The 57,671-nt window shown below is 40.5% G+C and carries 54 protein-coding genes and 1 tRNA gene (1 of these 55 running past the window's edge); 24 read left to right on the plus strand and 31 right to left on the minus strand.

Features of this window, described 5'->3' with window-relative positions; all coding sequences use genetic code 11:
• From H5187_RS13390 to H5187_RS13405, 4 genes are all read right to left on the minus strand, one after another.
• The coding region (locus tag H5187_RS13390) for a translation initiation factor IF-2 associated domain-containing protein (protein ID WP_182797941.1) at window positions 1–628 on the minus strand (628 nt) is incomplete at its 3' end.
• A 25-nt stretch (window positions 629–653) separates the two neighbouring features.
• Window positions 654–2,153 carry a transcription termination factor NusA gene (nusA, locus tag H5187_RS13395; RefSeq protein WP_145240434.1) on the minus strand — a complete coding sequence of 500 codons (1,500 nt, stop codon included), beginning with the start codon at window positions 2,151–2,153 and terminating at the stop codon, window positions 654–656.
• 38 nt (window positions 2,154–2,191) lie between these two features.
• Window positions 2,192–2,647, minus strand: a complete 456-nt coding sequence (rimP, locus tag H5187_RS13400; RefSeq protein ID WP_182797942.1) for a ribosome maturation factor RimP — start codon at window positions 2,645–2,647, stop codon at window positions 2,192–2,194.
• A 320-nt stretch (window positions 2,648–2,967) separates the two neighbouring features.
• Window positions 2,968–3,044 (minus strand) — tRNA-Met (locus H5187_RS13405).
• A gap of 602 nt (window positions 3,045–3,646) precedes the next feature.
• Between H5187_RS13405 and H5187_RS13410 the strand changes: the two genes are divergently transcribed.
• Window positions 3,647–3,844: a hypothetical protein gene (locus H5187_RS13410; protein WP_182797943.1), complete on the plus strand. Its 198-nt coding sequence runs from the start codon at window positions 3,647–3,649 to the stop codon at window positions 3,842–3,844.
• Entirely contained in the window at window positions 3,820–4,110 is a 291-nt protein-coding gene (locus tag H5187_RS13415; protein ID WP_182784354.1) for a hypothetical protein, read from the plus strand. The genes H5187_RS13410 and H5187_RS13415 overlap by 25 nt, the downstream gene beginning before the upstream one ends.
• A gap of 17 nt (window positions 4,111–4,127) precedes the next feature.
• Here the strand turns inward: H5187_RS13415 and H5187_RS13420 are convergent, their stop codons facing one another.
• On the minus strand, window positions 4,128–4,940 hold the full coding sequence (locus H5187_RS13420) for a hypothetical protein (protein ID WP_182718633.1): 813 nt from the start codon (window positions 4,938–4,940) through the stop codon (window positions 4,128–4,130).
• A 111-nt stretch (window positions 4,941–5,051) separates the two neighbouring features.
• On the opposite strand from H5187_RS13420, the gene H5187_RS13425 reads away from it, so the two are divergent.
• From H5187_RS13425 to H5187_RS13440, 4 genes are all read left to right on the plus strand, one after another.
• A complete protein-coding gene (locus H5187_RS13425) occupies window positions 5,052–6,605 on the plus strand; it encodes a cryptochrome/photolyase family protein (RefSeq protein WP_182797944.1) in 1,554 nt (517 codons plus the stop codon).
• A gap of 115 nt (window positions 6,606–6,720) precedes the next feature.
• A complete protein-coding gene (locus H5187_RS13430) occupies window positions 6,721–7,734 on the plus strand; it encodes a phospholipase (protein WP_182718632.1) in 1,014 nt (337 codons plus the stop codon).
• A 56-nt stretch (window positions 7,735–7,790) separates the two neighbouring features.
• Complete coding sequence (locus H5187_RS13435) at window positions 7,791–8,924, plus strand: peptidylprolyl isomerase (RefSeq protein WP_259400337.1); 1,134 nt, start codon at window positions 7,791–7,793, stop codon at window positions 8,922–8,924.
• Window positions 8,921–9,463 carry a hypothetical protein gene (locus H5187_RS13440; protein ID WP_145240420.1) on the plus strand — a complete coding sequence of 181 codons (543 nt, stop codon included), beginning with the start codon at window positions 8,921–8,923 and terminating at the stop codon, window positions 9,461–9,463. The genes H5187_RS13435 and H5187_RS13440 overlap by 4 nt, the downstream gene beginning before the upstream one ends.
• A gap of 140 nt (window positions 9,464–9,603) precedes the next feature.
• On the opposite strand, the gene H5187_RS13445 is transcribed toward H5187_RS13440, so the two are convergent.
• Complete coding sequence (locus H5187_RS13445; RefSeq protein ID WP_145240418.1) at window positions 9,604–10,050, minus strand: Hsp20 family protein; 447 nt, start codon at window positions 10,048–10,050, stop codon at window positions 9,604–9,606.
• A 288-nt stretch (window positions 10,051–10,338) separates the two neighbouring features.
• Between H5187_RS13445 and H5187_RS13450 the strand changes: the two genes are divergently transcribed.
• The 4 genes from H5187_RS13450 (at window position 10,339) to H5187_RS13465 (ending at window position 15,449) form a co-directional block, all read left to right on the plus strand.
• Window positions 10,339–10,836: a TlpA disulfide reductase family protein gene (locus H5187_RS13450; RefSeq protein WP_145240416.1), complete on the plus strand. Its 498-nt coding sequence runs from the start codon at window positions 10,339–10,341 to the stop codon at window positions 10,834–10,836.
• A 123-nt stretch (window positions 10,837–10,959) separates the two neighbouring features.
• Window positions 10,960–13,038: a TonB-dependent siderophore receptor gene (locus H5187_RS13455; RefSeq protein WP_182794565.1), complete on the plus strand. Its 2,079-nt coding sequence runs from the start codon at window positions 10,960–10,962 to the stop codon at window positions 13,036–13,038.
• A 139-nt stretch (window positions 13,039–13,177) separates the two neighbouring features.
• A complete protein-coding gene (locus H5187_RS13460) occupies window positions 13,178–13,441 on the plus strand; it encodes a GrxA family glutaredoxin (protein WP_149983014.1) in 264 nt (87 codons plus the stop codon).
• 160 nt (window positions 13,442–13,601) lie between these two features.
• On the plus strand, window positions 13,602–15,449 hold the full coding sequence (locus tag H5187_RS13465) for a DEAD/DEAH box helicase (protein ID WP_145240410.1): 1,848 nt from the start codon (window positions 13,602–13,604) through the stop codon (window positions 15,447–15,449).
• A 155-nt stretch (window positions 15,450–15,604) separates the two neighbouring features.
• Here H5187_RS13465 and H5187_RS13470 read toward each other — a convergent pair whose 3' ends face one another.
• The 5 genes from H5187_RS13470 to H5187_RS13490 all read right to left on the minus strand — a co-directional run bounded on the left by H5187_RS13470 (window position 15,605) and on the right by H5187_RS13490 (window position 20,765).
• Window positions 15,605–16,918, minus strand: a complete 1,314-nt coding sequence (locus H5187_RS13470) for an AarF/ABC1/UbiB kinase family protein (RefSeq protein ID WP_149983015.1) — start codon at window positions 16,916–16,918, stop codon at window positions 15,605–15,607.
• A 153-nt stretch (window positions 16,919–17,071) separates the two neighbouring features.
• Window positions 17,072–18,631: an AbgT family transporter gene (locus H5187_RS13475; protein ID WP_182797945.1), complete on the minus strand. Its 1,560-nt coding sequence runs from the start codon at window positions 18,629–18,631 to the stop codon at window positions 17,072–17,074.
• A gap of 162 nt (window positions 18,632–18,793) precedes the next feature.
• The gene (locus H5187_RS13480) at window positions 18,794–19,069 is read right to left on the minus strand and encodes a YfcL family protein (protein ID WP_145240403.1); all 276 of its coding nucleotides are present in this window, start codon (window positions 19,067–19,069) and stop codon (window positions 18,794–18,796) included.
• A gap of 36 nt (window positions 19,070–19,105) precedes the next feature.
• Complete coding sequence (locus H5187_RS13485; RefSeq protein WP_182718628.1) at window positions 19,106–20,221, minus strand: ATP-NAD kinase family protein; 1,116 nt, start codon at window positions 20,219–20,221, stop codon at window positions 19,106–19,108.
• The gene (locus H5187_RS13490) at window positions 20,211–20,765 is read right to left on the minus strand and encodes an elongation factor P hydroxylase (protein ID WP_149983018.1); all 555 of its coding nucleotides are present in this window, start codon (window positions 20,763–20,765) and stop codon (window positions 20,211–20,213) included. The genes H5187_RS13485 and H5187_RS13490 overlap by 11 nt, the downstream gene beginning before the upstream one ends.
• A 439-nt stretch (window positions 20,766–21,204) precedes the next feature.
• Between H5187_RS13490 and H5187_RS13495 the strand changes: the two genes are divergently transcribed.
• Complete coding sequence (locus H5187_RS13495) at window positions 21,205–21,729, plus strand: 2'-5' RNA ligase family protein (protein ID WP_259401728.1); 525 nt, start codon at window positions 21,205–21,207, stop codon at window positions 21,727–21,729.
• Between the two features lie 13 nt (window positions 21,730–21,742).
• Here H5187_RS13495 and H5187_RS13500 read toward each other — a convergent pair whose 3' ends face one another.
• Together H5187_RS13500 and H5187_RS13505 are read right to left on the minus strand one after the other, a co-directional pair.
• Window positions 21,743–22,096: a DUF4112 domain-containing protein gene (locus H5187_RS13500; RefSeq protein WP_145240395.1), complete on the minus strand. Its 354-nt coding sequence runs from the start codon at window positions 22,094–22,096 to the stop codon at window positions 21,743–21,745.
• Between the two features lie 34 nt (window positions 22,097–22,130).
• Window positions 22,131–22,781 carry a glutathione S-transferase family protein gene (locus tag H5187_RS13505; protein WP_145240393.1) on the minus strand — a complete coding sequence of 217 codons (651 nt, stop codon included), beginning with the start codon at window positions 22,779–22,781 and terminating at the stop codon, window positions 22,131–22,133.
• Window positions 22,782–22,890: 109 nt separating this feature from the next.
• Here H5187_RS13505 and H5187_RS13510 point away from each other — a divergent pair, with 109 nt between their 5' ends.
• Complete coding sequence (locus H5187_RS13510; protein WP_145240391.1) at window positions 22,891–23,736, plus strand: LysR family transcriptional regulator; 846 nt, start codon at window positions 22,891–22,893, stop codon at window positions 23,734–23,736.
• A 17-nt stretch (window positions 23,737–23,753) separates the two neighbouring features.
• Here the strand turns inward: H5187_RS13510 and H5187_RS13515 are convergent, their stop codons facing one another.
• Window positions 23,754–25,754, minus strand: coding sequence for a winged helix-turn-helix domain-containing protein (locus tag H5187_RS13515; protein WP_182797946.1), 2,001 nt, complete (start codon window positions 25,752–25,754; stop codon window positions 23,754–23,756).
• Window positions 25,755–25,882: 128 nt separating this feature from the next.
• Here H5187_RS13515 and H5187_RS13520 point away from each other — a divergent pair, with 128 nt between their 5' ends.
• Window positions 25,883–27,892 carry a fused MFS/spermidine synthase gene (locus H5187_RS13520; RefSeq protein ID WP_182797947.1) on the plus strand — a complete coding sequence of 670 codons (2,010 nt, stop codon included), beginning with the start codon at window positions 25,883–25,885 and terminating at the stop codon, window positions 27,890–27,892.
• Window positions 27,893–27,973: 81 nt separating this feature from the next.
• Here H5187_RS13520 and aroC read toward each other — a convergent pair whose 3' ends face one another.
• Window positions 27,974–29,071: a chorismate synthase gene (gene aroC / locus H5187_RS13525; protein ID WP_182797948.1), complete on the minus strand. Its 1,098-nt coding sequence runs from the start codon at window positions 29,069–29,071 to the stop codon at window positions 27,974–27,976.
• A 91-nt stretch (window positions 29,072–29,162) separates the two neighbouring features.
• Window positions 29,163–30,098, minus strand: coding sequence for a 50S ribosomal protein L3 N(5)-glutamine methyltransferase (gene prmB / locus H5187_RS13530; RefSeq protein WP_182797949.1), 936 nt, complete (start codon window positions 30,096–30,098; stop codon window positions 29,163–29,165).
• A gap of 147 nt (window positions 30,099–30,245) precedes the next feature.
• Between prmB and smrB the strand changes: the two genes are divergently transcribed.
• Together smrB and H5187_RS13540 are read left to right on the plus strand one after the other, a co-directional pair.
• A complete protein-coding gene (gene smrB, locus H5187_RS13535; protein ID WP_145240381.1) occupies window positions 30,246–30,803 on the plus strand; it encodes an endonuclease SmrB in 558 nt (185 codons plus the stop codon).
• Between the two features lie 36 nt (window positions 30,804–30,839).
• Window positions 30,840–31,763 (plus strand): AEC family transporter, encoded by a 924-nt coding sequence (locus H5187_RS13540; RefSeq protein ID WP_182740102.1) that lies wholly within the window; start codon window positions 30,840–30,842, stop codon window positions 31,761–31,763.
• A gap of 3 nt (window positions 31,764–31,766) precedes the next feature.
• On the opposite strand, the gene H5187_RS13545 is transcribed toward H5187_RS13540, so the two are convergent.
• The 4 genes from H5187_RS13545 to sixA all read right to left on the minus strand — a co-directional run bounded on the left by H5187_RS13545 (window position 31,767) and on the right by sixA (window position 33,888).
• Window positions 31,767–32,504: an SDR family oxidoreductase gene (locus H5187_RS13545; protein ID WP_149983026.1), complete on the minus strand. Its 738-nt coding sequence runs from the start codon at window positions 32,502–32,504 to the stop codon at window positions 31,767–31,769.
• A gap of 28 nt (window positions 32,505–32,532) precedes the next feature.
• Complete coding sequence (locus H5187_RS13550) at window positions 32,533–33,006, minus strand: ASCH domain-containing protein (protein WP_182794569.1); 474 nt, start codon at window positions 33,004–33,006, stop codon at window positions 32,533–32,535.
• A complete protein-coding gene (locus H5187_RS13555; RefSeq protein WP_149983028.1) occupies window positions 32,987–33,337 on the minus strand; it encodes a RidA family protein in 351 nt (116 codons plus the stop codon). Before H5187_RS13555 ends, H5187_RS13550 begins: the two co-directional genes overlap by 20 nt.
• Before the next feature lie 74 nt (window positions 33,338–33,411).
• Window positions 33,412–33,888 (minus strand): phosphohistidine phosphatase SixA, encoded by a 477-nt coding sequence (gene sixA / locus H5187_RS13560; protein WP_179959228.1) that lies wholly within the window; start codon window positions 33,886–33,888, stop codon window positions 33,412–33,414.
• 180 nt (window positions 33,889–34,068) lie between these two features.
• Between sixA and H5187_RS13565 the strand changes: the two genes are divergently transcribed.
• Window positions 34,069–36,789, plus strand: a complete 2,721-nt coding sequence (locus tag H5187_RS13565; protein ID WP_182797950.1) for an insulinase family protein — start codon at window positions 34,069–34,071, stop codon at window positions 36,787–36,789.
• A gap of 157 nt (window positions 36,790–36,946) precedes the next feature.
• Window positions 36,947–39,079: a bifunctional diguanylate cyclase/phosphodiesterase gene (locus H5187_RS13570; protein WP_257326390.1), complete on the plus strand. Its 2,133-nt coding sequence runs from the start codon at window positions 36,947–36,949 to the stop codon at window positions 39,077–39,079.
• 8 nt (window positions 39,080–39,087) lie between these two features.
• On the opposite strand, the gene H5187_RS25190 is transcribed toward H5187_RS13570, so the two are convergent.
• Complete coding sequence (locus tag H5187_RS25190; RefSeq protein ID WP_182767932.1) at window positions 39,088–39,396, minus strand: hypothetical protein; 309 nt, start codon at window positions 39,394–39,396, stop codon at window positions 39,088–39,090.
• Window positions 39,397–39,482: 86 nt separating this feature from the next.
• On the opposite strand from H5187_RS25190, the gene H5187_RS13580 reads away from it, so the two are divergent.
• The gene (locus H5187_RS13580; RefSeq protein ID WP_149983032.1) at window positions 39,483–39,959 is read left to right on the plus strand and encodes a DUF4234 domain-containing protein; all 477 of its coding nucleotides are present in this window, start codon (window positions 39,483–39,485) and stop codon (window positions 39,957–39,959) included.
• A gap of 47 nt (window positions 39,960–40,006) precedes the next feature.
• Here the strand turns inward: H5187_RS13580 and H5187_RS13585 are convergent, their stop codons facing one another.
• The 7 genes from H5187_RS13585 to yeiP form a co-directional block, all read right to left on the minus strand.
• Complete coding sequence (locus H5187_RS13585) at window positions 40,007–41,326, minus strand: DUF58 domain-containing protein (protein ID WP_182797951.1); 1,320 nt, start codon at window positions 41,324–41,326, stop codon at window positions 40,007–40,009.
• Window positions 41,323–42,306: a MoxR family ATPase gene (locus H5187_RS13590; protein ID WP_182797952.1), complete on the minus strand. Its 984-nt coding sequence runs from the start codon at window positions 42,304–42,306 to the stop codon at window positions 41,323–41,325. The genes H5187_RS13585 and H5187_RS13590 overlap by 4 nt, the downstream gene beginning before the upstream one ends.
• The gene (locus H5187_RS13595) at window positions 42,303–43,448 is read right to left on the minus strand and encodes a hypothetical protein (RefSeq protein ID WP_149983035.1); all 1,146 of its coding nucleotides are present in this window, start codon (window positions 43,446–43,448) and stop codon (window positions 42,303–42,305) included. Before H5187_RS13595 ends, H5187_RS13590 begins: the two co-directional genes overlap by 4 nt.
• On the minus strand, window positions 43,438–44,904 hold the full coding sequence (locus tag H5187_RS13600) for a hypothetical protein (RefSeq protein WP_182767929.1): 1,467 nt from the start codon (window positions 44,902–44,904) through the stop codon (window positions 43,438–43,440). Before H5187_RS13600 ends, H5187_RS13595 begins: the two co-directional genes overlap by 11 nt.
• Window positions 44,894–45,532: a stage II sporulation protein M gene (locus H5187_RS13605; protein WP_182761608.1), complete on the minus strand. Its 639-nt coding sequence runs from the start codon at window positions 45,530–45,532 to the stop codon at window positions 44,894–44,896. Before H5187_RS13605 ends, H5187_RS13600 begins: the two co-directional genes overlap by 11 nt.
• 302 nt (window positions 45,533–45,834) lie before the next feature.
• Window positions 45,835–46,563: an RDD family protein gene (locus H5187_RS13610; protein WP_182797953.1), complete on the minus strand. Its 729-nt coding sequence runs from the start codon at window positions 46,561–46,563 to the stop codon at window positions 45,835–45,837.
• Between the two features lie 411 nt (window positions 46,564–46,974).
• Complete coding sequence (gene yeiP / locus H5187_RS13615; RefSeq protein WP_145240366.1) at window positions 46,975–47,547, minus strand: elongation factor P-like protein YeiP; 573 nt, start codon at window positions 47,545–47,547, stop codon at window positions 46,975–46,977.
• Window positions 47,548–47,749: 202 nt separating this feature from the next.
• Here yeiP and H5187_RS13620 point away from each other — a divergent pair, with 202 nt between their 5' ends.
• Window positions 47,750–48,136: an MmcQ/YjbR family DNA-binding protein gene (locus tag H5187_RS13620; protein WP_182718614.1), complete on the plus strand. Its 387-nt coding sequence runs from the start codon at window positions 47,750–47,752 to the stop codon at window positions 48,134–48,136.
• A gap of 53 nt (window positions 48,137–48,189) precedes the next feature.
• On the opposite strand, the gene H5187_RS13625 is transcribed toward H5187_RS13620, so the two are convergent.
• From H5187_RS13625 to fadI, 3 genes are all read right to left on the minus strand, one after another.
• Window positions 48,190–48,708: a GNAT family N-acetyltransferase gene (locus H5187_RS13625; protein ID WP_182740096.1), complete on the minus strand. Its 519-nt coding sequence runs from the start codon at window positions 48,706–48,708 to the stop codon at window positions 48,190–48,192.
• Between the two features lie 144 nt (window positions 48,709–48,852).
• Entirely contained in the window at window positions 48,853–51,147 is a 2,295-nt protein-coding gene (gene fadJ / locus H5187_RS13630; protein ID WP_182797954.1) for a fatty acid oxidation complex subunit alpha FadJ, read from the minus strand.
• The gene (gene fadI, locus H5187_RS13635) at window positions 51,147–52,457 is read right to left on the minus strand and encodes an acetyl-CoA C-acyltransferase FadI (protein WP_145240359.1); all 1,311 of its coding nucleotides are present in this window, start codon (window positions 52,455–52,457) and stop codon (window positions 51,147–51,149) included. Before fadI ends, fadJ begins: the two co-directional genes overlap by 1 nt.
• Before the next feature lie 285 nt (window positions 52,458–52,742).
• Between fadI and H5187_RS13640 the strand changes: the two genes are divergently transcribed.
• The 5 genes in view from H5187_RS13640 to H5187_RS13660 are tightly spaced (at most 3 nt apart) and all read left to right on the plus strand, a layout consistent with a single transcriptional unit that may run on beyond the window.
• Window positions 52,743–53,699: a MoxR family ATPase gene (locus H5187_RS13640; protein WP_182718611.1), complete on the plus strand. Its 957-nt coding sequence runs from the start codon at window positions 52,743–52,745 to the stop codon at window positions 53,697–53,699.
• 3 nt (window positions 53,700–53,702) lie between these two features.
• Window positions 53,703–54,647: a DUF58 domain-containing protein gene (locus H5187_RS13645; RefSeq protein WP_182797955.1), complete on the plus strand. Its 945-nt coding sequence runs from the start codon at window positions 53,703–53,705 to the stop codon at window positions 54,645–54,647.
• Between the two features lies 1 nt (window position 54,648).
• Window positions 54,649–55,086 (plus strand): DUF4381 domain-containing protein, encoded by a 438-nt coding sequence (locus H5187_RS13650; protein WP_145240353.1) that lies wholly within the window; start codon window positions 54,649–54,651, stop codon window positions 55,084–55,086.
• Window positions 55,079–56,065: a VWA domain-containing protein gene (locus H5187_RS13655; protein WP_145240351.1), complete on the plus strand. Its 987-nt coding sequence runs from the start codon at window positions 55,079–55,081 to the stop codon at window positions 56,063–56,065. The genes H5187_RS13650 and H5187_RS13655 overlap by 8 nt, the downstream gene beginning before the upstream one ends.
• Window positions 56,065–57,671, plus strand: partial view of a VWA domain-containing protein gene (locus H5187_RS13660; RefSeq protein ID WP_182797956.1) — the 5' portion only. The gene runs 331 nt beyond the window's last position; the window shows 1,607 of its 1,938 coding nt (coding positions 1–1,607); it begins with the start codon at window positions 56,065–56,067; the stop codon falls past the right edge of the window. Before H5187_RS13655 ends, H5187_RS13660 begins: the two co-directional genes overlap by 1 nt.

Raw genomic sequence — 57,671 nt, forward strand, 5'->3', positions numbered from 1 at the left:
CCTCTTCTGCTTGACGTTTCGCTTCTTCTTCAGCTTTCTTCAATGCGGCCTCTTCTGCTTCTTTTTGCAGACGCTCAGCTTCAACGCGATCTTTTTCAGACTTCGCGGTTTGTTCTGGGGTCATCTGCTTCTGTTTTGCTACACGTTCAGCATCTGCTTTACGTTTAGCTTCTTCTTTCACTTTACGGTCAGCCTCTTCTTTGGCTTTACGCTCTGCGTCTTGTTTTGCTTTAAGCTCAGCTGCTTCTTTTGCAGCTTGTTGCTCAAGTTCACGACGAGCGGCTTCTTCTGCTGCTATACGTGCTTGCTCTTGCTCTTGCTCAACCGCGCTTTTCTTCACGTAAGTACGTGTTTTACGTACTTCAACTTGTACTGACTTTGCTTGACCTGTAGAACCCGTAACACTTAATGTGCTTTTGCTCTTACGTTGCAATGTCATACGCGCTGGGCCATCTGAGCCTGTGCCGCCGTGTTGCTTGCTTAAGTGATCAAGTAACGTTGCTTTTTCTGCTTCAGTTACATTATCACCCGCTTGCTTAGTGATACCGGCTTGCGATAATTGTTGAAGCAATTTATCAACAGTTGTACCAATATCCCCGGCTAGTTTTTCAACATTTACTTCTGCCATAGTCTCTAATACCTCCGTTAATAAATTACTCGTCTGCGAACCAACAAATGTTGCGCGCAGCCATAATTAGCTCACCCGCTTTCTCTGGAGAAAGCTCTGTAATATCGACTAATTCATCAATACCTTGCTCTGCTAAATCTTCTAGCGTAACAACCCCTTTGCTTGCCATAACAAACGCAAGGTGACGCTCTAACCCTTCAAGTGCTAATAAGTCTTCAGCAGGCTCTGCACCATCAAGGCTTTCTTCTGTTTTAAGTGCTTTAGTCGTTAATGCATCTTTTGCACGTGAGCGTAACAAATCAACAGTATCTTCATCTAAACCATCAATTTCTAAAAACTCAGACGCAGGCACATAGGCAACTTCTTCAAGGGTTGAGAAACCTTCGTTGATAAGTAATGTTGCAAAGTCTTCATCGATGTCTAAGTTTTCAGTGAATAAGTTAATTAACTTATCAGATTCCGCTTCGTTCTTAGCGCGCATCTCTTCAACTGTCATTACGTTTAGTTCCCAACCAGTTAACTGGCTAGCAAGACGTACGTTTTGACCGTTACGACCAATTGCTTGTGCTAGGTTATCAGCTTCAACAGCGATATCCATTGAATGGGTGTCTTCATCCATTACAATTGAAGCAACTTCAGCAGGTGACATTGCATTAATAACGAACTGGGCTGGGTTGTCATCGTAAAGTACGATATCAACACGTTCACCACCTAATTCGGTAGAAACAGCTTGTACACGTGCACCACGCATACCAACACACGCACCAATTGGGTCGATACGTTTGTCGTTAGATTTCACGGCGATTTTAGCACGTGAACCTGGATCACGTGCCGCTGCACGTAGTTCAATCATCTCTTCGCCAATTTCTGGCACCTCAATGCGGAATAATTCCATCAGCATTTCTGGCTTAGAGCGTGTTACAAATAACTGTGCACCACGAGCATCAGGTTTTACTTCATAAAGTAAACCACGGATGCGATCGCCAGGACGGAAATTTTCACGTGGTAACATGTCATCACGGTAAATAACCGCTTCAGCATTGTTACCTAAATCTAATACGATTGCGTCACGCGTTGCTTTTTTCACAACACCTGTTACTAACTCGCCTTGTTGATCTTTATAAGCTTCTACAACAAGTGCGCGCTCAGCTTCACGTACTTTTTGTACGATTACTTGTTTCGCCATTTGTGTAGTAATACGGTCAAATTTAATTGACTCGATTTGCTCTTCGATGAAATCACCAATCTTAAGATCTGGGTCATCAACCTGAGCCGCTTCTAACGTGATTTCGCTGTAAGGGTTTTCCAGTGAGCCATCTTCAAGTACTGCAGCAATCTGCCAACGACGGTAAGTGTCGTAGTCACCTGTTTTACGGTCAATTGCAACGCGTACTTCAATTTCACCAGTGTGTTTTTTCTTAGTCGCAGTCGCTAATGCGAACTCTAACGCTTCGAAAATCTTTTCTTTTGGAACCGCTTTCTCATTGGAAACGGCTTCAGCAACCAATAATATCTCTTTTGCCATGGGTTATGCCTCGCTTGCCCTATTCCTTCGCACTCGGATTAAAACTTTGCGATGATGTTCGCACGTTCAATGTTACTGAGCATAATTAACTGCTCAGTACCGTCATATGAAAGTGTGATCATATCACTGCTAACTGCTATTAGATCGCCTTTAAAATTACGGCGACCATCTTGTGGAAGCTTAGTACGCACGCGTACTTCCTCTCCTTGTGCCTTCTCGTAGTGATCTTGTTTGAATAATAGACGATCAACACCAGGAGACGATACTTCCAAATCATATTCATTTGTAATCGGGTCTTCGACATCTAAAATTGCGCTTATTTGACGACTTGCATCAGCACAGTTATCAACCGAGATCCCCGCTTTGTGATCGATATAGACCCTAAGCGTAGAATGGCGACCCGCTTGCACAAACTCTAGACCATGTAATTCAAAGCCTAACATTTCAACTGACGGTGAAAGCATGGTTAATAAATCTTGCTCAAGTTTTGTCACGAAAATTCTCCATACAAACAAAAAAAGGGCTTATAGCCCTAAAATACTTAGCTTATACCTTGATTTAAAATCAAGAGGTGCAGATACAACAACGCCCCGAACCAAGCGGGGCGTCACACCTAAAGCATAAAACTGTGTGGCCATGGGCCAAGCTTGGTTGCGGATAGCTAACACCATCTAAATTAAACCCAAAGGCTTAAACGCAAAACGCGCATTACATAGAATGCGCGACTTCAAATCAGTAACTAAAATCGCTACTCAAAAGTATGGCTTCAAGAATTGAGAAACATTAATAAAATTAATGGCTTATCTAAAAAACTTGGTTGCGGGAGCCGGATTTGAACCGACGACCTTCGGGTTATGAGCCCGACGAGCTACCAGGCTGCTCCATCCCGCGCCAACTGGTATCAAAATATCTGATACCTGCCTAGCAGCCAATTAAGTGAGCTAGACAATGGCGGCTATTATAAAGAGGCTTGGCGGAATTAGCAACCAAAAACTGGTAAAGAATGACTAGATTATAATGTACAAAATTATAGGTCAGAACAATTCGCTATAACTGAACACCAAGTGCGATTTTTAAAAACCAACATAAAGGCCCTAGGGCGTGTTGACCTTTTGTGATTAATTTTGCAGCAGTATGTTTGGTATTTAGGCAAGGCAGAGTCTATGTAGTGTGGTTGTTCCCCATAAATAGGCGATAACGCAGTATAAATTCCAAACATGCGCTGCCCAAAGGGTTCTTCCTAGGGGCGATTAACTCTTTGTTGCTCGATTTTTACTTAGCCCACTAGGTTACAAACCTCGCGCCGCGATTAAATCGCCCCTAGATTGAACAAATTTCAATCCACAAAGGTCAACACGCCCTAGCCTTATTGGCATTAATAAAGCACGCTATTGCGCAATTTCCATCGATTTACTCACTCTTTCCTACACAGCGTCTATACTAAGTTTTTAATGGCAATCTGCATATTTAAGGCTATTTAGAGAGGGCTTATTATGAGTATTTCTGCTCATCATCAAAAAATGTTATTACGAAGTATCGCAATAATAAAACCCAACTTTCACTGTTTTACTGTTACCTTTCATATGCAATTAAAACGTCATGCATTGACAATGCAATGGCCTAGCAGTGATGAAATAAGTGAAAAAGTTATTTGTTGTATTGCTCATTGGAACGCACTATTACCCACTTAGATCGCTTATTGTCTGTATTACCTTTTATTCATTATCATGCCAACAACCTAAGTAAATCTGGCCTCACTTGTCAGGATGTTGATTTATTATGTGATGCTTTTATAGCTGCGCTAAAAATTCATTTGGGCCGAGAATTTACGCTAAACCTAGAACAAGCGTGGCGTTATGCACTCAGGATGTTTAACAGCATAGTGAAAAGCTATTTATTTAATACCAGTAATATTGTTGCAATTAACAAGTCCGTGCAGCAGCAAGTGAATTCATAACAAATAACCTACATGCATTATTCTATACTGGCTAACTCTTGTAGAAGACGATCTATTTGGTGCTGTTCAACATCGATTAAAGTTGCATATTTTGATGTTAACGCACTCATTTTTCTAGATAAGGAGTTATCAAAAGTCGCATCAGTTAAGTTATTCGGTTGCTCTTTAGCCTGAGCTTCGAGGGCTGCTATTTGGCGATCCATTTGAGCTTGGTAAGTATCTATTTTTGATTGTCGCTGTTCAACATCTCGTTTGATTTCTTGTGACCGAATGAACGAATCAATACCTTTGCTCTGGGTTGATTGTTGGTCAATTTCAGACGTGTTTTTCGACGCAGGCAAAGCGTGTTTTTCTTTTAAGAGTCGATCAATATCCCGCTGTTCACGTGCAATTAAAACGTTATAGCGCTCTGAAATACTGGTCATTTGATTAGCTATTGCAGTTTCTTTTTTTGCACCAGATAAATTATTTAACTGCGCATCTGATTGCTCACCTAAGGCGGCAATTTGCTGATTCATTTTCTCGCTTAAGCTATCAATTTTATCTTGATGCTGTTGAATATCAGCATCAATTTGCCGAGTCCGAATATAACTATCAACGCCCGAGGTATCAATATTTTCATTAGCAACAATCTGACTAGATAAGCTTGGGTTTTGCTCTTTTACAGAGATTAGTTTCGCATCATCACCACATGGAAATTGACTAAATTCCACGACGCCTTTTTTTTCACACTGATAGACTGTGGCATGCAAAGAACTAACATGGCAAAGTGCAATGAGACAAGGTAAAACAATTTTAAATTTGCAAATAGCATACTGATATTGATTCATAAGGCGACACTCCTTTGTTTACGTATTAATACCTATACCACGACTATCAGTATTAATAAATGCGATCTAATCGACAATTTAATTCGTATAAAACAATTTTGAGCAAAATTAATGATCTATAAAACTCTGAGATTTATTTTTGGCGACCAACTTAATGCCAATCACAGTTGGTATAAAGAAGAGGATCAAACACAATACCTTTATGTCATTGCTGAATTAAAACAAGAAACAGATTATGTAAAACACCATATACAAAAGGTAGCGGCGTTTTTTGCGGCAATGGAGAACTTTGCGACTGCGCTCAAACAAGCACAATTAAATGTGCTTCATTTAACACTCGATGATACCCACGATGACGCATGCATTACCTCATTACTAACACGCTTGGCGAAGCAATATCAGTGTCAACAAATCCAATATCAGTATCCTGATGAGTATAGATTAAAAACTCAACTGCAAGAGTTTGCAAACAGCAGTGACTTTAATGTTAGTGCCACAGACAGCGAACATTTTTTATTACCTTTTGCTGATATCAGCGACCATTTTAAAAAAGATAAGCATGTGAAAATGGAATTTTTTTATCGCATGATGCGCAAGCGCTTTGACATATTGATGCAAGATAATGCTCCACTAGGCGGGCAATGGAACTTTGACCAAGACAATCGTAACAAATTAAAAAAAACTGATTTAGCTGCTATCCCTGAACCAAAAATATTTACCAATAATATTGAAGCTATTTTACAGCGCATAAAAAAACACCAGGTAAATACCCTTGGCCATTGTTCAGCAACTTTATTATGGCCAACCAGTCGTGCTCAAGCAAAACAATTACTCGATTACTTTTGCACTCATCTACTCCCCTGTTTCGGAAAATTTCAAGACGCGATGACCTGTCAGAGCTCATACAAATGGAGCTTGTATCATAGTCGTATCGCGTTTGCACTTAACACAAAAATGCTGCACCCAATGCAAGTTATTAAGCAAGTACTGGCTAAGTTTGCGGCACGCCAAGAACAGATCACGCTTGCCCAAGTTGAGGGGTTTATTAGGCAAATTTTAGGTTGGCGAGAATATGTAAGAGGTATTTATTGGCAAAATATGCCTGATTACGCGAGTAAAAATGAACTTGAGGCTGCTCGTCTGTTACCAGATTATTTTTGGAGTGGCAAAACAAAAATGAACTGTATGAAACAGGCAATCACGCAGAGCTTAGAGACCGCCTACGCGCATCATATTCAACGCTTAATGATCACCGGAAACTTTTGCTTATTAACCGGTATTGATCCAAATGAAGTTGATAGCTGGTATTTGGGCATTTACATCGATGCCATTGAATGGGTAGAAATGCCTAACACCCGTGGTATGAGTCAATTTGCAGATGGCGGCCTAATCGCCACAAAACCGTATGCCGCAAGCGGTAACTACATAAACAAAATGAGTGATTACTGCACCAGCTGCCACTATAACGTAAAACAAAAAAGTGACGACACGGCTTGCCCTTTTAATAGTTTATATTGGCAATTTATGCACACCCATGAAGCCCGCTTAGCTCGTAACCCACGTATTGGCATGGTCTATAAAAATTGGCAAAAACAAGATACATCACAACAGCACGCTATTTTAGAGCGAGCGCAATGGTGCCTAAATAATATAGAAAAACTCTAACAGAAGTATCATATCAGGTAATATTGTTAATTAAATGTTTAATTAATTTGTAATTATAGTGTAATTACCCTACTTTCTAATATTAGAAATTACTCCACAACACTATGAGAACACGATGAAAAAACAGTTTTTAACGGCATTATTACTGATCAGTACAAGCCAAGCACAGGCATTTAGCCAAGAAACACATAAACGTATCGTCATCGATGCAGTGAACTATATGCAGCAGCACCCAAGCAGCACACAGTTTTCGGCATTAAGCAAATACGCTCAACAAAATAATATGACGGTAACCCAGTTAGCCGAAGTACTAGGCCAAGCAGCCTATGATGTGGATGACTTTGAAGACACCTTCTTTTGTGGTGCTGTAACGGGGTCATGTGTTCAAGCACCAATATGGGGAGCAGCAGAGAGTATTGTTAAATATACCAGCTATTGGCATTTCCAAAACCATACCCAAGGGGCTGATCAACACGGTAACGACTTTGGTGGCTACAATTACCAAAAACTGACGGTATGGGGCACCGTTGATAACTTGGCTTCAAGCTGGTTAAAAGGTGACTACCTTGATGACGGTCAAGGCGGTGAAACAGGCTGGTTTAATGCCGATTCATCAAAGTACAACAGCTATGGTATTACTGAAGCTAATTACCGAATTGACAGCCAATCAAATTACAACATGTACGATGACTTTGAAGAAATGCCTTTTCAGCCAATTGATAATTTAGGTCAATACTGGTATCAAAGCTATTTGCAAAGTGGCAACCCACAAGTGTTAGGTTTTGTTTTCCATACAACTGACTTACTACAACCACACCATACTTGGACCACATCTGATCTCAATCATTCAAGCTGGGAAAGCTGGGTAAAAGACTACTATGATCAGGAACAACTCAATGACTCTGCCCTTATTACACAAGCCATGCAAACATTTTCAGCACTGGATATAAACAGTCAAGACGTACGTCCTTTACTGACACAAGGTGGCGCTTTTTCTTATGCTCAAGGCGGTATTGTGCTTAATTCACAAGACCATTACGACCGCTTAAATACGGCAAAACAAGTGATCCCACATGCGATTGCCATGGTTGTGCACCTACTTAATCATGCCATGGTCGTACGCCAATGAAAGCGCTGAGCAGTTGTATTTTGTTATTGTTAGGACTGCTTTATAGCAGCCTAACAATGGCATCATTTAACCAATATAGCGCTGCTGAAGTGCGTTTAATGCAGCAAGTTTATCAACAACACAATGCCAACATTAGTCGCAAAGACGTTCGTAAACATATGTTTGAAAATCAATTTTTATTATATCAAGCAGAACAACATATGCCTGAGCTGCTTGAACGTCAATCTGCGGTAGGCTTTAGCACGCAGTACCATGTTGAGCGCTATTTAATGAACATATTTGACAGGCAACTCAATTTATCAACATCCTATGTTAAAGGAAGTAATCTCACACAATATAATGCCCAGTGGCTGCTCAAAGTATTGCCTAGCTACCCTGCTGATGGCCAATACAACGCTGAACAAATCAATAAAATGCAGCGCACTGAGCTCAGAGGGCTCTTTACAACCGCCGTCAATCTTTATGAGTTTATAGCCCCTTTATCTATGCAAGTACGCTTTCGACTGCACCAAGGTGAAAGTGACTTATTCAAAACTGAAGTGATAAAAAAGCAACAATTTGAGGCGTTGCTTTTAAAAGCGACGCCATTACTTTTAAAGCAAGGGATCAGTATCGCACACCTAGAAGAACTAGCAAAAGGCGATATTTTAAGGCCTTCGATTCAAAGTTGGCTAGGTATTAAAGACATGATGCACGTTCAAAGCCCAATACTCGACAGTCTTGAACAACAAATATCCGATAAAGAAATAAAAAATTATTATCAGGCAAATAAAGCGCGCTTTAAATACCTTAGTGAAGTGACAGCTTACGGCGCTGTGTTTACTGAGCGAGAGCAAGCGGTTCGCTTTAGAAACACAGTACAAGCAAGCTCTTTTACAGATGCATTATATATATCACAGCAAACCGACATTTATGCTAAGTATCACAATAAACTAACTCGCAAAAATAAAAGTAATTGGGCTGTGCAACTGGCTTATACGCTAAAAGCAGAAGAATTATCTGCGGTGATGCGCTCACCTGAAGGTCTATGGGTCGTCATAATTAGTAATAACCATCAGTATAACTACTTTAGCGCTACTGACGAAACTGTTCGCTATCAAGCTAAAAAAGCCATCGCAATACAAAAAGCGCAGCAACGCTATCAGCAAAATTGGCTGGCTTGGCAACAACAAAATGCTGTAAAACTATGAATAAAAAAGCTATCTACATAATTACAGGCGTCGCTTGTTTAGGTTTTTTAGTAATAAATTTAACAACAGAGCGAAAACGTGAAATAGCTCCCATCCGCGCTGCTGATGATTTAACGCCAGTAACGCCCGCACCACAAATAAATAATGCGTCGGCACCGACAGCTATTAATCCAGATATGACTGCTGAAGCGGCGATTGATAGTCACACCTCATTAAAAAATACTGATGCCAGTCAACAACTGCCGCCCATTACTACACCGAGTTACTTGCCTGTCATCGCAAAAAATCCAATCAGTGCGAGTCAGTTTCAAGGCGACTTAACCGATCATCAAGCTTACCTCGATTTTCATAAACAGCAGCAAACTCAGCTCGAGCAACGCTTTGTAATAGCTGCTCAACAAAAAATAACTAACCTTGAAAGCTTGCTCGAAAAAGGCCGTCAAAAAGGCCTCCCTCAACGGCAGCTGCAAGTTGCTATTGATAAAATTGCCGCCTTAAAAGACATGCAAGCCAAATTAAAAAGTAAAGATACTAACTGAACACAGCATCATTAATCATCTGCGATTAATGGTGCGCTAAGCGGATCCGATGTTTAAGCAAAGCTAAAAAAGCCGCCTCAACTGAGGCGGCTACTAAAAATAACAAGTAAATTAGGGGAAAAACACTGTCAAAGGGATGGTTATTTACCTTCTAGCAAGTTACCACTGCCAATTTCAATTTTACGTGGTTTAAGTGCTTCAGGGATCTCGCGTTGCAAGTCGATACTAAGTAGCCCATTGGCTAAATCAGCGCCGAGTACTTTAACGTGGTCACCTAGCTGGAATTTGCGTTCAAAGTTGCGCTCAGCAATGCCTTGATGAATAAATTTGCGCTCTGCGCTGTCATCTTTATTGGCTTTAATGCCAGCAACTTTTAAGGTGTTATTTTCTGACTCTATCGTCAGCTCATTATCACTAAAACCGGCAACAGCCATAGTAATGCGATATTTGTCTTTATCGAGTGCTTCGATGTTATACGGAGGAAAACTTGGCTGCTTGTCAGTGCGAGCGGCCGCATCCATTAAAGATGCTAAATGATCGAAGCCAATGAATGAACGATAAAGTGGTGATAAATCTACTGTACGCATAATAATATCCTCATATTTAAGCGATATTTTGCATGTGCTTTTCGGTTGAACAAGCGCAAACAAAGTTTAATTAATAATATAAATTTCAATTACTTCTGTTTAGTTGGGACCCATCAGGCGTCCTCACTAAACTATATATGGACGGCAAAATTGTTTTCAAGATTATTTTTGAAAAAAAGTTTTATTTTTTTTCAAAATCTCTTTTTGCCTACTCAATAAAGTGAGGATTCAAAGTTTGCTTTTCAAGTCTTTAAATAGTAATAAGGGGAATTAGCTTTAGAGGTCGATATGAAAAAAGTAACGAGTTTGCTGCTCAATATAATTATGTTAGTTGTGGTGTTTTTTGTAGTGACTACATATCAGCAACGCAATTTACTCAGCTCAGATAGCAGCCCTGCTCCATATTTTAATTTACCTGTGCTCAATGACAGCGAACAACGTATTGATATTGCGATGCTCAAAGGTAACACCACCGTGGTTTATTTTTTTGCGCCATGGTGCACAATCTGTCGTTACAGTATGCCAAACCTAGAAGCGGCATTGGTTGATTCTAATATCAACGCCATTGGCATTGCACTTGATTATAAAAATGAACAAGCAGTTGCGCAGTTTGTTAGTGAACTTAAACTCACAATGCCCATTTTACTAGGCGATAAAAATACCCAGAGTAATTATAAAATCAGCGCCTTTCCTACTTACTATGTAATTGATCAACAACTGCGAATAACCGCACGCTCAATGGGCTATTCAAGCCAATTAGGTATTACTATCAGAGCTCAAAACTAAATGTAACAGCTTGTAACACCTCCCTACATTTGCCTACATTTTCGTACAGTTTACTACGTATTTTTATATATTTTCTCATTACTATAGGTCGCAGTCACACTTACTCATAACCATGGAAGAATCATGTTAGCCACCTGCTTGCCATCACTTTACCGTTTAACGCCACTGGCGTTGTGTTTGCCATTTTTAACGCACGCCAACGTTGATGCTAATGAAGAAATAATAGAGCGTCTTGAAACCGTTTATAAACGCAGTAGCATTACCAGTGAAATAACCGAAAATACTGAAAAACTGATCACTATGCCCGGTGCTATGGGCGATCCACTGCGGGCAGTATTTGCATTACCAGGCGTTGTCGCCGCTGGCGGCTCAATGAGTGAACCGGCGGTACGTGGCTCATCGCCCGATGATAATTTGTTTGAAGTGGATTTTATGCCTGCAGGCTATATTTTTCATGATTTCGGCAGTTCTATTTTCAACAAGTACATTATTCAAGATTTTCAACTTTACTCAGCCGGCTATGGCACCAGTTACAGCAACGCCACCGGTGCCGTATTTGACGTAACACTGCGTAATCCTAAATATCAACCGATTACTACCACGCTTGATCTTACAATGTTTAATGCCGGTGTCTTTGTTGAAGGGCAACTCACGCAGAACACCGCGTTTTATTTATCAGCACGTAAAAGTACATTACCACTGTTCTTCTCTAAAGGTGAAGAGCTTGAAAACGACGATGGTGAACTCAGTGGTATCACCATCAATGATCCCCCAGATGATCATGATTACCAAGGCAAATGGATCTGGGATATAAACAATCAAAACGCCCTAACAGTGTCATTTACAGGCGCAAAAGACTCGGTTGCAGCAGGCTTTAATCAACGCGCTGAACTTTCACTAAAAAATCCTGAGTATCAAGGCGATGCTGATTTTATTCGTGAATTTACCAGCCAAAGTATTTTATGGGATCACTTTAATAAAGACTTTCATTTACGCTTAGGCGTTGGTTCGCTCGAACATTCTGGCCGATTGGAATACGCTAAACGTGCCACGCTAAGTGATGGCTATTTTGATGAAGAACAACAAAAGCAAATCACTTATAAAGGACGATTAAATTGGCGTGTTACTAAAGCCCAGCAACTGGTTTTTGATGCCGCCTATTTTGATAACGACAGTACTTACAGTTACGATAGTTTTCAATATCTTTGTACCGAGCTCGATCCTGATTGCGATCTAAACAAAGGTGAGCGAATAACTGGCAAAGACAAGCTAGCCCTTGATAAGTACTTTGTTGGTGTTAGCCATGTTTGGGTTATTAACGAACAATGGCAAAGCGAAGTCGGCGTGCAATATCAAAGCAATGATTACACTGATGAAGATTTTGTGATGCCGCGCCTTACGCTTAGCTACTTTATTAATAATCACAATAGCATCAATGCTAAATACGGGCATTATAATCGCATGCAAGATATTGACACTCTATTGCCTGAACACGGCAACCCGAATTTACGTTCGCAAACCTCAAAACACAGCAGTTTGGGTTTTGCACAAGAACTTGCCGATGAATGGACATGGTCTATTGAAGGGTATTACAAAACCATGGACGATTTACCGTTGGCATTAAACAATTATTCCGATGCAGCAATTCGTTACAGTAATGATGTAACTGGGCGAGCTTACGGTGTTGATCTATTAATAAACAAAAATAAAACTGATAAATGGTATGGCTGGCTTGCAGTTAGTTATGCCAAAAGTGAACGTACTGACCAACGCCAAAATATCACTCGGGATTATTACGCTGATACCCCTTTAGTTGTCAACATGGTGTTTAATTACCAAATCAGTGAAAAATGGCAAGGGGGCTTTAACTTTACTGCCCGCAGCGGTCAAGCTTACACCCCGATTGTTGGCGTCACAGAAAATTCCGAATTCGAAGGACGTTTTTTACCACAATATGGTGATCCATTTTCTGAGCGTTTCGATGTTTATCATCGGCTTGATCTTCGTTTTGAACGTCAAACCGACTTTTGGGGCTTAGACGGTGTGTTAATTTTAGAATTAATGAACGCCTACGGCCAAGCAAACACCAGTAGCATTGATTTAGATTATCAGAAAGTAACCTCGACTAATGATTTAATTATCAAAGAAAACGAGGATGATTTTGAAATGCGCCCTTCAATTGGCTTTAGTGTTAAGTTTTAATTAGCCACCCCACATACACCTTTAATACTGATTAAAGGTGTATGCAATCATTAAAATAGAATTCATCAATCGTTTTTTTACGCTGTTTATTTTTTCTCAATTAGTTAAGATGAATGTAAATAAAATCGAGGAGAGCGATATGTTAACTGTAATTTTTGGCCGTGAAGGCTGCCCTTATTGTGTACGTGCTAAAGATGTTGCTGAAAAACTAGCAAATGAACGTGATGATTTTAAATACCGTTATGTTGATATTATTAAAGAAGGCGTTAGTAAAGCCGATTTAGAACAATCAGCAGGTAAGCCTTGCCCAACCGTGCCACAAATCTTTATTGACCAAGCACACATCGGTGGTTTCACTGAGTTTGAAGCTTACGCTAAAGAGAATCTTGGACTTTATCAATAAGTTCTGTATAAAATTTGTTAATCAATTTGATTTACCCACAATCAAATTGATTAAATTATGACCAACATCAACTACATACAAATTAGTTTCAATTTATACAAGCATTTGCCTCGTAAATCCTATACAATGCGCGCCTCTTTAAATTCGTTGAGGCGTATTAATGTCAGAACCAGTCACGTTTGAATCTCTAAATCTTTCTCCTGCAATTTTGAAGGCAGTTGAAGAGTTGGGTTACAAGACACCATCTGAAATCCAAGCTCAATGTATACCGTTATTGCTAGAAAGAAAGGACGTACTGGGACTAGCTCAAACGGGTACAGGTAAAACCGCAGCATTTGCACTGCCATTACTTAATAATATTGACCCGTCTGTGAAGCAGCCGCAGATCCTTGTACTCACACCAACCCGTGAGCTTGCGATCCAAGTAGCTGAGGCATTCGAACAATATGCTAAACATGTTCGTGGTATTGAAGTATTGGCACTTTATGGTGGCCAGAGCTACAGTATCCAATTAAGTGCACTTCGTCGTGGCGCGCAAGTTATTGTCGCTACTCCAGGTCGCTTAATCGATCATATTAACCGTGGCACTATCAAGTTTGACAGCTTACAAGCTCTTGTACTTGATGAAGCCGATGAAATGTTACGTATGGGCTTTATCGATGATGTTGAAAACATCATGGAAAAAACGCCGCGCGAAAAGCAAACATGTCTTTTCTCTGCGACCATGCCTAAGCAAATTCAAAACATCAGCAGCAAATATATGAATAACCCTGAACAGGTTCATATATCTGCGCGTAACTCAACAGTATCATCTGTTGAGCAAGTATTTTGGAATGCCAGCGTACACAAGAATAAAGCGATTGTTCGCTTTTTAGAAGCTGAACAATATGAAGGCGCGATTGTTTTCGTACGTACACGTAACGATACAGTACAACTTGCTGAATTATTAGAGCGCGAAGGTTTCTCTGCAGCTCCACTTAACGGTGACATGAACCAGCAAGCACGTGAACGCACAGTAGAACGCTTAAAAAGTGGCATGCTAAACGTTGTTATCGCAACAGACGTTGCAGCACGTGGTCTAGATGTTGACCGTTTAAGCCTTGTTATCAACTACGATATCCCACAAGATTCTGAAGCTTATGTTCACCGTATTGGCCGTACAGGTCGTGCTGGTCGTACTGGTAAAGCGATTCTTTTCGTAAAACATAACGAACGTTATTTACTTAAAAATATCATTCGTCATACGAATTCAGATATTGTGCAAGTTGAACTACCAACTGCAAAAGTTGTTGAAGAAAAACGTATCGAAGCGTTACAAGCTAAATTAGCTATTGCGCTTGAAAATAAAGATATTACTTTCTTTAATGAAGTAGCAGCTAATATGGCGCAAAAGCTTGAACTTGCTCCTGAAGACCTAGCAGGTGCGTTACTGTGTTTAGCACAGCAACAATCACCAATTAAGGTTGAAGAAGTTAAGATCCAACAACGTGAGCGTAGCGAACGTAATGACCGTAACCCACGTGAGCGTAATGATCGTGGTGACCGTGGTCGTCGTAACGAACGCAGCGAACGCCCTGCACGTGACCGTGATGCTAAACCACGTGAACGTAATAGCCGTGATGCAGGCCCTATGGATACTTACCGTATCGAAGTAGGTCGTGAACATGGTGTTCAAGTTAAGAACATTGTTGGCGCTATCGCTAACGAAGCTGACATCTCAAGCAAGTTTATTGGTGATATTCGTTTACACGACAATCACAGTACGGTTCAATTACCGCAAAACATGCCTAAAGATGTACTTGATCATTTCCAAAAAGTGTTTATTTGTAAACGTCCAATGGGCTTAACATTAACACAAGATCAAGGTCCTGCTGAACCACGTGCTGAACGCTCTGAGCGTCCATCAGGTGACAAAAAACGCAGCTTTAACAAAGATGACAGTGCACGCGGTGATAAGCGTAGCGGTCCTCGTAAAGAACGTCGCCCAGTAAGCTTCACAGCTAAATAAGCAACGACTCTTTAATAAAAAAACCTTGCCACGAAAGTGACAAGGTTTTTTTGTGTTTGGAATAAAGTAAATATTCGTGAGGGGAAGATTTTGTGAAGTCATAAGAGTCGTTGATAGCAATTGCATTGAATGAATATTTGAATTCGCTAAAATAATCATGTTTTTAATAAAATTGGCATAAATAACGCTCTAACATCTATTTTTGCTTCTAAGCGAGCCGCAATCAAATATAAACCAGCAAGTTTACGGTGAATAAATAATGCATCCACTGGTGGTGTATGCCATTGCTGTGCTTGTGCACTAAGTTGCAACCCAGCATCTTTAATATTTGCTGCCAGTTGGCTATTTTTAAAATCAAAATCACCATCGTGACGCAGTGGCTCACACGCCATTAAAAATAGCTCTATGACATTATCTTTATAACTGTCACGCAATGTATCTTTAAAATAACCAATCTGAGTGGCCGCATTTAATACCCCATCACGATTATTCTCACTGCCTGCTTTAAATAAAGCTAGATAAGCTTGGCTCAACTGAGGCGAAATCTCGCGGGTTGCCCCAAAATCAAATAAAACGATTTTTTGTGTGGCTGGTTGATAATGAAAATTAGCAAAGTTTGGATCTGTTTGTATCAGTCTAAATTCAAACATTTCTTTGAAAAATAACGCAATAAGTTGCTGTGCCACAAAGCTTTGCTCTGCTTTGGGTAAATCGGTAATTCCCTCTATAGGCTGAGCTTCAATATACTGCATCGTTAATATTTGTTTAGTACTGTGCTCTTTATAGACGTTAGGAACAATAAAGTGTCGGTTATTTGCCAATGCATTTTTATAACGTAATAAATACTGCGCTTCACGATGATAATCAGCTTCCGCTAATAATTGTATTTTAGCCTCTGCGACGAGTGGCTTAATATCAAGATCTTTAGGTAATAAACGAGACAATGTAAGCAGCGATATAACATTATCAACATCACTGACCACACTTTTTGCGATCCCCGGGTATTGAATTTTTACAGCTAATTGCTCGCCGTTTTCATGGTAGGCCAAATGCACTTGACCAATAGAAGCGGCAGCAAATGGCCTAAGCTCAATATGTGAAAAGCGCGATAACCAGTCATCTCCCCACTGCTCTTTTAATACAGTAATGAGTTGTTTGTGTGGCATGGGGTTAGCGTCTGATCGAAGTAATGCAAGTAATTGAGCAAGCTCTGGACTGAGTAGATCCCCAGCATCCATTGACAGTAGCTGCCCTAATTTCATTGCCGCACCGCGTAAGTGTGATAGTTCTGTCGCTAGGTTTTTTATGTTTTTAGGCTGCAGTAATAAGCTCTTATTATCCCAACCCTTTCCTGAAAGAGTACTTTTGGCTCCCTCAAATAACATATTACTCGCGACACTGGTTGCTAATGAGCCTAACTTTGCAAAGCGTGAAAATCGAGATGTAGGAACAGCGCGTTCATTGGCCATACTAAAACCTAGTTAACGAATATATTTACCGGTTTATACGTACCAAGCTGGGTATACGATCGAATTGACAACTGGCTGGATAAAACTAACCACAAAAAAACCTCGCCATTATAATGACGAGGTTTTTACACATAAATATTTAGCCGTGATTTATTAAGGCGATACTGCTGGATAAACGTAGCTTGCATCTAATCCAAGCGGTATACCAAGTGCCCAGTAGCCGAGTAGAAATAAACTCCAACCGATTAAAAAGGCAATTGAATACGGCAGCATCATCGCGATAAGCGTGCCGATACCGGTGCCTTTGACGTATTTTTGGCAGTACACCACAACTAATGGGAAATACGGCATTAAAGGAGTGATGATGTTTGAACTAGAATCGCCCACGCGATAAGCCGCTTGAGTTAAATCTGGCGAGATACCTAACTGCATTAACATAGGCACAAACACCGGGCCCAGTAGCGCCCACTTTGCTGAACTTGAGCCAACAAACAAGTTTACAAAACCAGTTAAAAAGATGATACCGACAACAGTCACCGCACTTGGTAACTCCATGGCTTTTAACAGCTGCGCGCCTTCAATTGCCAGCAGAGCTCCCAAGTTTGATTTACTAAATGCAGCAATAAACAAGGCACAAAAGAACGCCATTACAATATAATACGCCATGCCGCCCATTGCTTTACTCATGGCATCTATCATATCTTTAGAGCTTTTAAAGGTGCCAACGGTAAAACCATACACTGCACCAGGTATCCAAAACAGTAGGAAAATTAGCGGTACGATAGATTGCATTAAAGGCGAGCGAAAATTAGTTAAAGAGCCATCTTCGCTTCGCATTGCAGAGTCCGCAGGGGCTGACACATAGGCTAATAACGCAAGACCTGCAATCATCACTGTACTTGCAATAAAAAACGCGCGTTTTTCGTCGCTACGGGCATCTTCAAATGCAGGTAAATCTTCTTTATTACCATCTAATTCGGTATTTTTTAACCGTGGTTCAATGATTTTATCGGTGATGTACCAGCCTAATAAAATAATGAATAAACTTGAAGCCGAGGTAAACGCCCAGTTATTTAATGGGTTAATCGACATCGCGGGGTTAATAATTTGCGCCGCACTTTGGGTAAAGCTTTGCAGTAGTGGATCAATCCCCGACGGAATAAAGTTTGCACCAAAGCCACCACTGACTCCCGCAAATGCCGCCGCAATACCCGCCAATGGATGGCGCCCTGCTGCATAAAATATAACACCAGCTAACGGAATGACTAACACATAACCTGCATCGGTTGCTGTATGGCTGACGATGGCGACTAAAATAATTGACGGTGTTAAAAGTTTTTTAGGTGTCACCTTTAACATTAACTTAAGGCCAGTATTAATAAAGCCAGAATGTTCAGCAACCCCTACACCCAGCATGGCCACTAACACCACACCTAACGGTGCAAAACCGGTAAAAGTTTTTACCATTGATGATAAAAAGGTCGCCAACGAATCACTCGCCAACATATTATTAATAATAATGGCTTCACCGGTACGAGGGTCGATAGCGTCAAAAGTAACACCTGAGAACCACCACGACAGTAGCCAAATTAGTAACATGGCAAACAAAAAGATGATTGCCGGATCAGGCAGTTTATTTCCTACCCGCTCAACAAAATTTAAAAATCGCGCAACTATGCCCGAGGGCATTGCCGCATCTTTATTATTATTCATTTCACTTGTTCCCTAGAGTTTAGTCAGTGGTACTTTAGCGTATCTAGGGAATGAGGTAAATTTTAAGTGAACAGAAAATACATTTTATAGGAACTAAATAGGCTCAATGCACAAAAAAACGGCACTATTGCCGTTTTTTTAAATAACTTTTTATTTAGTCTTTTAAGCGAGTGCTTTTACTTCTTCCCATAATCTTACTACTAGGGCTTTATCTTCTTCGTTAAGCTCACCATTGCGATACGCTTTCACTAAACTTTTTTCAACGGTTTCATTGAGCTCATCTATTTCAAGATTAAGCTCTTCAACTTGCGCATAGCCTACTGCTAAATCAAAATGGCCTCGTAAATAACCACCGGCAAATAACTCATCATCAGTGGCTTTGATCACTAAGTCATCAAAATACTGTTGGGCTGCGTCAATATAATTTACTAAACTCACTTCTACTTCTCCTGATTTTGCAGGGTCTTCTACCAATCAATCTTGATGGCCTACTGCATACATAATATGGTCGTTAAATCCGCAGGTTACACGAATATAACCGCTTAATTCATCATCCAGCTCACTATCGCCTGTATCGCAAATGAGCGGGCGGCCGTTTAAAGCCTGTAATTTAGTTTTGGTAGCCACCACAATAATATTATCCAGCCCTATCGCGCGAATAAGTGCTGGGCTTAACTGTTGATTGCCACGGCCAAAAATATGGCCTTGGCCACCAATTAGCGTGATCACTAATTTAGTGTCGCGCTGATGGGTCATCGCTAATAATTGTTCAGCTGTAAGATCTTGCGCAATTAAGCTTTGATCTGCAACTAAATCAACACCTAATAAGGTATTTTCAAGTCCCATTTCTTGCATAATAGCTGCAACTGTTGAGCCACTGCCCATTACATATAACGTATCTTCATCCATTTCACTGACGACATAGCCGGCAATATCAGCAAGTACCAGCTCGTCGGTTTCTTTACCGCCATTTTTTACCGCTTGTACATAACGTACTTCACTGGGTACTTGCATTTCACCATAACGTTTTGCTTTAACTGTGCCTTGACGAAACGCATCTTCGTCAATATCCATCACATCGGCATCGCCTAAGGTAACTAGTTCACCTTTGACCAGCATTTCGACTACCCGCCCTGCGGCCTTTGGCGTGATTGCATAAACCCCTGAATGAATTTTACAGCCAGCAGGAATGCCAAGTGCCGGTACGCTATCTTCAACCGCATGACAAATATTGCGCGCAGTGCCATCGCCACCAGCAAATAAAATTAAATCAACACCTAGCTGTTGCAATACCTTGGCTGCACGCTCAGTATCATCTGCACTACTGGGGTGCTCGCTTTGATACACAACTTCGGTATTAAAACCAAGATCTGCCGCGGTGCTTTCACCCATTGAGTGATTAACAGTATAAATTGTTATTTTATCTTGATAAGGCAATAACACCTCAAGCGCTGCTTTAGTGCGTAAATTAGCTTTTGGCTCAGCGCCAAGGGCCAGAGCTTTAGCCGCAACACCATCACTACCTTTGAGCGCCACACTGCCACCTAAACCAGCAACTGGGTTTACAATTAGTCCTAACTTAAACTGCATTACTTAACTCCTGAGGATGTTGCCATACAAACTGCCCAGCATTCAATGGCCATGGCGTATTGTAAAATTCGCTTAATGCTTTTAAAAGTGCAGTAGTACGAGGATTAAAGCCTATTTTTAGTAACTGTAAAAGTTGCTTGTGTACTCGCGCCTGAAAATCAAAACGACAGGTTTGCTCACCATTTAAATTATCAACCGAAACATTAAACTCAAAACCTGTAGCAACACTCAACGCCCACTCGATTGCTTGCGGTTTTACTTCAACGGCTTCAAATTCTGCTTGCTGAGCTTTATCACGGCCATCTGGGCAATACCAATAACCGTAATCTTCGAGTAAACGACGTTTATCACCCGCCACCAGCCAATGAGCTATTTCGTGCAGTGCACTGGCATAAAAACCATGGGCAAACACAATTTGATGATACGGCGTTTTAACATCAGCGGGAATATAAATAGGCTCATGCTCACCTTTGACCAAGCGTGTATTATGGCTGTGGTAAAAAGTGCGTTCAAAAATAGATGTTAAATCGGCTATTTGATGCATAAAAGTCTGATTAATTCGCCTCGGTAAAATGCAACAAATGCACATTAAAATCGAGGCGAATTGTACGGGCTTTTAGCAAGAATGTAAAAGTTGATAACGACTAAGCAGCCATGCGTTATTGTCTTGCCTTTACTTTGCAAATTTAGCTAAGCCAAAAATATGTATTCGCTGCAATCTAGCTCCTTTTATTTACTGTTCAAGTAATAACCCTTATCCTCTTTACACTTACTATCCGAATTTAAGAATAAAATTATAAACCCATGTTCAAATTACTTTTTATAAAACGACCGAAGCTTTTAGTTGTTACTTTAATTACGCTGATAAGTATCCCCCTGCCCTCATTTGCAAAAAGTGTCAGCATCAATGTGTTTGCAATCCCTTCCAAGTCAATCATTAACTTAGTTGAGCAAACTAGTGATGCATTAAAAAAGAAGGGATCATGAGTTTTTATGAAAAAGGTAAGCCAGTGCACGTTACTTTGTATTTAACTGACTTTGTTGAAGGCTCAGAAGAAGACATTAAACGTGCTGTAAAAAGTATCACCGAGCAACATCAAGAGTTTGCTATAACAGCGCAAGGTTTTAGTGTTACGCAAAGTAATTGGGCATTTATTAACTTACAGTATTCGCCTAAGCTGCAAAGGCTAGCAGATGAAGTAACAATGGCGATTGAGCCATTACGCGATACAAATGCCACAATCCCTAGCTGGGTTAAAAACTACCCCAACAAATTAACGGCATTTGAGCGCTATGGTAGCCCCAATGTATTTCAGAACTTTCAGCCGCATTTAACATTATTAGCTAACGAGAAAAGCCCTAAGCTCGTTATTTTAAATAAACAAATGCAAGCCCACCCGCCTGAAGCGCAGGGTAAAATAATCGGCATTGGGATTGGCATTTCAGACCCGTTTGGCCAACAGAAACAAGTGATCGCAGAATACTTTTTTAATAACGATAAAAACTAACTTATTTTTATCGTTATTGTTTTACTAAGTAGCGTTTCAGTAGACGGGTATTGCGGGTATTTGCTTTAAAGTAAGCGTCAAAAATATCACCGACAAGCGGAATTAGGCCACCAAAAAAATCAATCAACATATTTATTACGATACGTAATTTTATACGCTTACTAACTCCTAGACGCTGGGCTTCAAATAGAATATAGCTAGATAAAATTAGCCCAGCTAGATCTCCAATACCAGGCAGAATACCGATCAGTGCCTCTACGCCAAACTTAAACCGAGTAAAAGGAATGCCAATACTGCTGTCGGTAAAGCGACTAAACCTTTCTAGCCGCTTTAATGTATCTTGGTGTGATAGCTTAATCTGTTCCATACGTCCTCATAACCTTATCGCTTGGCAAGTTACTTTAAGTAACATCAACCCCTGCTTCATCGCAAGCAACAATATCAGTTTCTTTTAGCGCTTCGGTGATCCACTGTTGTAATGTAGGGCAACTTAAAACATGCTGACAATAATGCTCCGCCAAAGCTGAAAGTGAAATTTGGTAGGTTTTTAACCTAAGTACTACAGGCGCATACATAGCATCTGCGATACTAAACTCACCAAACAACCACGCATTTGGGTAACTACGTTGTTGCTGGCTGAATATTTCATCAATGCGGCTAATGTCTTTTTTAGCCGCCGCAGATAACTCAATTAGGCGAGTTGCACGAATATTCATTGGCATTTCATTACGCAGCGCCATAAAGCCGGTATGCATTTCAGCGCTTAAACTGCGGGCTGTCGCTCGCTGCGCAGTATCAATAGGCCAAGCTGTATTTGATAAATAAGCATCATTGATGTATTCACAAATTGCCAATGAATCCCATACCTGCAAGTCGCCATCGACTAAGGCGGGTACTTTCTGTACTGCAAAACTGTTTTTAAGCGTTTCATAAAACTCAGGGGTGTCTAATACGAGTTGTTTCTCAGTAAAAATAACATTGAATTTACTCATTAAATACCATGCTCTAAGCGACCATGTCGAATAGTTTTTATTACCGATAAATAATTGCATTTGCGTTCCTTAGTAGTGTTTAATATCCCTAATATAAAGCAGTAGTAAATTAATTACTTACCAATAGTTTTTATACAATACATAAGTAAAATTGATAGATGAGTTAAATATGGATTTAGACGCCCTACGTACTTTTTGCGCTTTTGTTGAAACGGGCAGCTTTACTCGCGCTGCTCAACAAGTATGCCGCACCCAATCGGCAGTGAGCATGCAAATGAAAAAGCTCGAACAAGAGCTGGGTAATCCATTATTTATCAAACAAGGCAGGCAGCTTGTACTATCGTCAAGTGGCGTTCACTTAGCCAGCTACGCAAAACAATTATTAGCACTGCATGATGAAGCCTATAAACAACTTAAAACCGGTGGTGGGCAAACTCGCGTGCGCTTAGCATGTCCTGACGATTATGCAGGCACAGTATTACCTAAAGTTGTGGCTTTATTACATAAACATATACCGCAACTTGATTTACAAATCAGTTGCGCGCCGACCAACCAGCTCAAAACACAGCTAGATCAAGGCTTGCTAGACATGGTGATTGCGACGCGCTCGCCCAGCTCTGAAGAAGGTTATTTTTTAGAATCAAGCAAAGGTGTGTGGGTTAAAAGTGCCGAATTTAACTATCAATCCGCTATGACCCTGCCAGTTGCAATATTTCAACGAGATTGTAAATTTCATCAAGCGGCTATTGAAGGGTTACTAAAGGCTGAACGCCCATTTAACATTGTTGCTTGCTGCGGCTCGCTCAGTGCGCTCACAGCATTAGTAAAAGCCAATCTAGCCGTTGGTGTGATGGCTGAGGTAAGTAACACTCAGGAGCTGGTGACGGTTACTGACTCAACTCTGCCGCCCTTGCCCGTTATTGATATCGTACTATTACACGCAAACCACGCTCATAACCCGATAAAACGAGAGTTAGTAAAGCTAATAGCAGCAGATTATGCACTTACCTTGTGAATCTTGGGTTTTAAAGACTATCGCAGCCTTACTAAGGTGCGTTTTCGCTTTGGCTCAGTAAGATATAAAAGTTGCGTATTATCGTGTGAAGCATTAATTAACATATTACCTTTCTCGTTCGCGATATGGCGTATTTCTGAGTGAGCGCTTTGTAAATCAAACATATTAAGCTCATAACCATCTTCTTGCTCTAAGGTAATACTCAACGTTTGCTCATCGACCGCCAGACCAATAATATCACTATCATCTGCGTGCCATACTTGAGCAAAATTGCCATCTTGATCGAGTCGAAATACCTGTTTGTTATTTGAAAAATAAATCTGATCGTGTTTGTCTAAAGCCATTGCATAACAAGCCAGCCGCTCTCCTTGGCCAGTGAATGGCGATAAACTTAATGTTTGCATGTCTAATTTTGCTGGGTGAAATGTAACGCCATCGTCAGCGCGATATGAAACCAAGATCGCATCTTCATTATAAAACTTCTCTCTGAGATAAAACGAATGATGATGGTGGGCTATTTCTTGATAATCGCCACTTTTTAAATCAATTCGAAACAGTTTATCTTTGCTTGCGGTGATCACTTCTTCGCCATTTTTTGACCAAACAACCCCAAACAGTTCTTCATTATTAGGGTTTGCAAAAATCAGCGTTTGTTTACCTTGCTCATATAAAAATAGCTGTTTTAAACCAAAACGATGGGATTCAAAGACAAACTTAGTTGAATCAGGTGAGAATACCGGCAAAAAATCAACCGACGAGGTATCGACGAGCTTTTCATACTGCTGAGGTGTTGCACTAGTTGCACGCAAAATATCAACATCAATATTTACAAGCTCCATCAATATCTCCTCACCAGATGGCGTGAATGCAGCATCTCGAATAACTTGATAATTATTAAAGGCGATATCAGTTGAGTTACCCTGACGATCAATAAGTAATAGATTATTTGTGTTGCTTATCAGCAAGTATTCACCACTTGGGTGCCAACTAAGCCCCTGAATACCATCTTCAATAACGGCAATTGTTTTACTACTATTATCCGTTAAATTCAGTATTTCAATACGGTAGTTATTTTGTCCTGCTTCATAACCAAGCGCTAGTTGCGTTTGATCTGGCGACAACGCATGTAACTTTAACCAGTCTTGACCCATTGAGGCTTTGATTACCTGTTTTTGTTTAGTTTCTATATTGACGGTCGAAAGCTGCGTATCATTTTTATGTTTTCGTCGCTCAATAAAATAAACCTGATTGTTATTAGTCCATTGTAATTGCTGGCTGGTAACTAAATATTCTTTAAATTCCAGTACGTTGGCGTAATTTAAACTCGTTAGAGTTACCATGTCTAAATTAAAATACGCTAATTGGCTAACATCATTTTGTTTTTCTATAAAAGCCAATGCGCGATTATCCGGACTCCAGCCTAGACTATAGTAGGTCGATGGGTGCTGGGATAATTGTACCTCTTTACCTGTCGTTAATTCTTTTAGCCAGATATGCTGATTATCATTGTCACCGCGAACAAATGCTAAATAATTGCCGTTATTAGATTGCGATTGAGAGGATTCATTGGCTTCATTTGATGTTACAGGCACCAACGCAGAGAAATCAGTTTTAACAACCTGCGTTGCAAATGCGCACCAACCACCAACCAAACATACAATTGTCACGGCAATAAAAGCCAACAACGGCCACTTTACACAGTGAGAACGTGTGTGTTCGTTAAGCTCAAGGCAATAACCCCGCTTCGGGTGGGTAATGATGAATTGTGGATTTTTAGAATCTTCATTTAATGCTTTCCTAAGCAGTGCAATATTGCGTTGCACATTACTTGGGCTAAACACTGAATTAGGCCACACAGCTGCAAAAATTTCTTCCTGACTAACCACATTGCCCCTATGAGAGTACAAAAATTGGAGCACATCCATAACCTTAGGTTCGACAATTTGTACGCCTTCAGCTGATGAAATTTTACCACGGCTAACATCGACGTCAAAATTCCCGATTCGAAACCTACCCACTTACAACTCCAATAAATTCATACAAATCATAGATTAAGATTTTCTTAAGATAAACTCAAGGGTTATTACATTGCCGCATTAATTAGTTCAGTTAATGGTTAGGCACCATTTACTAAGTAATAAAAAAGATGCAACGGATATTATCGACATTCATTATTTTTGTGAGCGCGTTTCTACTCTTTCAAATTCAACCTATCTTATCTAAAGAGCTACTACCCGAGTTTGGCGGTAGCGCTTCGGTTTGGTCAACCAGCCTATTTTTTTATCAAAGCATGCTGTTACTCGGCTATTTATATGCTCATTTGTTAAGCCGTTATCAGCTCAAACGACAATTATTTATACACACATTGTTAGTGGCTGTATCGAGCATCATTACTTTTAACACAATTGAAGTCAGTCTATTTTTATCACTAACACCAGCGTGGTCAGTGATTGCTAAATTGTTTTTACAGGTTGGCTTAGTCTTTATGTTACTAAGTGCCACCAGCGTACTATTGCAGCGCTGGTATATTGAATCGACCGCTATGACTGTACCTTATCAATGGTATTCGCTTTCGAATCTGGGTTCACTACTTGCTTTGCTGAGTTACCCATTTATTTTTGAAGTTTTATTTTCAATCGATGAGCAAAAGAGCTATTGGACAGTGGGGTTATTTGCATACTGCATACTGTTATTGTGCCTAATTTATGTATTATTTAGTAATGGCAGTATCGCTGATAAAGCTATTACTAAGTCAAAAACGACTTTGCTCGTCAAACCTAATTGGCTGTGGATTGCGTTCTCAGCAACCAGTTCAATGATGTTGATCGCGACAACTCAGATGATCAGCATCAACATCCCGCCTATGCCTCTGATATGGGCTTTACCATTGGTAATATATTTGCTGACCTTCAGTTATGCGTTTGCATCCGCAAAAAGCTATAATCGCGCCCATTGGACGTACTTATTAATATTTAGCGCATTCGCAGGGCTGATGATGTTTTTCCTTGGCAGCCAATTTAATGCTTTAGCTCAACTGGTGATCTACAGCTTTATTTTATTCATTGTTTGTATGATCTGTCATGGTGAACTTCGAAAACTCGCGCCAGATGGCTCACTGCTTACTGTATTTTATTTATATATCGCTTTAGGAGGAGTGATCGGCAGTTTACTCAGTGCCTTAGTCGCACCGCTACTGTTTGAACAAATAACCGAATTCATTGTGGCGTTAGCTGTAGCGCTTTCATTATTTATATACACGCTATTCACCCAGACGACGAAAACGTCCTCTTGCTATAAAATAGCTTTACTGGCTACGCTGGTTATTTGGGGCACAGGATATAGCTATCTTTTTGTTAATTTTAATCAATACAACTTAGCGTCTGAGAGAAATTTTTACGGTTATGTCACTGTCAAAAACATTACAACGTCTGATCTTGCTGAACGACGCCTAATCGATGGCACAACGATTCATGGCTCACAGCCACTTAATAAACAAACTGAACTCACAAACAGCTATTACCATCACCATACTGGTATCGCTAAATCATTGTCAGCATTAAAAAAGCAACAAGATTTAAATATAGGTATTATTGGTTTAGGTGCTGGAGTATTAGCAAAGTTTGGCGATAAGTTCGATAAAATCCGCTTTTATGAACTTAATCCTGCGGTTTACAACATGGCCATGAATTATTTTTCATATTTAACAGATAGCCCTGCACGTATTGATGTGGCTATTGGCGATGGCAGAATCACCTTAACTAAAGAGCAAAAAAATAATGCACCGTTAATGAATGCGTTAATTATTGATGCTTTTTCAAGTGATGTTATTCCTACCCATTTACTGACTGAAGAAGCTTTTCAGTTATATTGGCAGCGACTAACAAAAGGCGGCTTATTAATTATCCATATATCCAATAATCATATTGATTTGATGCCAGTACTCCAAGCTCACAGTAAGCGCTTCGATAAATCTCTGATCAAATTTAACTATAGCGGCACGCAGTTAGGCTCACAATGGGTCGTAATGACGAATAACCAAGCATTTTTAAATTCGATAGCCATGACAGACTTATCACCGATAACACCTTATTCAACAGTACATTTGGCGCAATGGACAGATCAAAAGCACAGCCTGATCCCGCTCCTGAAACTTTGATGTCTATCTTAAAATAACCACAACAAAAAAGCGCGATTAACATCGCGCTTTTAAATAATTCTAAATGCTTTTAACTAAACTCTAAACAGAGCCATTAATTGGCCCATGCTCATGATGAACATGCGGGTTTTGACCGCGTTGACGTAGTAAATGATCCATTAAAGTAATGGCCATCATCGCCTCGGCAATCGGGATTGCACGAATGCCAACACATGGGTCGTGACGGCCTTTAGTGATCATTTCCACCGCTTCGTTTTCAGTGTTAATACTGTTGCCTGGAATGGTAATACTCGATGTCGGTTTGAGTGCAATTGACGCGATAATATCTTGCCCTGTAGAGATACCTGCAAGCACCCCACCGGCATGATTTGAGGTAAAACCATCAGGGGTTAACTCATCACGGTGCTCTGAGCCTTTTTGCTCAACCACATCAAAGCCATCGCCAATTTCAACGCCTTTTACAGCGTTGATACTCATCAGTGAGTGGGCAAGTTCGGCATCTAGCCTATCAAATACCGGCTCACCTAAACCAACTGGCACATTTTTAGCCACTACTTTTACTTTGGCACCCACTGAATCACCTTGCTTTTTAAGCTCGCGCATATATTCATCGAGTGCTTCAAGCTTGCTAGTGTCTGGGAAAAAGAATAAGTTATTTTCCACCTCATCCCAATCGTAATTTTCGGCTTTAATTGGCCCTAATTGGCTCAAACACGCACGTACTTCAATACCATGGAATTGCTTTAAATACTTTTTAGCAATAGCGCCTGCGGCAACCCGAATAGCGGTTTCGCGCGCAGATGAACGACCACCACCACGGTAATCGCGAAGGCCGTATTTGTGCCAGTAGGTATAGTCACCGTGGCCTGGGCGAAATACGTCTTTAATTTTGCCATAATCTTGTGAACGTTGATCGGTATTTTCAATTAATAAACCAATGCTAGTACCAGTGGTTTTACCTTCAAAAACGCCCGCTAAAATTTTGATTTGGTCGCTCTCACGGCGCTGCGTGGTATAGCGACTTTGCCCAGGTTTGCGTCTGTCTAAATCGTGTTGTATGTCGGCCTCAGTGATTTCAAGGCCTGCGGGCGTGCCATCCACTACGCCGCCTAATGCAACGCCGTGGCTTTCGCCAAAGGTGGACACTTTAAATAACTGCCCTATGCTATTACCTGCCATTAACTTTCCTCATTCCTAATGACTTATAGCCGAGGATTAACTCGGCTATTGTTTTGCCCAGCCATTTCGGATGAATGGCTAGTACTAATTATTACTGTGCAAAGTAGGCATCTAGTTGTTGTTTGCTAATAACAAACACCCCTAATCCGCCTTGTTCAAACTCAATCCATTCAAATGGTGCGCCTGGATACAGTGCATCCATATGTACCATAGAGTTACCTACTTCGACAAATAACAAACCGTTATCTGTTAGATGCTCACTAGCTTGATCTAAAATAGTACGTGTTACATCAAGACCATCGTGTCCCGATGCTAATCCTAGCTCTGGTTCATGGTGGAATTCACGTGGTAAATCAGCCATATCTTCAGCATCAACGTACGGTGGGTTTGCTACGATTAAGTCGTATTTTTGCCCAGGTACACCACTGAATACGTCAGACTGAATCGGTAATACGCGGTCACTTAGTTGATAGTCAGTGATATTAATATCAGCCACTTCAAGCGCTTCATAGGATATATCAACCGCATCAACTTGCGCATTCTCGAACACTTGTGCCAAGGCAATAGCAATACAACCTGAGCCTGTACATAAATCTAAAATACGCCCTACTGACTCTGGTTTTTCTAACCAAGGGGTGAAGCGATTATTAATAAGCTCAGCAAAAGGCGAGCGAGGAATTAATACGCGTTCATCCACATAAAATGGCATGTTAGCAAACCATGCAATATTAGTCAGATAAGGTACTGGCGTGAAATCATTTATACGTTCTGCAATTAATCCCGCAAGGCGGTTTTTTTCGGTGCTAGTTAACCGGGCATGCATTAATTCTTTTGGTGCATCAATGGGTAAGCTTAACGCGGGCAGTAACAAGTTGACTGCTTCATCCCATGCGTTATCAGTTCCATGACCAAAGAAAATACCACTGCTGGCAAATTGACTCGTGGTCCACCGTAGCCAATCGTGTAACGTTGACAGTTCTGCTACAGCTTCATCTAAGGTTGCTTCTTCTATTAATAATTCGCTCATATTCGTTATCTACCTGCTGCTTTAGAAAATATCAATTCAATCGAGGCGCAATTAAGGCCCCATGATTGCCCTATTGTAACGCTTTTTTACACAGTTTTTACTCTGTTTTCACTCGATTTCTAGCGTTTTTTTGTTTAGACTGCCGCTATGAAAAAAGATCCTCTCTCAAACGCAGATATTAGCCCTGACGACATCGATATGTTTCGTCAAAGTATTAATGGTGCCCGTGTATTTAAACAAGACACGCATCGCTTTGCTAACAAACCTAAAATCTCACAAGCTAAGCTGTTTGCCCAGCAAAAAAAGCAACATCAGGCAGAATTTTTCTTTTCTGATGAATATGTGCCAGATATTGATACCAACGGAACGGTTAATTATGTGCAAGACGGTCAAGATCGTTTTTTAGCAAAGCAGTTACGCCGAGGTGACTTTGTACCTGATTTAACCCTTGATTTACATGGTTTAAATAAGGAGTTGGCAAAAGATGAACTCGCAGGACTGATCCATGAGTGCAAAAAGAAGCATTACTACTGTGCGTGTGTAGTACATGGTATTGGTGGACATATACTCAGACACAAAGTGCCGCAATATTTAGTACAGCATCCAGATGTCATAGCAATACACCAAGCGCCACTTGAATACGGTGGTAAAGGTGCGGTACTTATTTTAATAAACTTACCACAAAGTGATGAATTTAGACGCTAAGCGTTAACGTTATCCCTATTTCAAGGCAACAGTGCAGTGCATATTTTCTCTATCATCTTTCCGCTGATTTTCATTGTTGCGCTTGGTTTTAGTTGTTGTAAATTAAAGTTTTTTGAACAGCAACACATTGCAGGGCTAAGTAAGTTTACTTTTTACATTAGCCTGCCGGCATTTTTATTTTTAAATATGTCGCAAATCGATTTACAGCAAAGTATTAGTTTATCGGCCTTTCTGAGTTTTTATATTCCTGTACTGAGCGTATTTGCCTTAGGTATTTTGGTTGACCGCTGTTATTTAGCTAAGCAAAAAAATTATCAACAACACAGTGTATTTGGCTTAGCGTCGAGTTACTCAAACATGGTGTTGGTGGGCATTCCTATCATCATTGCATCCCTTGGCAAAGAAATGATCGCCATCGCTTTTATGATCATTACCTTTCATAGCACATTGCTGTTTGCACTCACCTATTTAATCGGCGCAAAGGGCAGCGAACATGCATTTTCATGGTCAAGTTTTGCTAAGAGCATGGTACTGAATCCGATTGTATTGAGCATCGGCTGCGGACTAATATTAAATGTCAGCGGCATTGTTTTGTTTGATAACCTAGCAAAGAGTTTAGAGCTTTTAGCGACCCCCGCCATTGCCTGCGCGTTATTTGTATTAGGCGCCAACTTAGCGTTTTACAAAATTGCAGCTAACTGGCAACCCGCATTAATCGCCTCGTTAATGAAGATTTTTTTACTTCCTGCTGGGGTATTTTTAATCGGTGCATACGCATTTGAATTAGATAGAGAGATTTTGAACGTGTTAGTGCTATTAAGCGCCTCTCCTGTTGGTGTAAATGCTTACCTTATTGCCAGTCAAATAGGTCAACATCAGGTGACATTAGCCGGTGCAGTTGTACTGTCAACGGTTTTAAGTGTGATTAGCTTTAGTTTTTGGTTATCGGTATTGCTTTAACCTTTACAAACCGCCAGCTACATCAACAAAGCTACCTGTGGTAAACGATGCCTGCTCAGAGGCTAAAAAGTAAATTGCAGCGGCAACTTCCTCAGGTTGTCCACCTCGGCCCAATGGCAGCTTGTCTTTAAGACGCTCCACCCGATTTACTTCACCACCGTCGCGGTGCATATCGGTGTAGATTAACCCTGGGCGCACTGAGTTAACACGAATACCTAACTTGGCTACTTCTTTGGCTAAACCAATGGTTAACGTGTCCATTGCTCCTTTAGATGCGGCATAATCAATATATTCATTTGGTGAACCGGTTTTAGCCGCTGCCGATGATACATTAACGATACTGCCGCCACTGGGCATTCGCTTAATCGCTTCTCGGGCACATAAAAAAGCGCTTGTTACATTGGTGGTTAGCACTTCATTTATACGCGAGGCTCCCATCTCAAGTAATGGCATTTGCGGTTTTAAAATACCCGCATTATTTATAAGCACATCTAATTTGCCAAATAACTCATCTACTTTTGTAAACAGGGTCAGCACTTGCGTTTCATCAGACACATCGGCTTGCACTATTTCGGCTTTTACAGCAAAGCCGCGTGCTTGCTCTGCTATTTTTTCTGCGCTGTGTTGATCCGTTTTATAATTAATACAAACATCATAACCGTGACTAGCAAAATAAATTGCGGTTGCAGCACCAATTCCTCGGCTTGCTCCGGTTATAAGTACTACTGGGTTAGATTTCATTGTCTGTCCTTATCTATACAAAATAATATTACGCCACATAAACCAATTTAAATTGTTCACAAACTAAGGGCATCATATTACTACGTTCAAATTTAGTTTCGGCAAGTTCCCGCTGATAATACGTCCAGTGCACTTTTCGCCAATAGTGAAGACTTTTATCTCCTTCACCTTCTAACGCCGCATATTCAGCGGTTATTTCGTTGTAAGGCACGATTGCGACATTCGTTGTTTCAATAATCCCTAAAGGCTCACCATGCCAGTTAGTGAAAATGGCTAAATCACCTACTTTGGGAAGCGCTTCTTTACTATGCTCAAACCAATAAAGTGATGTTGTAGTTGCTTGCTTTATGCCCTTTAAAACCAGTGCTGCACATTCATCGGCATCAATTTGATTATCACAAAAGTGCCAAACCGGGAGCTTTGTGATTGAACGACTGTAGGCGTAATTAAATTCATTTATAAGTCGTTCAATTGCTTGGGGGTTACTTGATTGCAGCAACAACTGAAATCTCAACTAACAAAGCATCGCGGGCCATTTTAGCTTCCACGCAGGCACGTGCGGGCGCATGACCTGCTGGTACCCACGCATCCCAAACCGCATTCATATCGGCAAAGTAATCCATGCTTTTTACATAAATAGTGGCGCTGAGCATATGCTCTTTTGAACTTCCAGCCTCATTCAAAAGTAACTCAACTTTATCAAGCATAGTTTGCGTTTGTTCGGTGATGCCCTGCTCTGCGTCAGCACATACTTGGCCACATAAGTACACCGTACCATTGTGCTTAACGATACGACTCATGCGAGTTGCGGTTTGAATACGTTCAATTGTCATAAAATTGTCTTTGCTAAATTAGTGTGTCGCTAATTTAGCAAATTTAAAAAGGAACGCAAGGTTTGGGTATGAGGCTAAACTGCTACGTTATTAGGTGCATGAATACTGAGGTATTGGCTTTTATGGCGACTTTCATCGTAACTCAATACGGCAACCGCTCCAGTGTTAAATATCGGCATATTCCCAGCACTCAATTGGTCAACTAAATAACTAACTATTGGCATGTGAGCTACGACCAACCAGGTATCGCATTGTGGATGCATCGCGATGAGAGTTTCTAGATAATCGGCGGCAATTTGTGGATTGCCTTCAGGGATTATATCGCTGCAAGTTTCTTCGAATAAAAAAGCGTTATGCTTTTTTACTCCTTCCGCTGTTTGCTGAGCACGAATGTAAGGGCTTACTAACAATGCCGTTGGGGTATGCGTTGCTTGCAACCATAAACCCATTTTTTCGGCCTGTTGTTGGCCAACCGAGGTCAAATTTCTACTTGCATCGTCAGCTTGCATCGGTGTTGCTTCGCCGTGGCGCATTATTAAGATTGTTTTCATAAAAAATCAACCGATTAAAGAATATAAAACAGTAGCCAGTTTGCCTGTTTGTCCGCTATATTAAAACAACGTCACACATTTCGCTTATGATATTCAGGTAAAAATCGCCAAGCAATTTAATCGCAGCCCTGAAGTTATCATTGTTGTTAACGAGTAAACTTAACGTTTCAGGAGCATCATTTGAATATCAGCCGCAATGATAACAGAACATACCGTGCCCTCACACTGGACAATGGTCTAAAAGTCCTGTTAGTGCAAGATAAAGATTCAACTAAAGCCGCTGCATCGATGGCCGTGAATGCTGGTCACTTTGACGATCCTGTTGATAGACAAGGGCTCGCACACTTTTTAGAGCATATGCTTTTTTTAGGCACAGACCAATTTCCGGAATCCGGCGGGTTTGGTAATTTTGTTTCCCAATCCGGTGGCAACACCAACGCATGGACCGGCACCGAGCACACGTGTTATTTCTTCGATATTAACAATCAAGAGTTTGCACAAGCACTGAGCCAATTTAGCCGGTTTTTTATTGCACCTTCTCTCAACCCTGGCGAAACTGAAAAAGAACGTAATGCCATTGATGCAGAGTTTAAATTAAAAATAAAAGACGATGGCCGACGCATCTATCAAGCACACAAAGAAACCGTTAATCCTGCTCATCCATTTGCTAAATTTTCAGTGGGTAATCAGCAAACCTTAGCGGATCGTAATGGCTGTGTAAGCAAAGAATTGCGAGATTTTTTTAACACCCATTATCAAGCCCAGTGGATGAGCCTAGTGATCTGCGCTGATGCAGAAATTGACACTATGGCGCAATGGGTTAATACCCTGTTTAGTGATATTAAAGGTCAACCTAAAGCAAAGCCTGTTATTGCTGCATCGCTATATCGTTCACAAGATCTTTGTAAAGTGCTGCATATAGAGCCGCATAAACACATGCAAAAACTTATTGTTAGTTTTGCCATGCCAAATATTGATGAGTTTTATCGCCACAAAACAGTGAGTTTTATTGCCCACTTATTAGGTTACGAAGGTCAAGGCTCGCTGTATTCTATTTTAAAAGCACAAGGTTGGATCAACGCCCTCTCTGCGGGAGGTGGTATTAACGGCAGTAACTTTAAAGATTTTAATATCAGCATGGCATTGACCGACGAAGGCATTGAATATTATGAAGACATTGTAGAAATGGTGTTTGAGTATATTTGTTTAATTAATCAAAACATCGAAAAGTTGCCACGCTTATACCAAGATAAAAAGAACCTATTGCAAATTGCCTTTGATAACCAAGAAAAAGCGCGATTGATCGATTGGGTTAGTAACCTAAGTATTAATATGCAGCACTATGATGAAGCCAATTATGTGCAAGGTGACTACCTGATGGATGGCTTTAATCAAACCGCGCACCAAACCGCAATGCAATGGTTAACCCCACATAATATGCGCTTAGTGTTGATCCACCCAGACGTTGAGCCTGAACATACCACTCAGTGGTATCATACCCCCTATCGGATCGAAAGCATTTCGAGCTGCTGGCTTGAAGCATTATGTGAGATTAATACCCCATTACCTGAAATGCTGCTGCCTACTGCCAACCCTTATTTGACTAAGGAAGTGTCGCTGTACGATGTTGAGCAACCGCAGTCAAAGCCACAACTACTAGTAAAAGAGCCGGGGTTTGATTTTTGGTTCAAGCAAGACAACACTTTTCGAGTTGCCAAAGGCCATTTTTATTTAGCAATGGACTCAGATTTTGCCGTTAAAGATATTAAGCATATGGCACTGACGCGCTTATTTGCGGATTTATTTATGGACAGTGTTGCAGAGCAGTTTTACCCAGCAGAACTAGCCGGTTTAAGTTACCATTTAACGTCACATCAAGGTGGCTTAACCTTGCACACTGCGGGGCTCTCATCGAGCCAATTAGAATTAGTTGATGAGTTACTTGAAGCTTTATTCAATGTCGATATTTGCGCCAAACGTTTTGCTGAGTATAAAAAACAGTTAGTCCGTCATTGGCGTAACAGTAATCAAAATAAACCCGTTGGCGAGTTATTTAGTGTACTTGGCGCTAAAATAATGCCGTGGAACCCAGAACCAGAACAACTTGCTGTTGCACTTAAAGATACCAGCTTTCATCAATTTAATTGTTTTCGTCGCGAGTTTTTTAATGCCTTGCATGTAGAGTCATTTTTGCACGGTAATTGGCGAGAAAGTGATGCAATTGAGTTTCAAAAAAAGATTGCTCACCACTTAGCTAAATCAGCAACGATTGAAGATCTAACCCGTCCGTTATTTGAAATAGACAAAATAACCCGCTCGCAACTGACCCTAAATTGTAGCGATCATGCGATGGTTATTTATTACCAAGCACAAACCGATGACGTTGTTGAAAAAGTAAAAATGATGGCGCTAAACCATCTTATTAATCAAGATTACTTTAATGAACTTCGTACCAAACAACAGTTAGGCTACCTAGTGGGCGCAGGTTATGCGCCCTTTAATACTCGTGCGGGCATCGCCTTCTACGTGCAGTCACCTAACTACAGTGCAACCGCGATTTTTGAGCGTCATAATGCGTTTCTTGAGCAATTCCTTGCTTCATTAGAGCAATTAAATGAAGAGCAATGGCAGCAACAAAAACATGGCTTAACCACCCACATCGCCGAAAAAGATAAAAACCTCCGGCTGCGTTCACAACGCTTGTGGCTTGCCATTGGTAATCAAGATCATCACTTTCATATGCAACAAAAATTGTTAGAAGCATTGGAAAACCTTAGTCTTGCACAGATAGTTACTTATATTCGCGAGACATTTGCAGAACATAGACCAAGATATGAGCTACTAAGCGTACCTAAAATAAACAAAACGACAAAAAAGCTGATTTCTTCTCATTCTCTTTGACACAACACCGTGCTTCAATTAGATTATCAAGTGCAAAATACAGAAGTGCCCTATGATAATAATAAAAATAATATTCAACACATTCATATTCGCCTCATTATTACTCTGCTTTAGCCCATTGGGCTATAGCGAGCAATTAGTCGATCAGCAAACTTTAATGCTTTATTTACCGAGTGCATTTGTTACGTTAGTGCTGCCTTACTTATTATTCACAATCTACAAATTACGCCGCTCACGACGCCAATTATGTATTTCTGAACGGCGTTTAAAAAGCACGGTTGAAGGCAGTGGTGACACACTTTGGGATTGGAATATCAAAACTGGTGAAGTACTGCGCATTAACGATAAATACATGATGGATAGAAATACCATCATTGATGTTCCACCTAATAAAGCCCTTATTCACCCTAATGATATAGCGCAAGTTGAATTACTGTTAAAGCAACACTTTGCGGAGCAAACCGCTTTCTTTGAAGCCAGCTATCGCATTAAAGATAGCTTTGATCGCTGGCATTGGGTACTCGACAGAGGCAAAATCATTGAAAAAGACACCAATTTAAACCCGCTAAGAATGACTGGCACGGTACGCGATATCACGCAATTAAAATCAACCGAGGCACGCCTTAACTTATTCGCTAAATGTGTTGAATCACTCACTGATGCATTAGCCATTTACGATAAAAACTTTAACCTGGTTGATCTTAATCCCAGCTTTTTATCGCAGTTTGGTGGGAACCGAGATAACTATTTAAACAAGCCATTTACCTTACCAGGTTACGAGCAAAGTTATATTGATGATATTAAAAATACTGTTCGTCTTACCGACCATTGGCAACAAGAAGTTAAACTGCGCAACAGTGAGCGAAAACTACTACCGATTGAAATCTCAATCGATGAAATTAAGAATGAACATAATCAAATTTGTAACTATGTCATTGTATATTCAGATTTAACCGAGCGTAAAAAAGCCGAATCACAACTACATAACTTATCAAATCGCGATCGTACAACTGGCTTACCTAACCGAAATCTATTTTTTACCGATCTTAAAAAGCTGGCAAAACAAGACAGCCACCATGCATTACTAGTATTTGATTTAGATAACTTTAAAAAAATTAATGACTCATTAGGGCATCAACTAGGCGACAGTTTACTGGCAAAACTAGCAATGCGGTTGAGTAAACTCACCCGTGAAAAAGATGTGTTTTACCGCTTAGGTGGCGATGAATTTGCCTTAGTTATGTCTGGGACTAACGATATTCATACCATTACCAGAATGGCAAAACAGTTTTTAGCCGCCATTGCCACGCCATTTAAAATGGCAGGTCACGAATTAGTGATCACTTCAAGTGTCGGCATTGTGTTATTCCCAGAAGATGGCAATACCCCAGAACTATTGCTTAAAAATGCCGATACTGCGATGTACCATGCGAAAAAGAAAGGTAATAGCTACTTATTCTTTAACGACACCATGAACCGCCAAGCAGTAAAACGCCTGCAAATTGAAAACTTAATGCGATTTGGTTTAAAAGAAGATCATTTTGAAGTTTACTACCAACCAAAAATGAATATCCGCACCGGTAAATTCACTGGAATGGAAGCCTTAGTGCGTTTTATTACTCCGAAAAAAGGCATTATTAGTCCTGGCGTGTTCATTCCCATCGCAGAAGAAACCGGGCAAATCATCGAAATTGGTGAAGTGGTACTTCATAAAGCATGCCGTGATGTTAAAGCCTGGCTGGATGCTGGCTTATTTAATGGCCGAGTTGCGGTAAACTTGTCTGCTAAACAATTTAGCCTACCGGATCTAACTACTCGTATTGATGTGATTTTACAAAATCACGCCTTGCCATCGTACTTTTTAGAACTTGAAATTACTGAAGGTACGGTAATGGACGACCCACAAGATGCTATTTCGATCATGCGCTCTCTCAGTGCTCGTGGTATTCATTTAGCCATGGATGACTTTGGCACTGGCTACTCATCACTTGCATATTTAAAGCAGTTTCCACTTAATACCCTAAAAGTTGATAAAGCGTTTATTGATGATATGCAAACAGAGCGAGGCCGTAATATGGTTGACTCAATAGTTACTATTGCACATAACTTAGACTTACATGTGGTGGCTGAAGGGGTTGAGCAAGCAGAGCAAATTGCAATCTTAAAAGAGCTTAATTGCGAAACGATGCAAGGCTACTACTATTCAAAACCTTTATCGCGAGCTGAATTTACAGAATTTTTGAAGAAACAACAAAACCAAGCGGCACTTAGTTTAGTACAACAGGCATAAATGACAGCCTATGGTCGCCATGTGCACGCTTGTATACCCACACAGCGCACTAGTGCACGACGATAATGTAAGTTAAACAAGCACCATGCAACGGGGCCTAACAACCCTGCTAGCAGCAACCAGCGTTTAACTGGCATACCTTTTTTAATTGCCTGTGCATACATAACGACAACAGATACAACACTGATCAATAAATATTGCAAATTCACCACACCCATACCGCTTAAAATTAACCTGTAATGTACAATAATTAGTTCTTTATTTTCACTAATAAAATCAGAATATTTAATTCTTTCAGTAACAAGAATGATATACAAAAACTATTACTGTTGCTATTATCTACCCGTGTATTTGCGTGTGCAATACACATTTAAAGGATAATTAAATATTTCTAGGAGATATCATGTCAGAAAATACTTCAAATGTATACGAAGCACCAGCAGCAAACCTAACCAAAAATAATGAAAGCGGAGATAAACCTGTTTTAAATTTTGATCGTTTTTCGGCTTGGGGAGTGTTCTTTTTAGCCGTCATTACTTTTGGAATTTATGGTGTATATTGGCTAATAAGCAGAACCAATAAAGCCAATGCATTAGCAACTAAACAAATTAGCCAAGGATTGATATATGGTTATTTAGCTTTATACGTTGTGAATTTAATTCTCTCTTTTACGGGAGCACTGCCAGTGTTGTCAATTATTATTTCGCTAGCTTCTATCGTGGTCGGATTAATCTTTATTTTTTCGTTACGTTCTTCTATTTCAGAACTAATCAATAAAGGTAGTAGTGAACCCGTTAAGCTCAATGGCGTTTTAACCTTCTTCTTTAATATAATTTACTTCCAGTACAAAATTAACGAAGCAATTGATCAACAGAAATAAAAAGTAAAAAGGCATTATTTTAATGCCTTTTTCATCTCAACCTGTTTCTAAAGCACTCCTGAGTGCTTTACATTCAAATATGTATTTAGCACATTAGGAAGCAACTTTTGTGGTTGTGTATCAATTGCGATAACGCCTTCTTTTTTAAGCCTTGCCATATTAGCTTTGTGCGTATTTAATAAATCTAATGCAGCACAATAGGTCATAGCTTCATCATAATTCTCTATTGGCTCTGCAAGTACTTCTGTCAATGCATGATTAGAGAGGTTAATAACTGCAACAAGGTGATGCTTTTGCAATAACTTTATAGCTGGAAGCACCTCATCTAAGCTTTGATCATCAAATGTCGTAACAAGTAATACTAAAGAACGCTTACTTCTTTTTGCGATTAATTGATTAGCTGCAACAAGGTAATCGCTGATACTTTGGTCAGGGTACAGATCATAAAAATGATTCATCACACGCGATACATTCTGTGCACCTTTAACATTAGGTAACCAGCGAATATCATGATTAAAACTTTGCATGCTAAACCAATCCCCTTGTTTGAGTACTGTATGAGCAAGTAAGAGCAAAGCATTTAATGCGTGATCAAAGTGAGTACCCGATATGGTATCTATATTCATCTTCTTCGATGCATCAAGCATTACAACAACATGCTGATTTTGTTCTTCTTGGTACTCTTTAGAAATTAGTTTGCGACGTTTACTTGTAGCCTGCCAGTCTATCTGTTTAATACTGTCACCTTGTCGGTATTCCCTAAGTTGATGGAATTCAATACCATCACCTCGTTTTTTTGTCAGTTTTAAACCACTTATTGGTGTGTTTGTCACCCCATTAAGCGCTTGATTTTGTGCTACTCGACTAAAATCTGGGTAAACTTTTAACGCTAAATCTTGAGGTATTATCCAATTTGCCTGCCACAGCTTTAACCGTGAACTAATTCTAAGCTCAACGGCAGCCAATTGCGCATCTCCGCGTTGATGTGCGCACATACTCCATTGTAAACGAGCTTGCTCATTTTCTGCCAGAGTTACGCTGGTATATAATTCAGATAGCTCAATCGCATTGCTTAGGTGCAAACTTATATCAGTAATTAATAATTGCTCTGAAGTATTTTTAATACTTAGTTTTACTGGTTGCCAACGCCCCAATGACATGTTTTGATTGGTGTTTACCTCAATACTTAATTTATGTTTGAAGCGAGTAGGCAAATAATCTAATAACGCTAGTACAAGCAGTCCAGCAATGAGTCCTGTAGTTAATAAACTCGCTGTCTCAGTAAAAATTAATATGGGTAACAGCAAAACTAATGCGCAAACCAGCTGCAACAAACGCTTTGCTGGTCGTAACTTAGTGCGGATCATGATCTAGGCGCTTCAACACTGGCTAGTATTGCTGAAATCACTTCATTAAAAGACACCCCTTCTAACTCTAGATCGGCTGAAAGTATCAAGCGGTGGCGTAAAATGTTAGGTACCACTAGCTTAACGTCATCAGGGATAACAAAATCTCGGCCATTCATCAATGCCATTACTTTTGCTGCTTTAATAATGTTGATTGATGCTCGCAGTCCAGCACCATGTAATACTCCTTGCCATGTTCGCGAACTACGAACTAACTCCACCGCATAATTATAAATCTTTTCATCTACTAAAATGTCAGCACATAATTGCTTAATCTGAGCAATATTACTGACGCTTAATACTGCCGGCAATTGGCTAACTTCTGACTCATTCGAAACAACTTTGGTGTTGAGCTTTAACAATTCAACCTCGGCCTCTAATGATGGAAAACCCAATTCAATTTTCATCATAAAGCGGTCTAACTCAGCTTCAGGTAATGGATAAGTCCCCTCTTGATCAAGCGGATTTTGCGTTGCAAGTACCATAAACGGTGAGCCAATAGATAAGGTTTCGCCATCAATGGTAATTTGTTGTTCTTGCATTACTTCCAATAAAGCTGACTGAGTTTTAGCAGGTGCTCGGTTGATTTCATCAGCAAGCAAAATATTGGTAAATGCTGGGCCTTTTTTTATATTGAAATCGCCAGACTTCATATCATACATACTGTGTCCTACAACATCAGATGGCATTAAATCGGGTGTAAATTGCACTCGTGAAAACGACACACTTAAGCTTTTCGCTAATGCTCTTACAAGTAAAGTTTTGCCAAGGCCCGGTACTCCCTCAAGTAATACATGACCTCCTGCAAATAACACAGTTAACACATCTTCAATAATGGCATCTTGTCCAACTAACACACGGGAGATATTATCCTTAACTTGCTTAACTGCTTGCGCCGCATCCGTTAAGCTTATTTGTCCTGTTGCAAATTCGGTGCTCATAGGGCATTCCTTAATTGTTTAAATAGTTTGATATACTCTGTTCGTTGTTGCTGAGATTCTGGCAATTCAACACTTAGAAGCTCAGCTACCTGTTGCTTATCAAAATGCACTAAGTTGGCGATTATCTCTGCTTGGCGAACTTCGGTTAGTGATTTGAAGTGAGGGATCCTAGTTTCTACTTTGGCGTTAAAATCTTTTTTTAATGCAGTAAACAAGCGTTGCTCAAAACCGTGCTTTATATAAAAATTAGCAATCGCTCGAATGTGGTGTTTAAAGCCTACGGTTAAAATTAAATCAGGCGCATAAGCGCGACCAATACGACTACTAATATGCCAAATAAATAATAACATCAATAGCATCACACAGATCACCCACTGCCAGCTCCATTGCCATAACTTAGCAAACCAATTAGGGTAACTTAAATAAGGAACATAAGTTATTACATCAACCCCCTGACTCAACCAAACCAGTAAACTGCCATGATCTAAATGGCGCAACTGATAGTTTGTAAAGGGAGCTAGAGACGGCATCACAATAATACGGCCATCACCAAATTTAAAATCACACATGATAACTTGATCATCACTATTTTTGGTGGCTATACCTGGGCAGTTTTCAATTTCAAATGCCTGACTCAATTCTAAATCCAGTTGGGTATTTTCATTGAGCGTTAACACGCTATTTTTCTGCCCCTCTTTTACCATCACAAAATGATTTTCAAAAATCCCTTCACTCGTGTTTACACTAATCCCAAGATCTTGAAAGGTAAAAGTATTGTCTAAACCAAGTTCATCCCTTTGCTTATTTAATATATAAACAAGACGCCCACCTTCACTCACCCATTGGGACAATTGCTGATCAAGTGTGTGCGAATTACTAAGCGCCGCTTCATCGACAATTAACATACTGCGGTGATCAATAATAAGTGGTTGTTGATTATTGTTATCTAATTGCTTTTCTTTTTTCCATAGCACCCCATGTTCAGCTAATAATCTCTGCGCCATTGTGAAATTATCTTTGCTAACTTCGGAGTGAAAACCTATTTCAATCTCTTCTTTTTGCCAGTCAGCTGACAACAACGCTGAGCCAATAAAAAAAACTAACACACAGCACAAAAAAACCACCACAAACTTAAGCTTCATTTATTTGCTCCTTGTTTGCTGATGCCATAGCCTCTATTTGTGCTATTAATACGTTAAAATCAAAATTAAGTGATTGATGGCCCCAAGCCACTTTTACCCAAGCAGAAAAAAGTTGAGTAAAAACATCTTTGCTTTGCTCAGTGACTTTTGCATCAATTGCTGATTTACACTCTGTTTCGGTCATCGAACGGTGTAATTTTACTTGATGAGTGCTCTGCGCCCAGCGAAGCGAAAAATGCAGTAAATAAGCAAGCGCTAGACGCTGATTATTCTCCTGATATGCTGACCTTGCAGCTGCAATTAAATCCTCAGGTAAGTCTTGCGGTTTAATATCAGCAAACATGGTTGGGATTATATGTTCTCGATGCTGATTTTTTTGTCTTTTCGGTAATTCTAGTGCTAAGAAGAAGCCACGCTTTTTAACTAATAAATACACCAACCACAACACAAATAAAACAATTAGCAACCAAATAAAATAACTAAGAAAATTGCCTAAGCTCTTGAAAAAATTAGCAAGCCAACGATAATCACCATCCGCTGAAGAGTCCTTTTCTAAATCAAAATTTGGTACCCAAGTGGTTTTCTTTTCGATAACATCATCCTGCGCATAAAGTGTAGAAACTTGCTCTTTTATAATTAACTTATCTATTGGCTCTGCCATTGACTTACTCGGCACAGCAAACAAACAGCAAGCAAAAAACAAGCAAGCACTTGATAATAAAGTATTTAATCTGGCCCGCATATTTTTGAAGGTTAGCTCAATGTCCCAGCCTTCTAAATCTATACGGCGGTGCAAGTAGGCCATAAAACCTCCGGTGACAAATAATGGTGCGACTAAAGCGACACTGATCACATACACACTATTAAATGCAATTTCCATCCACAAAGGGCTTTCTAATATTTGATACAATGGCTCTTCAAGTGACAACGACGTTGGAATAAGGGTAAAAATAATCGCAGAAATACCGATCATTAAGATAAACTCAAAATGTACGCAAAACATCATCCAAAGCGTTTGTTTGGGCTTTGATGTTGCAAACAGCACCTGTTTTCGCATTTCTTTACGACGGCCATCTAGCCTTTCTAACTGTGTTACAGGTGCTAAAAAAGCTCTGTTAGGGCTCAGTCGATAAAGCGTCATATTGATGAATATGTCACCCGCTTGCAGCTTCAGGATTGATTTTAAACTACTCGAAATGGTTGCCTGTTGATTAAATACTACTTTTGACATGTAGTCTAAAATTGGCCGTTCAAATAACGGTTTAAAAAACCATACAATAAAGGCGCTCCATGACCAACCAAACAATACACCGGCAAGGATGAACACTGGCACAGCTAAACAAATATACAAACTAAATAATGGTAAAAAATGTTGTTTAGTAAGTAATACCGTCAAATCAAACGTTTCATAGGCGCCGCGTTTTCGAGGATTAAAGCTAAGACGATTAAGTTCCATAGCGCATACCTCTATACAATCGATAAATTACATATGTCCAACAAACAGTACCTACGACGAATTTAATTTCATGAGCAATGGCACGGGGCGACCAAAATGCTTCAATAAAGGCAGCTAAAACTAACATAACAAAAGCACCAACAATTAATGGTAGTGCTGTTTGAGCCGCTTTTTTCATAGCATAACTGCGTGTAAATTGGCTTGGGTTTAATAACGCGTAGCCAATCTGACATCCCGCTGCAGAGGCAATAATAATCGCTGTTAATTCAAACGAACCGTGAGTAATAACAAACGAGAAAAATGTTTTTTCAAAACCAACATTGACAATATGCGCACCAATGGCGCCGAAATAAAAACTATTAAATAGCAAAAAGAATACAGCACCGAAACAAAGTAAAACTCCCCCTGCAAACATTTGAAAGGCAATACCAATGTTGTTATATATATAGACACCAAACATCAATATATCTTTGTCAGGAGCACGGGTCTCTGTTTGAACAGCTCCAGTTGGGTTATACATTTTTTCAATTTCAAGCACCGTACTTTGACCTAAAAAAGTATAAACGGCATCTGGATAAAGGGTGACCCAAATAAAAGCAATAACCGCCAACCCCCAAAATGCCAACAAATTAGCGCCTAACATGAAACGATTTTCGTACAAAGCACGAGGAAAAGCGGTGCGGGCTATTTGCCAAATTTCTGAAAATTGGTTTTTGCGGGATAAATACAGTGTTTTTTGACCCTGTTGTACCAGCTGATTTAGCTGCTGAATTAGTAAAGGACTGTACTGCCTACTTCTTGCGATGGCTAAATCGTTGCAAATTTTTCGATATAATTTAGGAAAGTCTTCAGGAAAAGTACTATTTAGTTCGCAATATGCTTGAAATTGTTGCCATATTTGGCTGTTTAAATTTACAAATTGAGTTTGCTTCATTGCTTACTCTCACTATTGGAGCGACCACTGTTGATATTATTCTGCCCAGCAAAATGCCTTGCGTAATTAAATAATGTTTCAACACTATCATTTTCTTCGATATTTAATGGCTTGGATAAAATATTTGCTATTTCTTGACGTCTTGCAGGAGAAAGTTCATGGGCACGCTCAGTAAAGTCTAAAACAGCTAATTGCTCTTCGGTACTAAACGCAATGCTAGGTACTTCAGCTGGCCCGTCTGGTAATAACTCCCGACTCATAGCGTCTTCTTCGTAAACTACGATAGTTCCTGCAGCCCAATCACCGATGCGTTTGAAACGGGTATTAAAACACATAACAATTAACCCAAGAAAATAACCAACAGGCAGCATATCTGCGGGGCGAATTAAGTTTCTTACAACAATTTGTGAAAAGGTTGGAGGTAAGCCATTATCTTGAACAACACGAATTTTTAGACGTTTTTTACCTGGGGTTTGGCCATTTTTAACTTCATAAAAGATGTTATACCCCCATGAAATTAAAAAATATATGACAAGTAAAATACCTTCCCCAAAATCGCCGAATAACATAAGCACAGTAGCAATAATGGCTATCAAAATTGTGCGAAGAATAAAATCGATGATGTAGGCGTAACTGCGCGAAACCAATCCAGCGGATGTGATAGCTATATCCACACCTTCAGGTAATTTAACAAACGCTCTATTTTCCAATCCATGGTTTAGCATTACATTTACTACAAATTTGATGATTAGATAAAGTTGAACGTATCGAAAGAAGTAACATTCAACCAAGGAAATGACGCGTTATAATGCGCGTTTTTGTGTTATTTTTCAATATTCCTTTAGTATAAAATGTTTAATCATGAAAAACATTAAGTAGCTGGACTTAACCGCTTCAGCCATTTCACACATTTCTAGTTTACTTTTGAGGTATTTATAAACTCGGTAAAAATAACAAAACATAGAGGGGATTTAAGTGTGGAGGGGATTGATTATTCAATTTAGTTCAAGAGTTTTTTCTCACTCTGCTTTAAATAAAGAATATACCTACGAAGTCCATAAAACACCCAAGCTACTTAAATTAATTAAATAGCTTGGGTGTTTGATGGATTAATACTGCAAAAGACGTAAAGATTATTATTTTTCAGCACGGCCCATAAATTTATGCTCTGCGGTATTAATACGGATGCGGTCACCTGTAGAAATATGCTCCGGCACTTGAATGATCAAACCAGTTGATAATCGTGCAGGTTTAGAGCGAGCGCTCGCTGAAGCACCTTTAATTGAAGGGTCTGTTTCTTCAACCACAAGTTCAACACTTGATGGTAAATCTAATCCCACTGGTGCGCCATCAATTACAATGACATGCACGCCTTGGGTTTCTTCGTTGACGAATAAAATTTCTTCGCTGATCGCTTCTTTATTAAGATTATATGGCGTGTAATCTTCGTTATCCATAAATACGTATTCTTCGCCATCTAAATACGAGAACATTGCTTCACGACGAGTTAAATCAGCTAGTTTTAACATGTCGCTATCTTTGAATGTTTCATCTACTTTGCTACCAGTTACTACATCGTACAAGCGCATACGGTACAAACTTCCACCAGCACGGCCTTGTGGTACAGAACGAACAATATCTTTAACCACTAAAACGCGGCCATTAAACTCAATCGCAGTACCTTTTTTAACTTCACTTGCCTTTGGCATCAGTGTATTTCCTATAATTTATAAATCCCCAGAAACATACCACGAACTGGATTTTCTTCAATAAGAAAATATCACATACCGCTATTTTTCTCGTAGGGCCTGTATTTACTCATAAATTTTACCTATTAATCGATTTTTCATGACTAAACTACGAAAAAGCTGCTATGGTTAAACTACCAAAAATGACCTCAAGGACTGGATCATGGATCAGCACACTGCACATGAGTATTTAGCAAAAAAACCTCTGGTTATGGTTACCAAACCTTTCGGCCAAGAAGTTGATGTATATAAAGTAAACCATAAAATGTTTGCCACTTTATCGGTTGGCAACGAAGGGGAAACTGACGAAGACGGCAACCCTATTTGGTGGATGAATTTAAAATGCGACCCGGATGAAGCGCAATCACTTCGTGATATTTTTCCTTCAGTGATCCCGGGCTATCATATGAATAAACGGTTATGGAATACTGTTATTTTAGATGGCTCAATCCCGCAAGGTGAAATTGAACGTATGATTGATAATTCATTTAACTTAGTGGTTGCCAATATGCCGGAAAAAGATCGCAAAGCGATTGAAATTCATATGTAAGTCACAATTTTAATGTTGTACTGCGCAAGCTACTTGTTCAGTACAACTTAGCCTTACTCCGTACACGTTAGTAAAAAATGATGATCATCAAATAATACCCCACCAATTTCGTAAGCTGACGGTTCAACGCTAACTAACTTAAAGCCACATTTAGCCAACACTTTTTCTGAGCCTACATTCCCTTTTGTAACCACAGCAGTAAATTGTTGAATGTTAAACGCTGTCGTCGCCCATGTTAAAAATGCTTGTAGTGCTTCAGTTGCATAACCTTGACCATAAAACTCAGGCATTAACAGATAACCAACTTCGGGAGTGTTTGATGAGGATGTTGTAAGCCCTGTAACGCCCACTTTTTTGCCTGTTTTTATTTCAATGATCATCAAACACAAAGACTTATTGGCTGTAGGGTGCCCCGGCGCCAACCGCTGCATAAACTTACTACGTATTTGCGTATCAGAAGGCCTGTCAAAACATTTTTCAATAACGCATGGCTCATCATGCAAAGCTAGAAAAAACGACCAATCGTCTTGTTCAAGGAGTCTCAATTGTAATCTTGCAGTGCTGATGTTCATTATTCGTCTTTACGCGGTATCAGTTAGGATGCCCCTGTTATAACAACAAAGCAAAATGATTTCAGCAACTAAATTTTTTAAATTCTAGGCATAAAAAAACGCACTTCAAACTATCAGTGCGTTTTTATAACTAGCAATTAAATACTATTTCACTTTATCATCGCTTGCATCAGCTGGGTGCGCGTCGGTTACCGATTCAGCTTCAGTAGCTGGCGCTGGCGGAACAATAACTTCTTGAGCCTCAACCGCTTCGACAGGTTCTACATCGGCAACGTCTTGCTTAGCCGCCACGGTTTGTTCTATCACAACTGCTTTACTTGGCTGTGCAGACTCAGGCTGATAAAAGCTTGCACCAGCATCAGCCATCGAAACTAAAGCTGCACACGGCGCAAATACCGGGTTAAAGTTAGCAAAAGTAGCCATTTCTGAGCTTACTTTGTTTGCGCCAAGTTTATCCATATAGCTAAATGGACCACCTAAAAATGGCGGGAAGCCAATACCAAAGATTGCGCCAATATCACCATCACGAGGACTGGCAATAATGCCTTCGTCTAAACAGCGGGCAGCTTCGTTAAGCATTTGTGCCACACAACGTTTAGCAATTTCGCTTTTATTTAAACGTGGTGATGGGCTCACGCCGAGTAATTCGTAAACTGATTCGTCTACTTTTTTAGCTTTCTTATCGTAAAGATAAAAACCACGGCCAGTCTTCCGGCCTAAGCGTTTGGCATCAATTAAACGTGAAAACGCATCGGGTGCTTTAAAACGATCACCGAGTTCTTTTTCAAGAATTGGCGCAATCTTAGAGCCGATATCAATGCCGACTTCGTCTAATAGTGCTAATGGTCCAACAGGGAAACCAAACTCAACGAGTGCCGCATCAATCTTTTCAATTGGCTCACCTGCCAGTAATAAGTTAGCCGCTTCATTCACATAAGGCGCTAAAATACGGTTAACGTAAAAGCCTGCGCTATCTTTAACAACGATTGGTGTTTTACCTTGCTTACGGGCAAAATTTACAATCCGGGCGATAGTCTCTTCTGAGGTGCCTTCGTGTGGAATGATTTCAACCAATGGCATTTTCTCAACTGGTGAGAAATAATGTAAGCCAATTACATTCTCTGGACGGGCAGCTTCTGCCGCAATTTGTGAGATAGGCAATGATGACGTGTTACTAGCAAAAATTGTGTTTGCTTGGCATTCACGTTCTACATCTGCCACCATACCTTGCTTAAGGCTTAGGTCTTCAAATACCGCTTCAATCACTAAATCAATGTGTTTAAAACCACTGTAGTTAGTTGTACCAGTAATTCGGTTCATAGTTTGTTGCAGTTCAGCCTTAGATAAAATACGGCGCTTTTGCTTTTTATCTAAAATTTTATAGCTGTAATTCATGGCATTACTTATGCCCTGCTCTGCAACATCTTTGATACGAACTGGTACACCGGCTTTTACAGCACTAACATGGGCAATACCTGCGCCCATTAAACCGCCGCCTAGTACGGCTGTTTTAGTGATTGCTGGAGCGTCGTCGTTGCGCCACTCTTTTTTCATTTCAGTGGTGGCAAAAAATATCCCACGTAATGACTTTGATTCGCTGCTCATTACTAAAGTAGCAAAACCTTCCGCTTCTGTTTTATAAGCTTTTAGTTCATCCAGCTCAACACTTGCGCGTATTGCTTTGATAATAGCCAACGGCGCAGGATAATGACCACCGGTTTTTTTCAGTACATTTTCTTGTGCTTTTTTAAAGATGAAGTTTCGGCCAAACGGATTCGATTCTAATAATTGGCTAATACGATCAAGCTTAGGCTTGCCCGCTTTCGCTTTACCTTTTGAAGCAAATTCTTTTGCTACTTTTAGCAATGCGGTCTGTGGTACACAATCATCTACCAAACCCGATTTTTTAGCTTGTTTAGCGCGAATTTGTTTACCTGTTAACGTCCACTCAAGGGCTTTTTGCAAACCAACCAGTTTAGGCAAGCGTTGCGTTCCACCACCACCGGGTAATAAACCAAGTTGTACTTCAGGTAAGCCTAGTTTAGTGATATCACTGTCTGTACATACGCGATAATCGCACGCCAAGGCAAATTCTAAACCACCACCCAATGCCGCACCATGAATGGCACTAACAGTTGGAAATGGCAGTTTTTTCATATCAAAAAATGCACGGTGGCATAATTCGCTGATCGCCAGTGCATCATCACGACTTTGCACGTTATCAAGCATTTTTACATCAGCACCAGCAATAAAGTTATCGCTTTTACCACTAATGAATACCATGCCCTTCACTGACTGCTGTTTTGCGTCATCGAGCAAGGCTGTTAAATCATCTGCAAAAGTGTCGCGCAGGGTATTCATTTTTTCGCCCGGCACATCAATGGTGACAACGGCAATACCGCTATCATCAACGTCTAAATTAAATACTGACTGTGTCATTACGCACTCTCCAATACAAAGGCTGCACCTAAGCCACCTGCGGCACACGCAGTTGTTAGTGCTAAGCCACCGCCACGGCGGTTGAGTTCATGTAAACTTTGGGTGATAAGTCGTGCGCCGGTGGCTGCAAATGGATGACCATATGCAAGCGAACCGCCTAAAACGTTAAACTTATCCATGTTAATTTCACCAATCGCTTTGCTGCGACCGAGTTTTTCTTGCGCAAACTTATCTGAGGCAAACATTTTCATGTTCGCTAACGTTTGTGCTGCAAAGGCTTCGTGCATTTCAATTAAATCAAGATCGGCAAGCGTTATGCCAGCTCTCGCTAAGGCAACAGGCGTTGAATGAGCCGGCCCCATTAGCATGTCTTCATTCACACCAATGGCAGAGAATGCAAAGCTACGTACATAACCTAAAATGTTATAGCCTAATGCTTTGGCTTTACTTTCGCTCATCATTAATACCGCTGCTGCACCATCAGTTAGCGGTGTTGAGTTTGCAGCAGTGACTGAGCCATGCTGACGGTCAAACGCTGGTTTTAATTTAGCGTACCCTTCAACCGTTGAATTATGGCGAATATTATTATCTTGTTCGATAAAACTTTTATACGGCGGTAAATGTGCAGTCATCACTTCATCAGCAAGTTTACCATCTGCCCATGCTTGGCTAGCAAGAGTATGTGAACGATGTGCTAAGGCATCTTGATCTTCACGGCTAATACTGTGAGTTTTTGCCATCTGCTCGGCAGTTTGACCCATAGATAAACCAGTTGAATATTCTGCAACCGCAGGCGGTACTGGTAATAAATCTTTTAAACGCAGCTTAGAGAATATTTTTAAGCGTTGCCCTAAGGTACGTGCTTTATTAAGATCAACAAGGCTACCTGCTAATTTTTTACTTACGCCGATTGGCAATACCGATGACGAGTCTGCACCACCAGCAATACCCACTTGCACCGAACCTGCCATGATTGATTCAGCCACATTAGCAATCGCCTGAAAACTAGTGGCACAAGCACGTGATACGGAGTACGCATCAACAGATACTGGCATGCCAGTACCCAATACGATTTCGCGGGCAATGTTTGGCGCTTCTGGCATTTGTACTACTTGACCAAACACTAATTGATCAATTTCAGATTTATCAAAGTTAAGGCGTTCAAGCATTTCGTTAACGACTAACTTCCCCATATCAAGGGCTGGTACATGATGAAATGCAGTTGCTTGTTTAGCAAATGGCGTACGTAAACCACTGACGATGGCAATACGATCGCCCTTTGCTGTTTTTAGTATATTTTGCTCAGACATTAATGCTCTCCCGCTGACAGGTCTGACCTGTTTGTTTTCCTCGATTCTAAACAACCCGTGTGCTAAAGCCAATAGCGAAATTGAAAATAGTATAATTAGTTACCAACCATAGGCTTTTTTTAGCATATTTACAAAAAATACTGCGCTTTCTATGCTAGGGTAAAAATCGTTAAAAAATAACGAACTATTTTGAAAACTTGAGTCTAACACTTGTGTTATAAACTATTTACCCATATTACTAGTTAAGCTTTTATAAACCTTGCAAATCAGGACAGTTTTTTTACTATGGCCACTAACGTATTTTCACAATTAAAAACTTATTTAGATAGCCAAATTATTGGCCAGCCAGAATTAACGCAAGCACTACTTATTGCTATTTTAGCCGATGGTCACTTATTAGTAGAAGGCCCTCCAGGGCTTGCTAAAACTCGCGCAGTAAATGCATTAGCCAAAGGCGTTGAAGGCTCATTCCAACGCGTACAGTTTACCCCAGATCTATTACCTGCTGACGTAACCGGTACTGATATTTATCGCCAACAGACCAGCGAATTCGTTTTTGAAAAAGGCCCACTCTTTCATAACCTTATTTTAGCCGACGAAATTAACCGTGCCCCAGCTAAAGTGCAATCAGCCTTATTAGAAGCCATGGCTGAGCGCCAAGTCACGGTTGGTAAAAACACTTATCCGCTGTCGGATTTATTTATGGTGATGGCAACCCAAAATCCACTGGAGCAAGAAGGTACTTACCCGCTACCAGAGGCGCAATTAGACCGTTTCTTACTCCACCTAAGTATTGATTATCCAGGCGCCGAGCATGAGCTTGATATTTTACGCCTTACCCGTGGCGAAGCGTTGAGCGAGCATCAAGCACCAGCACAACAAATTAGTCAAAGCGATTTATTTGCCTCTCGCAAAGCAATTTTAGGGCTGTATTTAGCCGAGCCACTTGAGCAATATTTAGTGCAACTTATTATTGCAACGCGTGAAGGCGCAAAACTAGACGCCCAATTAGGCAGCTGGATTGAATATGGCGCAAGTCCGCGTGCCACCATCGCCTTAGATAAATGTGCCCGTGCTCATGCATGGTTACAAGGTCGTGACTTTGTTGCTCCAGATGATATTCAAGCTGTGTTACATAATGTTCTGCGCCATCGCATTATTTTAAGCTATGAAGCACAAGCCGATGGTATTACTAAAGATCAAGTCATTAGCCGTATTTTAGAACTTGTTGCCGTGCCATAAACCATGCAAAGCCAATTAGATAACCAACAGTGGCTCAGCCTAAGTCATAGCCATGGGGTCGACTTAGGCTTGAAAGAGCTGATGTATTATAAAGCGAAAGCTCGCTTATTAGAGCTTGCGCCAAAAGTTAAAATTAGAAATAGCCTGACCGGCCAATATCTCGCGCCTCATAAAGGCCGTGGTATGGAGTTTGCTGAAGTACGTCATTATCAACAAGGCGATGATATTCGCTCAATTGATTGGCGCGTTACAGCACGTACTGGCGAAACACACACTAAGTTGTTTCAAGAAGAAAAAGAACGGCCAGTGTTTGTGTTTACAGACTTTTCTAATTCAATGCTGTTTGGCTCAAAGCTATTACTTAAATCTGTGCAAGCGGCGCATATCAGTGCCTTGGTTGCGTGGTCAGCGTGCCAACGCGGCGATCGCATCGGTGGCATAGTGTTTAATCAACACGGTCATTTAGAGCTCAAGCCCAGCGCCCGCGAAAAAGCCGTGGTAAAACTATGCCACAATTTGTGTAATAACCACCAGCAAGCACTCGCGCAGATTGATGAGCCCGCAGACAATAAACTCAGTGATAATCTAAAACGTTTGAATCATTTAGCCAAGCCGGGCAGCTTAGTCTATTTAGTGTCAGATTTTAGCGCCCTTGATGATGCCAGTTTTAAACAACTAGAAATACTGAGTCGACATTGTGAACTGATCGGCTGCCATATTAGCGACCCATTTGAGCATCAGCTACCGGCGTTTAAACAAACAGTCACGGTTAGCGCCAACGGCAGTGACTTTGCGTTACCGCTGATGGATAAAAGTTTTCGTGATAAATTTGCTAAAACTGCTGAGCAAGCATTTACCACACGAATGCAACGCTTAACTAAATCGGGTCTTAATTTAATATCATTCAATGCAGCCACACCTCTTGAGCTGCAATTAGTGAGAAAGTAATATGCAAACCTCTCCATTAGCTGGCCTCCATGATGTGATTGTGCCAAGCCATGTTTCTTGGTGGCCTTTAGCACCTATTTGGTGGCTCATCATTGTCGTGTTACTCGTAACTGTAAGCTTTATAAGTTACCAGTTGTACCGGGCACGGCAGTTTAAAAAAGCTAAACGCCAAGCTATTTCCCTCAGTGAACAACACGCAGAAGATGCCCAGCAACTACATATTTTAATTAAACGCCTGGTTTTACACTATTATCAGCAAAGTGCTGCATCACAAGGCACGAAACAATGGTGTATTACTCTAAATAAGCTGACCGGACAACAATTTACTGAACACGAACTGATGAGCCTTTATCAATCACAAAGCAATCAAACTGCGCTGGCACAGAAATTAAAACTCGCCATTGTGCAATTTAAATTAAAGGAGCCGCTGAATGTTTGAATTTAGCTGGCCTTGGTTATTTGTATTATTACCGCTGCCTTGGTTGTTGCGCTTATTTAAGCCAGTGCACAGTGAAGGCAATACCCGCTTACGTATTCCAAGCTTCGCCAAACACAATTTAGGCGCGCAAGTTGTCCAGCAACAGGCGCGTGGTATTAGTATATTTGAATGGTTGGTTTGGTTGCTTTTAGTCACCGCTTTAGCTAACCCAACCTGGCTTGATGAGCCAATTACCTTACCTAACGAAGGCCGCGATATCATGCTAGCTGTGGATTTGTCAGGATCAATGACCGAGCAAGATATGGCTTATCAGGGCCAATATGTTGACCGTTTAACTATGGTAAAAGCGGTATTAAGTGACTTTATTGAGCAACGTCAAGGCGATCGTTTAGGGCTGATTTTATTTGGTGATACGGCATTTTTACAAACACCACTAACGCGAGACGTTAAAACCGTAAGCCAAATGCTATCAGAAGCGCAAATAGGCTTGGTTGGCCGTGCCACCGCCATTGGCGATGCGCTGGGCTTATCAGTAAAACGTTTTGCCAGTAAAGATGAAAGCAATCGCATTGTGGTGTTATTAACAGATGGTCAAAACACCGCCGGTAACTTAGATCCAGAAGAAGCCCTACTGCTTGCCCGCGAAGAAGGCATTAAAGTGTATACCATCGGCGTAGGCTCTGATAATCCGCGTGGCTTTAGCTTATTTAATATGGGTGGCATGAGCGGAGGTAGTTTAGATGAAACCCTGCTAAAACGTATTGCCGAACAAACTGGCGGCCTTTATTTTCGCGCAAAAGACGTTGCCGGCTTACAACAAATTTATCAAGAACTTGATAAACTTGAGCCGATCAGCGCTGATGAGCAAACCTTTCGCCCACAAAGTGCGTTATTTTACTTCCCTTTATTAATTGCACTGACCTTGATTGGTCTGCGCGTTATGTTTATCAGTGCAAAAGCATTAAGACAGGAGGCCTAATGGACTTTGAATTTATCCGCCCGACCGTATTGTGGTTATTAGTTCCTGTGTGTTTAGTGTTTACTATTGCAATAATAAAGCACAAGAAAACCAGCCAAGGTGAATTAATAGCAGCTCACTTAGCAAAATTTGTGATCAACACCAACAACCAAAAAAACACGCAACCCATGTGGCTAATTGCCCTCTTTGCAGTGTTAGCCGTCATTTTTAGCGCAGGGCCCAGTTTTGAAGAAAAACAAGTGCCGGTATTTCAAAGCAAAAATGCCCGTGTAATTGTGATGGATATGTCGCTATCGATGTACAGCACGGATATTGCGCCCAGTCGTTTAGTGCAAGCGCGCTTCAAAGCGCTGGATATGATCAAACTATTTAAAGAAGGTGACACTGCGTTAGTGGCCTATGCAGGCACTGCTTATACCATTTCGCCGCTAACCAATGATGCCGCGACGCTTGAAAACCTGATCCCAAGTTTAAGCCCAGATATCATGCCTGATAAAGGCTCCAACGTACTTGCTGGGCTTGATGCTGCAAAAGAGTTATTAACACAAGCCGGATACCTTGAAGGCGATATTATCTTAGTAACAGATGGTATTGAACAAAGTGAGCAACAAGATATAAGCCAATTTACAGACGTTAACCCTTATCGATTAAACATTTATGGTATCGGAACAGAGCAAGGCGCGCCAATTAAACTTCCTGAAGGTGGGTTTTTAAAAGATAGTTACGGGCAAATTGTGGTGCCCACCATCAACATCAGTATGCTTAATGGTCTAGCAAGAAACAGTGGCGGTAAATTTGCGACTTATCAACCGAGTGCCCGCGATATTCAAATTTTTGCACCCAGTGCAAATAGTGAAATACTGAAAAATGAAAAACAAAGTCAAGCGCTCTGGCGTATTGATGCGGGGATTTATGGCTTGTTTATTTTACTGCCAATGATGCTGTGGATTTTTCGCCGAGGAGCTTTTGCAGCTGCATTTTTAGTGGTGAGCTTTTTACCGCAACACAATGCTTATGCAGTAGAGCTGCCTTCAGTATTTAAAAATCAAGATCAACGTGCGCTGGACGCTTATCAACAGGGTGAATATGAGCAAGCTGCCACAGCAGATTCTAGTCAATTAAAAGGCGCTGCGCTTTACCAGCAAGGTAATTTTGATGCTGCTTTGGCACAATTTAGCCAAGATAAAAGCGCCACTGGTTTATATAATTACGGTAATGCTCTAGCAAAGGCAGGCAAGCTAGACGAAGCAATTGCCGCCTATCAGCAAGCACAAACTTTGCAAGACGACTTTACCCAAGCAAAAGAAAATCAGGCACTTGTTGAGCAATTGAAAAATCAACAGCAGCAAAATCAACAAGGCCAAGACGGCGAACAAGATCAAGACCAAGACCAAGACCAAGACCAAAAAAGCCAAGATGGTGAACAAGGTCAAGATCAGCAAAATAAAGATAAGTCACAGCAAGGTGAGCAGCCAAATCAGGATCAGCAATCTCAACAAAGCGATGAATCTGAGCAAAGTGATGAACAGCAGACTGATGATAAACAGCAAGATGGCAATCCATCTGATCAACAAACTGATAAGCAAAACGATCCACAAATGGAGGC

This window comes from Pseudoalteromonas sp. SG44-1, from assembly GCF_014164315.1.
GTDB lineage: Bacteria > Pseudomonadota > Gammaproteobacteria > Enterobacterales > Alteromonadaceae > Pseudoalteromonas > Pseudoalteromonas rhizosphaerae.

What these genes read in the sequence shown, in the direction of transcription:
- nusA (WP_145240434.1), bottom strand. Translation starts at nt 2,153, where the DNA reads ATGGCAAAAGAGATATTATTGGTTGCTGAAGCCGTTTCCAATGAGAAA.
- H5187_RS13410 (WP_182797943.1), top strand. Translation starts at nt 3,647, where the DNA reads ATGAGTATTTCTGCTCATCATCAAAAAATGTTATTACGAAGTATCGCA.
- H5187_RS13420 (WP_182718633.1), bottom strand. Translation starts at nt 4,940, where the DNA reads ATGAATCAATATCAGTATGCTATTTGCAAATTTAAAATTGTTTTACCT.
- H5187_RS13425 (WP_182797944.1), top strand. Translation starts at nt 5,052, where the DNA reads ATGATCTATAAAACTCTGAGATTTATTTTTGGCGACCAACTTAATGCC.
- H5187_RS13430 (WP_182718632.1), top strand. Translation starts at nt 6,721, where the DNA reads ATGAAAAAACAGTTTTTAACGGCATTATTACTGATCAGTACAAGCCAA.
- H5187_RS13435 (WP_259400337.1), top strand. Translation starts at nt 7,791, where the DNA reads ATGGCATCATTTAACCAATATAGCGCTGCTGAAGTGCGTTTAATGCAG.
- H5187_RS13440 (WP_145240420.1), top strand. Translation starts at nt 8,921, where the DNA reads ATGAATAAAAAAGCTATCTACATAATTACAGGCGTCGCTTGTTTAGGT.
- H5187_RS13445 (WP_145240418.1), bottom strand. Translation starts at nt 10,050, where the DNA reads ATGCGTACAGTAGATTTATCACCACTTTATCGTTCATTCATTGGCTTC.
- H5187_RS13450 (WP_145240416.1), top strand. Translation starts at nt 10,339, where the DNA reads ATGAAAAAAGTAACGAGTTTGCTGCTCAATATAATTATGTTAGTTGTG.
- H5187_RS13455 (WP_182794565.1), top strand. Translation starts at nt 10,960, where the DNA reads ATGTTAGCCACCTGCTTGCCATCACTTTACCGTTTAACGCCACTGGCG.
- H5187_RS13460 (WP_149983014.1), top strand. Translation starts at nt 13,178, where the DNA reads ATGTTAACTGTAATTTTTGGCCGTGAAGGCTGCCCTTATTGTGTACGT.
- H5187_RS13465 (WP_145240410.1), top strand. Translation starts at nt 13,602, where the DNA reads ATGTCAGAACCAGTCACGTTTGAATCTCTAAATCTTTCTCCTGCAATT.
- H5187_RS13470 (WP_149983015.1), bottom strand. Translation starts at nt 16,918, where the DNA reads ATGGCCAATGAACGCGCTGTTCCTACATCTCGATTTTCACGCTTTGCA.
- H5187_RS13475 (WP_182797945.1), bottom strand. Translation starts at nt 18,631, where the DNA reads ATGAATAATAATAAAGATGCGGCAATGCCCTCGGGCATAGTTGCGCGA.
- H5187_RS13485 (WP_182718628.1), bottom strand. Translation starts at nt 20,221, where the DNA reads ATGCAGTTTAAGTTAGGACTAATTGTAAACCCAGTTGCTGGTTTAGGT.
- H5187_RS13490 (WP_149983018.1), bottom strand. Translation starts at nt 20,765, where the DNA reads ATGCATCAAATAGCCGATTTAACATCTATTTTTGAACGCACTTTTTAC.
- H5187_RS13495 (WP_259401728.1), top strand. Translation starts at nt 21,205, where the DNA reads ATGAGTTTTTATGAAAAAGGTAAGCCAGTGCACGTTACTTTGTATTTA.
- H5187_RS13500 (WP_145240395.1), bottom strand. Translation starts at nt 22,096, where the DNA reads ATGGAACAGATTAAGCTATCACACCAAGATACATTAAAGCGGCTAGAA.
- H5187_RS13505 (WP_145240393.1), bottom strand. Translation starts at nt 22,781, where the DNA reads ATGCAATTATTTATCGGTAATAAAAACTATTCGACATGGTCGCTTAGA.
- H5187_RS13510 (WP_145240391.1), top strand. Translation starts at nt 22,891, where the DNA reads ATGGATTTAGACGCCCTACGTACTTTTTGCGCTTTTGTTGAAACGGGC.
- H5187_RS13520 (WP_182797947.1), top strand. Translation starts at nt 25,883, where the DNA reads ATGCAACGGATATTATCGACATTCATTATTTTTGTGAGCGCGTTTCTA.
- aroC (WP_182797948.1), bottom strand. Translation starts at nt 29,071, where the DNA reads ATGGCAGGTAATAGCATAGGGCAGTTATTTAAAGTGTCCACCTTTGGC.
- prmB (WP_182797949.1), bottom strand. Translation starts at nt 30,098, where the DNA reads ATGAGCGAATTATTAATAGAAGAAGCAACCTTAGATGAAGCTGTAGCA.
- smrB (WP_145240381.1), top strand. Translation starts at nt 30,246, where the DNA reads ATGAAAAAAGATCCTCTCTCAAACGCAGATATTAGCCCTGACGACATC.
- H5187_RS13545 (WP_149983026.1), bottom strand. Translation starts at nt 32,504, where the DNA reads ATGAAATCTAACCCAGTAGTACTTATAACCGGAGCAAGCCGAGGAATT.
- H5187_RS13555 (WP_149983028.1), bottom strand. Translation starts at nt 33,337, where the DNA reads ATGACAATTGAACGTATTCAAACCGCAACTCGCATGAGTCGTATCGTT.
- sixA (WP_179959228.1), bottom strand. Translation starts at nt 33,888, where the DNA reads ATGAAAACAATCTTAATAATGCGCCACGGCGAAGCAACACCGATGCAA.
- H5187_RS13570 (WP_257326390.1), top strand. Translation starts at nt 36,947, where the DNA reads ATGCTTTATTTACCGAGTGCATTTGTTACGTTAGTGCTGCCTTACTTA.
- H5187_RS13580 (WP_149983032.1), top strand. Translation starts at nt 39,483, where the DNA reads ATGTCAGAAAATACTTCAAATGTATACGAAGCACCAGCAGCAAACCTA.
- H5187_RS13585 (WP_182797951.1), bottom strand. Translation starts at nt 41,326, where the DNA reads ATGATCCGCACTAAGTTACGACCAGCAAAGCGTTTGTTGCAGCTGGTT.
- H5187_RS13590 (WP_182797952.1), bottom strand. Translation starts at nt 42,306, where the DNA reads ATGAGCACCGAATTTGCAACAGGACAAATAAGCTTAACGGATGCGGCG.
- H5187_RS13595 (WP_149983035.1), bottom strand. Translation starts at nt 43,448, where the DNA reads ATGAAGCTTAAGTTTGTGGTGGTTTTTTTGTGCTGTGTGTTAGTTTTT.
- H5187_RS13600 (WP_182767929.1), bottom strand. Translation starts at nt 44,904, where the DNA reads ATGGAACTTAATCGTCTTAGCTTTAATCCTCGAAAACGCGGCGCCTAT.
- H5187_RS13610 (WP_182797953.1), bottom strand. Translation starts at nt 46,563, where the DNA reads ATGCTAAACCATGGATTGGAAAATAGAGCGTTTGTTAAATTACCTGAA.
- yeiP (WP_145240366.1), bottom strand. Translation starts at nt 47,547, where the DNA reads ATGCCAAAGGCAAGTGAAGTTAAAAAAGGTACTGCGATTGAGTTTAAT.
- H5187_RS13620 (WP_182718614.1), top strand. Translation starts at nt 47,750, where the DNA reads ATGGATCAGCACACTGCACATGAGTATTTAGCAAAAAAACCTCTGGTT.
- H5187_RS13625 (WP_182740096.1), bottom strand. Translation starts at nt 48,708, where the DNA reads ATGAACATCAGCACTGCAAGATTACAATTGAGACTCCTTGAACAAGAC.
- fadJ (WP_182797954.1), bottom strand. Translation starts at nt 51,147, where the DNA reads ATGACACAGTCAGTATTTAATTTAGACGTTGATGATAGCGGTATTGCC.
- fadI (WP_145240359.1), bottom strand. Translation starts at nt 52,457, where the DNA reads ATGTCTGAGCAAAATATACTAAAAACAGCAAAGGGCGATCGTATTGCC.
- H5187_RS13640 (WP_182718611.1), top strand. Translation starts at nt 52,743, where the DNA reads ATGGCCACTAACGTATTTTCACAATTAAAAACTTATTTAGATAGCCAA.
- H5187_RS13645 (WP_182797955.1), top strand. Translation starts at nt 53,703, where the DNA reads ATGCAAAGCCAATTAGATAACCAACAGTGGCTCAGCCTAAGTCATAGC.
- H5187_RS13650 (WP_145240353.1), top strand. Translation starts at nt 54,649, where the DNA reads ATGCAAACCTCTCCATTAGCTGGCCTCCATGATGTGATTGTGCCAAGC.
- H5187_RS13655 (WP_145240351.1), top strand. Translation starts at nt 55,079, where the DNA reads ATGTTTGAATTTAGCTGGCCTTGGTTATTTGTATTATTACCGCTGCCT.